This window comes from Salegentibacter lacus, assembly GCF_020164555.1.
Taxonomy (GTDB): Bacteria; Bacteroidota; Bacteroidia; order Flavobacteriales; family Flavobacteriaceae; genus Salegentibacter; species Salegentibacter lacus.
The window spans coordinates 1-57671 of record NZ_JAIQZB010000021.1; the positions used below are offsets into that span (position 1 = coordinate 1).

At 37.3% G+C, this 57671-nt stretch carries 42 protein-coding genes (1 of these 42 running past the window's edge); 17 read left to right on the plus strand and 25 right to left on the minus strand.

The annotated features are described in order from the left end of the window. Window positions 1-668 precede the first annotated feature (668 nt). The 4 genes from LB465_RS15205 to LB465_RS15220 form a co-directional block, all read right to left on the minus strand. The gene (locus LB465_RS15205) at window positions 669-2591 is read right to left on the minus strand and encodes a putative porin (protein WP_224470780.1); all 1923 of its coding nucleotides are present in this window, start codon (window positions 2589-2591) and stop codon (window positions 669-671) included. A 351-nt stretch (window positions 2592-2942) separates the two neighbouring features. Further along, window positions 2943-3698 carry a hypothetical protein gene (locus LB465_RS15210; protein WP_224470781.1) on the minus strand — a complete coding sequence of 252 codons (756 nt, stop codon included), beginning with the start codon at window positions 3696-3698 and terminating at the stop codon, window positions 2943-2945. Window positions 3699-3724: 26 nt separating this feature from the next. Then, complete coding sequence (locus LB465_RS15215; RefSeq protein ID WP_224470782.1) at window positions 3725-5272, minus strand: RagB/SusD family nutrient uptake outer membrane protein; 1548 nt, start codon at window positions 5270-5272, stop codon at window positions 3725-3727. 18 nt (window positions 5273-5290) lie between these two features. After that, a complete protein-coding gene (locus LB465_RS15220) occupies window positions 5291-8521 on the minus strand; it encodes a SusC/RagA family TonB-linked outer membrane protein (RefSeq protein WP_224470783.1) in 3231 nt (1076 codons plus the stop codon). Between the two features lie 345 nt (window positions 8522-8866). Here LB465_RS15220 and LB465_RS15225 point away from each other — a divergent pair, with 345 nt between their 5' ends. Together LB465_RS15225 and LB465_RS15230 are read left to right on the plus strand one after the other, a co-directional pair. Then, window positions 8867-9463, plus strand: coding sequence for a ribonuclease HII (locus LB465_RS15225; RefSeq protein WP_224470784.1), 597 nt, complete (start codon window positions 8867-8869; stop codon window positions 9461-9463). A gap of 29 nt (window positions 9464-9492) precedes the next feature. Beyond that, window positions 9493-11946, plus strand: a complete 2454-nt coding sequence (locus LB465_RS15230) for a hypothetical protein (protein ID WP_224470785.1) — start codon at window positions 9493-9495, stop codon at window positions 11944-11946. On the opposite strand, the gene lipB is transcribed toward LB465_RS15230, so the two are convergent. Together lipB and LB465_RS15240 are read right to left on the minus strand one after the other, a co-directional pair. After that, on the minus strand, window positions 11943-12641 hold the full coding sequence (gene lipB, locus LB465_RS15235) for a lipoyl(octanoyl) transferase LipB (protein WP_224470786.1): 699 nt from the start codon (window positions 12639-12641) through the stop codon (window positions 11943-11945). The genes LB465_RS15230 and lipB overlap by 4 nt on opposite strands. Next, a complete protein-coding gene (locus LB465_RS15240) occupies window positions 12638-12802 on the minus strand; it encodes a YqaE/Pmp3 family membrane protein (RefSeq protein WP_075327910.1) in 165 nt (54 codons plus the stop codon). Before LB465_RS15240 ends, lipB begins: the two co-directional genes overlap by 4 nt. Before the next feature lie 195 nt (window positions 12803-12997). Here LB465_RS15240 and lysS point away from each other — a divergent pair, with 195 nt between their 5' ends. Both lysS and LB465_RS15250 read left to right on the plus strand, forming a co-directional pair. Further along, entirely contained in the window at window positions 12998-14689 is a 1692-nt protein-coding gene (gene lysS / locus LB465_RS15245) for a lysine--tRNA ligase (protein ID WP_224470787.1), read from the plus strand. A gap of 254 nt (window positions 14690-14943) precedes the next feature. Then, window positions 14944-17433, plus strand: a complete 2490-nt coding sequence (locus LB465_RS15250) for a zinc-dependent metalloprotease (protein WP_224470788.1) — start codon at window positions 14944-14946, stop codon at window positions 17431-17433. Between the two features lie 301 nt (window positions 17434-17734). Here LB465_RS15250 and LB465_RS15255 read toward each other — a convergent pair whose 3' ends face one another. The 12 genes from LB465_RS15255 to xrtF form a co-directional block, all read right to left on the minus strand. Next, window positions 17735-18955, minus strand: coding sequence for a permease (locus LB465_RS15255; RefSeq protein ID WP_224470789.1), 1221 nt, complete (start codon window positions 18953-18955; stop codon window positions 17735-17737). 27 nt (window positions 18956-18982) lie between these two features. Next, the gene (locus LB465_RS15260; RefSeq protein ID WP_224470828.1) at window positions 18983-21679 is read right to left on the minus strand and encodes a heavy metal translocating P-type ATPase; all 2697 of its coding nucleotides are present in this window, start codon (window positions 21677-21679) and stop codon (window positions 18983-18985) included. Window positions 21680-21833: 154 nt separating this feature from the next. Further along, window positions 21834-22154 (minus strand): four-helix bundle copper-binding protein, encoded by a 321-nt coding sequence (locus LB465_RS15265; RefSeq protein WP_224470790.1) that lies wholly within the window; start codon window positions 22152-22154, stop codon window positions 21834-21836. Window positions 22155-22365: 211 nt separating this feature from the next. Beyond that, on the minus strand, window positions 22366-22932 hold the full coding sequence (locus LB465_RS15270) for a helix-turn-helix domain-containing protein (RefSeq protein WP_224470791.1): 567 nt from the start codon (window positions 22930-22932) through the stop codon (window positions 22366-22368). Between the two features lie 57 nt (window positions 22933-22989). Further along, window positions 22990-23559, minus strand: a complete 570-nt coding sequence (locus tag LB465_RS15275; RefSeq protein ID WP_224470792.1) for a DUF3347 domain-containing protein — start codon at window positions 23557-23559, stop codon at window positions 22990-22992. A gap of 39 nt (window positions 23560-23598) precedes the next feature. After that, window positions 23599-24306, minus strand: coding sequence for a PepSY domain-containing protein (locus LB465_RS15280; RefSeq protein ID WP_224470793.1), 708 nt, complete (start codon window positions 24304-24306; stop codon window positions 23599-23601). An 80-nt stretch (window positions 24307-24386) separates the two neighbouring features. Then, the gene (locus LB465_RS15285; RefSeq protein WP_224470794.1) at window positions 24387-26108 is read right to left on the minus strand and encodes an efflux RND transporter periplasmic adaptor subunit; all 1722 of its coding nucleotides are present in this window, start codon (window positions 26106-26108) and stop codon (window positions 24387-24389) included. After that, window positions 26095-27363: a TolC family protein gene (locus LB465_RS15290; RefSeq protein ID WP_224470795.1), complete on the minus strand. Its 1269-nt coding sequence runs from the start codon at window positions 27361-27363 to the stop codon at window positions 26095-26097. The genes LB465_RS15285 and LB465_RS15290 overlap by 14 nt, the downstream gene beginning before the upstream one ends. A gap of 28 nt (window positions 27364-27391) precedes the next feature. Next, a complete protein-coding gene (locus LB465_RS15295) occupies window positions 27392-31240 on the minus strand; it encodes an efflux RND transporter permease subunit (RefSeq protein WP_224470796.1) in 3849 nt (1282 codons plus the stop codon). A 207-nt stretch (window positions 31241-31447) separates the two neighbouring features. After that, complete coding sequence (locus LB465_RS15300; protein ID WP_224470797.1) at window positions 31448-31840, minus strand: HYC_CC_PP family protein; 393 nt, start codon at window positions 31838-31840, stop codon at window positions 31448-31450. 66 nt (window positions 31841-31906) lie between these two features. Further along, window positions 31907-32350 (minus strand): exosortase F system-associated membrane protein, encoded by a 444-nt coding sequence (locus LB465_RS15305; RefSeq protein WP_224470798.1) that lies wholly within the window; start codon window positions 32348-32350, stop codon window positions 31907-31909. Then, a complete protein-coding gene (xrtF, locus tag LB465_RS15310; RefSeq protein WP_224470799.1) occupies window positions 32347-32892 on the minus strand; it encodes an exosortase family protein XrtF in 546 nt (181 codons plus the stop codon). The genes LB465_RS15305 and xrtF overlap by 4 nt, the downstream gene beginning before the upstream one ends. Window positions 32893-32979: 87 nt before the next feature. Here xrtF and LB465_RS15315 point away from each other — a divergent pair, with 87 nt between their 5' ends. Continuing rightward, on the plus strand, window positions 32980-33438 hold the full coding sequence (locus tag LB465_RS15315; protein WP_224470800.1) for a GAF domain-containing protein: 459 nt from the start codon (window positions 32980-32982) through the stop codon (window positions 33436-33438). Between the two features lies 1 nt (window position 33439). Here LB465_RS15315 and LB465_RS15320 read toward each other — a convergent pair whose 3' ends face one another. Beyond that, window positions 33440-33958, minus strand: a complete 519-nt coding sequence (locus LB465_RS15320) for a hypothetical protein (RefSeq protein ID WP_224470801.1) — start codon at window positions 33956-33958, stop codon at window positions 33440-33442. A gap of 39 nt (window positions 33959-33997) precedes the next feature. Then, complete coding sequence (locus LB465_RS15325) at window positions 33998-35251, minus strand: ABC transporter permease (RefSeq protein ID WP_224470802.1); 1254 nt, start codon at window positions 35249-35251, stop codon at window positions 33998-34000. Window positions 35252-35490: 239 nt separating this feature from the next. On the opposite strand from LB465_RS15325, the gene purH reads away from it, so the two are divergent. The 5 genes from purH (at window position 35491) to rodA (ending at window position 42537) form a co-directional block, all read left to right on the plus strand. Further along, a complete protein-coding gene (gene purH / locus LB465_RS15330) occupies window positions 35491-37023 on the plus strand; it encodes a bifunctional phosphoribosylaminoimidazolecarboxamide formyltransferase/IMP cyclohydrolase (protein ID WP_224470803.1) in 1533 nt (510 codons plus the stop codon). A gap of 38 nt (window positions 37024-37061) precedes the next feature. Then, window positions 37062-38090: a rod shape-determining protein gene (locus tag LB465_RS15335; protein ID WP_224470804.1), complete on the plus strand. Its 1029-nt coding sequence runs from the start codon at window positions 37062-37064 to the stop codon at window positions 38088-38090. A 13-nt stretch (window positions 38091-38103) separates the two neighbouring features. Continuing rightward, on the plus strand, window positions 38104-38928 hold the full coding sequence (gene mreC, locus LB465_RS15340) for a rod shape-determining protein MreC (RefSeq protein WP_224470805.1): 825 nt from the start codon (window positions 38104-38106) through the stop codon (window positions 38926-38928). Between the two features lie 492 nt (window positions 38929-39420). Then, window positions 39421-41289: a penicillin-binding protein 2 gene (mrdA, locus tag LB465_RS15350; RefSeq protein WP_224470807.1), complete on the plus strand. Its 1869-nt coding sequence runs from the start codon at window positions 39421-39423 to the stop codon at window positions 41287-41289. Further along, window positions 41290-42537 (plus strand): rod shape-determining protein RodA, encoded by a 1248-nt coding sequence (gene rodA, locus LB465_RS15355; RefSeq protein WP_224470808.1) that lies wholly within the window; start codon window positions 41290-41292, stop codon window positions 42535-42537. A 290-nt stretch (window positions 42538-42827) separates the two neighbouring features. Here the strand turns inward: rodA and LB465_RS15360 are convergent, their stop codons facing one another. Beyond that, a complete protein-coding gene (locus LB465_RS15360) occupies window positions 42828-44963 on the minus strand; it encodes a carboxy terminal-processing peptidase (protein WP_224470809.1) in 2136 nt (711 codons plus the stop codon). Window positions 44964-45108: 145 nt separating this feature from the next. On the opposite strand from LB465_RS15360, the gene surE reads away from it, so the two are divergent. From surE to LB465_RS15385, 5 genes are all read left to right on the plus strand, one after another. Further along, window positions 45109-45891, plus strand: a complete 783-nt coding sequence (gene surE / locus LB465_RS15365) for a 5'/3'-nucleotidase SurE (RefSeq protein WP_224470810.1) — start codon at window positions 45109-45111, stop codon at window positions 45889-45891. Beyond that, window positions 45884-46165: a hypothetical protein gene (locus LB465_RS15370; RefSeq protein ID WP_224470811.1), complete on the plus strand. Its 282-nt coding sequence runs from the start codon at window positions 45884-45886 to the stop codon at window positions 46163-46165. The genes surE and LB465_RS15370 overlap by 8 nt, the downstream gene beginning before the upstream one ends. A gap of 99 nt (window positions 46166-46264) precedes the next feature. Continuing rightward, window positions 46265-47380, plus strand: coding sequence for a lipid-A-disaccharide synthase (gene lpxB / locus LB465_RS15375; RefSeq protein WP_224470812.1), 1116 nt, complete (start codon window positions 46265-46267; stop codon window positions 47378-47380). 3 nt (window positions 47381-47383) lie between these two features. After that, on the plus strand, window positions 47384-47923 hold the full coding sequence (locus LB465_RS15380) for a C40 family peptidase (protein ID WP_224470813.1): 540 nt from the start codon (window positions 47384-47386) through the stop codon (window positions 47921-47923). A 53-nt stretch (window positions 47924-47976) separates the two neighbouring features. Then, window positions 47977-50022 carry a ComEC/Rec2 family competence protein gene (locus tag LB465_RS15385; protein WP_224470814.1) on the plus strand — a complete coding sequence of 682 codons (2046 nt, stop codon included), beginning with the start codon at window positions 47977-47979 and terminating at the stop codon, window positions 50020-50022. Between the two features lie 117 nt (window positions 50023-50139). Here the strand turns inward: LB465_RS15385 and LB465_RS15390 are convergent, their stop codons facing one another. The 3 genes from LB465_RS15390 to LB465_RS15400 all read right to left on the minus strand — a co-directional run bounded on the left by LB465_RS15390 (window position 50140) and on the right by LB465_RS15400 (window position 54920). Further along, window positions 50140-50676 (minus strand): thioredoxin family protein, encoded by a 537-nt coding sequence (locus LB465_RS15390; protein ID WP_224470815.1) that lies wholly within the window; start codon window positions 50674-50676, stop codon window positions 50140-50142. A gap of 156 nt (window positions 50677-50832) precedes the next feature. Then, complete coding sequence (locus LB465_RS15395) at window positions 50833-52743, minus strand: peptide MFS transporter (RefSeq protein WP_224470816.1); 1911 nt, start codon at window positions 52741-52743, stop codon at window positions 50833-50835. A 5-nt stretch (window positions 52744-52748) separates the two neighbouring features. Further along, window positions 52749-54920, minus strand: a complete 2172-nt coding sequence (locus LB465_RS15400) for a S9 family peptidase (protein ID WP_224470817.1) — start codon at window positions 54918-54920, stop codon at window positions 52749-52751. 180 nt (window positions 54921-55100) lie between these two features. Here LB465_RS15400 and LB465_RS15405 point away from each other — a divergent pair, with 180 nt between their 5' ends. Both LB465_RS15405 and LB465_RS15410 read left to right on the plus strand, forming a co-directional pair. After that, window positions 55101-56420, plus strand: a complete 1320-nt coding sequence (locus LB465_RS15405; RefSeq protein ID WP_224470818.1) for a hydroxymethylglutaryl-CoA reductase, degradative — start codon at window positions 55101-55103, stop codon at window positions 56418-56420. Next, window positions 56417-57334 carry a GYDIA family GHMP kinase gene (locus tag LB465_RS15410; protein ID WP_224470819.1) on the plus strand — a complete coding sequence of 306 codons (918 nt, stop codon included), beginning with the start codon at window positions 56417-56419 and terminating at the stop codon, window positions 57332-57334. Before LB465_RS15405 ends, LB465_RS15410 begins: the two co-directional genes overlap by 4 nt. 220 nt (window positions 57335-57554) lie before the next feature. Here LB465_RS15410 and LB465_RS15415 read toward each other — a convergent pair whose 3' ends face one another. Next, window positions 57555-57671 carry the end of a peptidylprolyl isomerase gene (locus LB465_RS15415; RefSeq protein WP_224470820.1) on the minus strand. 2004 nt of this gene lie beyond the right edge of the window, so the window shows 117 of its 2121 coding nt (coding positions 2005-2121); its start codon lies off the right edge, out of view; its stop codon occupies window positions 57555-57557.

Sequence of the window (57671 nt, forward strand, 5' to 3'; positions counted from 1 at the left end):
TTAATTCTAAATTATTTGTAAAAATTGCTAATGCAATTTTACGCGCTGTCAATTCAATAAATCAATGAACTTCCCCGGTATTACCCGAGATATTCTTGCTAAAACAAAAGGACTCGAACCTTTACTCTTTACTTACCCACCCGGGATTTCTTTTCAATATTTTGGGAACTTGTTTCCGCTGTAAGCGGCTGCAAATATACACTACTTTTTCTTTACAAGCCAAATAATTTTTAATAAATTTTTTGACTTTATTTTTAAAAAGCAACTCCTTAAAAGAACTCTAAAAACAACACCGATTTTCAAACAAAACCTTAGCTGTTTTTGCGGCTGCAAATATACAACCCCTTTTAGTTCTCACAAGTAAAAAATAATATTTTTTTTACTTTTAATTTTTAAAGCTTTTTCAAACCTTAAAAACCTTGCATCTCCCAGTATGTAATGAACTTCCCACTTTACTCCCCAACCCTCGTTGTGTCTCAAAGCGGGTGCAAATATACGCGGGTTTTTTAGATGCACAAGGCTTTATTCGATTTTAGATATTTTTCAGAAAATTTCAGCTGGATCTACTTTATTCTCATAAATATCATGCTTCAAATGCGCCGTACCTTCTAAATAGGCAAACAATTGGTTAAAAAACATTCAATAGAGAATCGCTTCCGAAGAAAAAATTAAAGAAAAAAGTTCCAAACTAGACCAAATCGAAGTAAAAAGTCGCTATAAGGATAGCGCGGTGCTACAAAGTTATTGTTGGCCTCCAGCAACGAATTGACATTTTCAAGATTTAAAAAGATTCGGGTTTGATCTACTTTCGCATTAAAAAAGAAGTCTACTACCGGATAATTCCCAAATTCGACTGAATTCTGAACATAGAATTCAGCTAAAACAGGATCGTAAGCATTCATATTATAATTAGTAAAGTATTTAAAAGTAAATCCCGTTTGGAGGTAAAGCGCCTTATCAAACCATTCATCTTTATAATAAATAGAATTTCGAGTTACAAATTCAGGAAGATTTAAAACCGATGCACCGTCCAGCACGTTTTGGTACATTAAGGTATTATCTATGGCAAAAAGGCCAAAATCAAAATCCTTACTTGCCTTCAACTTTAAATAACGCACCTGGTCTCCCGCCTGAAATGGTTTCACCAGGGTATCTTCCCCTTCAGCAAAATAGGTGTAGTTTTGAATTTGTGTTAATCTTCCTTCTATATTAAGCAACTTTTTAGAACGCAATTTTCCGTAAATACTTTGCGTATTTACATTATCAAATTCATTCTGCCAGTTATAATTAATATAAGTGCTTTGATAAAGCAGAAAATTATAATTAGGCATATGGCTGTTTTGGTTAACTCCAAACTCTAATCTATTCTCCTCATCTAAACTATAACCCGCGTGTGCTGAAAAATAACTACCCGTAAAATCACCAGCGAGGTTTAGCATAGCGTCGGCTTCTACATCAAAACCGCCAATAGTTTTTCTATACTCTCCACCTAACGAATAATTTGATCCGGTAAGCTTATTATTAATAGTATCGTTTTCCCGTATATAAAATGTCTTATAACCGTATTCGAAATTCTTAACGGCTGCTTTGGCTTTTACCTCGCCAAGAGTATTATTAGACCACTGCACATAGGCTTCATTATAAAATTCGGTTAAACGCACCCGGTCCCGTAAATTATTACGCTGAAAAGAAGGTCCAAAAATCTCGTTTACCGCATTAGCCTGAAGAAAATCGAATTTCTTATAATCGTGGTTAAAAATGTGACCGATCTTTAGTGCATTAGAGGAAAGAGAATCTGGCCTGGCTACATGATAGAAATGATCTAGATAAAAACGTTTTCCGTAAAGTGTACTTTCGGCATTTTCAAAATTCATTGCTAGCAAGGAACGGTCTTCGAATTCCTCTTCTTTATTTATATATTGTTGTAATGCTAAATCTGACAGCCCACCGTTTTCCTGATTCATTAAATCGTGGGAGACAAAATGCGTTCTTAACTGATATTTTCTATCCAGTGTTTTATAAGTTAGGCCAAACCTAAATATCCCTGTGCTCGTAAGCGCATTTTGATATCTTCCTAATGAACGAACACCTTTATAAGCTGCAGAGAAATTCAATCTCTCTGATGTATTAATAGTAAATAAAACATCTAATTGTTGCCCTTGTTCAGGTACGGTTTTAAAATAAGCTTCGGTAACCGGTGTGGGCACGTGGTAATAATAAATATCTTCTACATCTAAAAAATTATAATGCCTGGCTTGTGCACCAAACTCCGGATATAATTTTTCTGCATCAAAATCTATCCCAAGCTTATTATAGGTTTGCCCAGTATTAGAAAATGGTAGTAACTCAAAATTATCTTTTCGGCGATAATTGAATTTATAATTTTTTTCTATAGTTAATGTGGTATCTACATGAGTAGTATCATTAGCTATTGAAATTATTTTGTAAGCAGAGATTGGGGGTTTAATGGTGTCTTCTTCCTTAGTAGCATTTTCCGAGGTGCCTTGGTTTCCGCCACCACCGCCCAATCTAGTTTGGGCCTGGCTACAAATAGGTATAAGGAGTAAAATCAGCAGTATGTAAAGTTTCATATATAAAATGGACTTCAACAAAAGTAAAAATAAAAATCACAGAAAACAGAAATTGCTATAAACAAAAAGATCACAAAGCCTTTGGCCTTCTCGCTGAAGTCTTAAGCACCGAGCATATAATATAAGATAGGTAATTGAACCGTGATTTTAGCAAAAAAATTGTGTAGAAAGATATTCAGCCTGTAAGTATTCTATATTTTACAGATCAGACAGACAGTTCCAATAACTGTTTCATCAAATAGCATTATTCACCATATTTATAAAGTAATAGGTCAAAAAAAAACCGTCTAAAAATAATTTTTAGACGGTTTTCATAAATTTATATAAACTATAACTTCTTATAGTATAACATTAAGTGTCATCACCATCAGTTTCTTCAGTATTAGAGCTACCTCCAAGAGTAAAAGCTTCAGTTGTTTCAGCTCCAAAATCACCAGGAATAACAAGAAGTTCCTCTCCACCAAAAGTTAAGGTTACAGATCCTTGGTCAGGAAAAGTAAGACCATCTCCGTAAGAATCAAAAATGGTGAAAGTGTAATCGCCATCAGGAAGACATCTCTCTACCGTAGTACCTCCGGCTCCGTCTACATATGGTCCGCCTTCTAAAATAGTATTACCCTCAGTATCTTTAACATTCCAGGTAGTCTCACTAGCGTAGCCATCAAAAACGAAATCAATAACCAAAGGACTATCACAAGACAAAGAAACGTTTAGAGTAAAGTCATCCCCTGTAGAAAAATTCTCTTGAGGTGCAAGACCTAGAATTAAGGTTTCTCCATTTGGACTAAAATTAACATCCTGAACATTGACTGTAAAAACTGCCTCGTTAGAACCACCAGGTACAACTACTGTTTCAGGTACAGAATATGCCTCAGCACTCATGCTAGAAGACTCCCTTACTACTATATCCAAAGTTCTATCCTCGTTAACTATATTGGATGTATAAACATTCAAATCATAGGATGTACTTCCGCCCAATTCTATTTTAATATCTGCAGGACCTTCTTGAAGCGCGGCAAAATTTGGTGGCGTAAAATCACTTTCATGATCACAACCCACGAAAGAAAACGCTATGGTTGCAATAAATAACAATAAATATTTTTTCATAATGTATTTATCTTTTAAGATTAAGACTAGTTGTTTTGAGTACTAATAGCCGGGTTATAAAGAATTTCCGCTTCTGGAATTTCAAAAGTCATACGCTCATCGTTATAAGGAATTGGCTCCCCTACAAAAGATAAGTGGTTCGGCCCTCTTACAGTCGTCGCCTTGTTTCTCTTCATAGCAAGGTAAGATTTCCCTTCACCCCAAAGTTCAATTCGAGTTTGTAGGTAAATTTCATCTTCAAGATCCTGCCCAGAAAGATCATCCAGGTAAGATGTATCATCTACTCTTAAGTCTAAAAGGGCAGCTAAAGATGTTCTGGCCTCAGCATCCATATCAAGATTGGCAGCTGCTTCAGCATTCAATAAATACATTTCAGCGATTCTCATATAAACAAGATCCATTGTAATTACCTGAGATGGCCCTCTTGCAACTCTAGCAGGATCATAGAATTTACCCCATGGTTGCAGATAGTTAGCAGATCCAGGATTGCTCATAAATTGACGTCTTCTAACATCATCAGCAGGCATTTGATCGTAAAGATCAGAATCCATGGCCTTATAATCACCATAACCAGCATAACTATAGGAGAAGTAATCCATTTGTCCCCACCAGGAAACAAGACCAACCCCAACATCTGATGTAACATCAACACCCCACATCCATCCTGCAGTATTTACATCATTAAATCCACCACCGGAAATGCTTCCGCTGTTTCCAACCAAGTTTACTTCTGCAGCATCTGTAGGAGCAACTTCAGTAGAATCCATAATTGGGTAGCTACTTTCAGCGATAATCTCATCGGTTAAAGTCTTAACCTGTCCCCAGGCTTCAGGAGTGTCCTTTGATGCCAAAACATAAGCTAAAATACCTTTTGCAACATCCTGGTTTATTTCGTTTTTAGCAGATCTTCCAAATCCATCAAGCAAAGAAATCGCATGATTTAAATCTGATTCTATAAGATCATAAATTTGTGATGCCGGTACTTTAGGACCGTTCTCCTCTTCTGGAGATACATAAATTGGAAGTATTTCCTCATTAGGATCGTATTCCTTTTGATAATATTGAGTAAGGTAAAAGTAAGAATGTGCTCTCAATGCCTTAGCTTGCCCAAGAATATATTTATTCTCTTCTACTTCCGGCTCAGCATCGTTACCTCCAACTGCATTAATAACAAGATTGGCAGAACGAACAATACGGTAATAATACCTCCAAGGCATATAATTTCTTTGTTGAAGAAAATCCTTTGGCGCCTGAAATTCAGTGATATCAGCTCTATACCAACCAAAAGAACTTACAGAAAGGGCCATATCACCACTTAGCATATCTCCATAAATATCATATCCTTTATGGCCAAAATCATCGTGGTTAGTAGTACCTCCAGATCCAGATTCAAATTGAAGAGAGTAAATACCAGTCAAAGTTCCAACCAGTACGTCTGCATTAGTTTCACCAGCTTCTGAAACCTGTTCCTGTGTTAAAAATTCAGAAGGCTCCTTTTCCAGGTAGTCTTCGCTACATCCTACTAGCATAAGCAGCGCGGATGACAGCAATGTTAATTTAAATAAATTTTTCATATCGTATATTTTTTATTTTTAAAACTTAACTCTTACACCTGCAGTAATCGTTGTAAGAGGGGCGTATAAACGACGTCCAGAATTACCTGTTTCATCCGTGTTTGGAAGGAAACCATCTCTTGCAGTATTCACATAAAGGTTATCTCCAGATAAATAGAGGTTCACATAGTTAATCCCGCTATCTCCAAACATTTCTTCTGGAATCGTATATCCAACTCTAACATTGTTTAATGCGATATAATCTGTGCTTGTTACAAAACGGTCAGAAGCTGAAGTACCATTTACAAATGCGTTATCTGTTAAAGCAGGAACGCTTGTCATATCTCCAGGACGTTGCCATCTGTTTAAGATGTCTGAGTGGTAATTGTTTCCAACTGCACCAAAACGGTCGCTCATTAACTCTGCATACTGCGCATCGTAAGCATGACCTCCAAAGCTATAGATAAGCTGAGCGCCAAAAGTAAAGTTCATAAAGTTACCACCTAATCTCATACCACCTCTTACATCAGGAATCGCTGATTTATCGATATATTTTTCAGTAGCATTAGCATAAGTTTCTGTAACTCGTCTTTCAATATTAGCATCTGGATTATCAGTAGTAAAAAGTTTCATATTTTGAATGGCTTCTTCACCATTATCCAGAATTCCATTGGAATTAGCATCATTAAAGTATTGGTACCACTGTGGAGCACCATTCGCTGGATTAACTCCCGCATACTCTCTAGTATAGATATCAAAAATAGATCTACCCTCACTAAAAGCAAAAGGAGAATTAGAAGTATCTAATATACGCTCTTCTCCAGTAGAAGGATCTAATGGCATTCTTGTAATCACGTTATCCAAAATCTCACCGTTCACACTTAGATCTAAATTAAAGTCTGCAGTTTGAACAAGATGACCTGTTAAATTAAATTCTAAACCTGAGTTTCTTAAATCCCCATCGTTAACTGTAATAATGGCGATACCCTGAGAAGGACCTACTCTACGTGAAAAAATCTGGTCTTCTGTATTTTTAATATAATAATCTATGGAACCATCTAACCATTTTCCAAGTCCAAACTCAGTACCTACCTGGTACATTGTTGAAGTCTCCCAGGTTAGATCTGGATTTCCATTCCCTAACATTGAAAGAGATATCTCATTGTTTAGGTTATTAATACTAAAAGTATCATATCCAGAATAGTATCCTACCCCAGCTTCATCACCCATAATACCGTAAGAAGCCTTAAATTTAAGGAAGTTGAACAAATCGTTGTTTGCAAGGAAATCTTCGTTAGAAGCTACCCAGGCAGCACCAACAGATCCAAATGTCCCCCATTTCTCATTAACAAAACGAGAAGATCCGTCACGACGTACCGATCCTGTAAGGAAGTAAGTATCAATGAAATTATAGTTAACCTGCCCAAAATAAGATTCTATAGACCTTCCTTCGTTAAAACCAGTAGCAGGACTTGCAGCAACAACATAGTTATTTAGTTCGTAAATATCTGAAGCTACAGCTTTGGTTTTAAATGCTGTATTATAAGACAATTCAAAATCATTAGATTCGTGTGCAGCCAAAACTTCCAGGCTATGATCCCCAAATTGATTCTCATAACGCAATAACTGTAAAAAGTTAGTAGTTAAGGTTTCGGTATCTGACTTAAATAAAGTACCGCCATCACCTTGCGCAGAACCATAGAAAGGATTGCTTGCACTAGTATATCTATTCATCGCATACTGAGCACCAAATTTGGTTTCAAACGTAAGGTTATCAGTAATTATAAAATCTAAACCAAAACTTCCGTTCAATTCGTGTCTTTCAGTATTATTATAGTCGTAAAGCGCAGAACCAACCGGGTTCAATCCGTCAGATTGTGGTCTTGTTCTAAAATTTGAAAAGCTACCATAATCCAATTGATTACCACCAAATATAGGATCTGGCACCAATTCTCCTTCATCATCTCTCAAATAAACCCCAAAAATAGGAGCTGTTTTGTCAGCAAATTCAAAAACGTTTTCAGATCCTACTGTTTGGCCGTTTTCTAATTGCTCAGAATATGCATAACCAATGTTAGCGGAAAGGTCTAACCATTCCTTAACCTGAGACTTTAAATTTAAACGTGTGGTATACCGGTCATAGCCTGTATTTAAAGCATAACCATTATCATTTAAATACCCTGCAGAAGCAAAGTAAGTAGTTTTCTCATCTCCACCACCAAAACGCACGTTGGCTTCAGATCTAATAGCCTGCTTAAACGCTGCATCAGCATAATTCTGTGGTGTATACTTTCTTGTCACACCATCTCTTACCATACGGGTATCAGGATTAATTAATTCTGAAGCTGAATCTACATTCCACATATTATATCCAGCAGGAACATAATTAGAAGAAAACAATCTTGCGTTTGCATAAGCTACTGGATCTGCAGCTCCCGTAATATTACCTCGATTATAAATACCTTCCCAAACAAGTCCGATGTATTGTTCTGGTGAAGTAAGAACATCATATCTTGGAATTATCTGATCGTTAACACCTGTTCTAACATCTACTTCAATGTAATCTTCTCCGGTAGAAGTACCTGCTTTTGTAGTAAGCAAAATAACACCGTTGGCACCACGAGAACCGTAAATTGCGGTTGCGGTAGCATCTTTAAGTACGGTAGTACTCTTAATATCTGCGGGGTTAATAGAGTTAATACTTCCTGAAAAAGGAACACCGTCTACTACATAAAGCGGAGCTCGGTTTCCATTTACAGAACCAAAACCTCTAATTCTAATCGTAGAAGTCGTACCTGGCTGTCCAGAAGTATTAATTACATTAACACCTGCAACCTCACCTGCTAATGCCTGAGAAACGTTAGAAAAGTTTTTATTTTCCAAATTCTCAGTATCAATGGTAGTTGCTGTACCAGCAAAAGATTGTCTTGTAGCGGTACCGTATCCTACTACTACTACTTCATCTAAAGCAGCAGCGTCTGTACCAAGAGTAACATCATAAACATCAGCTGCTCCAACAGTCACCTCTTGATTACTAAATCCAACATAACTAAAGACAATGACGTCTCCTATGTCTACTGAAAGACTATATTCCCCATCAAAATTTGTTTGGGCACCATTAGTGGTACCTTTCTCAATTACGTTCACTCCCGGTAGGGGCAAACCATCTTCGTCGATGACCGTACCGGTCACCACTTTTTCCTGTGCAAAAGTAAATTGCACTACAAACGCTAATAATAGCGTAAGAATTCCATGTAATTTGTTTTTCATTATTATTTAAATTTGAATTAGCCTACGCCAAAAATCATAATAAATTCTTAATAAACCAAATGATTTTTTAATTGAATTATCATTTCCTTTATCAAAACATCTTTGAAAGATATAAAACAGAGGCCCTTTGAGAGGTTATTTTTTTACGAATATTGCAAAATTATATATAATTAACATTTGTAAACCCATAGGAACTTTATGAGTATTTTAATAAAAAAAAGGCAATAACTCATTTTCCGAAACGTTTTCCCGCGCAAATTCAAAGAACACACTATATATTATATACGAAGAAAAGGAACTAATAGTTTTGTATATACCCGAAAATCTTGCAATTTTTGCAGTATCATGCTAAAAATGTATAACCTCCCCTGCCAGATAGCCGGCACAGACGAAGCCGGCCGTGGTTGCCTTGCCGGCCCAGTAACTGCAGCAGCAGTAATTTTACCCAAAAACTTTAAAAACAAATTATTAAACGACTCTAAGCAAACTAAGCTAAGTGATCGTAATAAACTTAAAGAAATTATTATTGGTGAAGCTATTGCTTACGGAATAGCCCACGTATATATGGAAGAAATTGATGAAATTAATATTCTAAATGCATCTATTTTGGCGATGCACCGGGCGATTAAACAGTTAAGTTGTGAACCAGAACATATTATAGTGGATGGCAATAAATTTAAACCATACGGAAATATATCACACGATTGCGTTATAAAAGGGGACGGGAAATTTCTTAGCATTGCTGCAGCTTCTATTTTAGCTAAAACCGCCAGAGATGAATTTATGGAAAAAATACATCAGGAATTCCCTCTTTACAATTGGAAACAAAACAAAGGTTATCCCACTAAAGAACATCGCCGTGCGATCATGGAGTTTGGCAGCACTCCTTATCATCGAAAAAGCTTCAAGCTTTTGCCGGAACAATTAAAACTTACGCTATAACTTTTATATTTGCTGAAATTTTAGCTTTTATGAAGAAAATTCTCTTCAAAATTTTACTAGTTCTCTTTCTTATTTCCTGTCAAAACCAGGAAAAAATCGTGGATCCTTCCGGATTTATTCCTGATGATGCTGCGGTAATTATTCAAACTCCTAACCTTAAAAATCTTCAGCAGGATTTAGAAAACTTTAGCTTTTTAAATGAAAATAAACTTAGTGCGAAAGATCATCTAAAAGGTGAATTAGGCTATTTGAACCACGCCGGCACTCTTACAGCGGCTATAATCGCATTTTCTATCTCTGAAAACGATAAATTGATTTACACCTTAATAGTTAAAGACAAGCCCAAATTTCAACTGGATTCCATTAAAAATAAATCGGTAGAAAGCATTAAAACTGAAGGCCATAATTACCAAAAAATGGTGTTAGAAAACAAAACATTCTTTTTATCAAATGAAAATACACCATTTATAGCTTCTAATTCTGAAGAAAAACTAAGACAGGTTCTAAATGAAGAAAAGTTACTTAAGACTGAAGATTTCAAAAGAGTATATTCGGCTATAGATCTTAACAAGACTTCTGTAATCCTTAATCATCAGAATTTAAAAGATTTTCAGCGAAAATTATTTCCAAATTTAGATCTAAAAAATATAGAAAATTATGCCGATTGGAGCGCATTAGATCTCGATTTCTCTAAAAGTGGGCTTTCCTTTAACGGTCTTAGTATTGCCGAAAATTCATCTGCTCTTCATGACATTTTTAAAAATTCAGGAACGGTTCCGCAGGAACTTGCTGCCGTCACTCCCCAAAATTCGACAGGTTTTGCAACTATAGGCTATAAAAATCCTGAAATATTTCTTCAGAATTTAAAAAAGTTTAGAGGCGATTCGGTTTCTAATGCTATTGACGAAATTATTTTAAACATCCAGGAAGCCGGGATTATCGCTACGGAAGAAAATTCTTTATTGGCATTAAAAACCCTCGTAACTGTTGATGCTATGGATTTAATTTCTAATTATGGTGAGTTAGAAGAAAACTATCGCGATTTTCCCATATATAAGATTTCTCAACCCGAAACTTTTAAAACACTTTTTAATCCGTTATTAAAACCTGAAAAAACAAATTTCGCCGTTGCAATTGACGAATACCTCGTTTTTGCCAGTTCAATACCGCAACTTCGAGATCTAATTGCGGATTATGTAAACGAGAATACCCTGGCGCATCAATCCTTTTATAAGGAAAGTCAGCAAAAATTAGCCCAGGAATCATCAATACTAATTGTCGGAAAAACCGAGAAATTAAAGGCTAATCTCGCTGACGCCGTAGCAAACGAATTAAGGGAAGAAATAAATAATCTGAATTTTGGCGAACATAAATTGGCCATTCTACAACTGGTAGAAGAAGATGATTTCGCTCATATTCACGGTACATTTGAAACCCAAAATAATGGAGACATCTCCAATAGAAAGACCGAAGAAATGCTTTCTGTAAACCTTGAAGCCCAATTACTTAACGAACCGGTCTTGGTTAAAAACCATTTGAACAACCAAATGGATATTGCGGTTCAGGATATTAATAACACGCTTTATCTAATTTCAAACAAAGGCACGGTTTTCTGGAAGAAAAAATTAAGTGTACCAATTTTGGGAGACATCAAACAGGTAGACCTTTTTAAAAATGGACGATTTCAACTTGCCTTTGCCACTCCTTATTCTATAGAAGTTTTTGACCGAAACGGAAATACGGTAAAACCCTTTCCCCTTAAATTTAAAGATCCAATTACTCAGCCCTTGTCTTTATTCGATTATGACAACAACAGAAAATACCGCTTTTTGATTACGCAAAACGATGAAGTGTTTATGTATGATAAAAATGGAAAAAGTGTAGGAGGTTTCGATTTTAGAAAAACTAATTCCGAAATTCTAAAAGCGCCAAAACATTTAAGAATTCAGAATAAAGACTATATCGTTTTTCCTGAAAAAGTGGGAAAACTTAATATTTTGAGCAGGCAGGGAGAGCATAGAGTAAAGGTACAAGAGAGCATAGATTTTTCTGAAAACGAATGGTATGAATTTGAAAATGATTTTGTTTCAACTACTTCTGAAGGAAATTTAGTTAAGGTCACACAAACCGGCCAGGTAAATATTTCAAGCACCAATTTTAGCGAAAATCACAAGATTTCAGCAAGACCCAATCTATTGGTGAGCCTTTCAGAAAATATTCTAAAGATTAGAAATAAAGAATTAAACCTGGATTACGGACTTTACACTGAACCTGAAATCCAATATGTAAACGACAAATATTACATCAGCCTAACCGATCTACAAACCCAAAAAGTGTATGTTTTTGACAGCAATGCAGAACTGCTTCCCGGCTTCCCCGTTTACGGCACTTCAGAGATCAATTTAAATAATGCCGATATCGATAACCGCCCGGAATTTGTAGTAAAAGGAGGTGAAAAAGAAGTTTTATTGTATAAATTCTAACTCAATTCTGCCTCAAACAATTCTTCAAAATGTTTTAAAACCTTCTCCTGAACTTCAGCTAAAGGAATTTCTCTTTTCCCGAGTTCTACATTTAAAGAAGTGACTGCTTTCCCTTCAATTCCACAGGGAATAATATGGTCAAAATAGCCTAAATCGGCATTTACGTTTAATGCGAAACCGTGCATAGTGACCCAACGACTGGCACGAACACCCATCGCACATATCTTTCTGGCAAATGGGGTTCCCACATCCAGCCAAACTCCGGTTTCGCCCGGGCTGCGTTCAGCCTTTAAACCATAATCTTTTAAAGTAAGAATAATACATTCTTCAAGAAACCGAAGGTATTTATGAATATCGGTAAAGAAATTATCCAGATCCAATATTGGGTATCCTACCAACTGCCCCGGCCCGTGATATGTGATATCACCACCACGGTTAATTTTGTAATATTTAGCCTGTCTTTTTTCGAGTTCGGCTTCAGAAATAAGCAAGTTTTTAACATCACCGCTTTTCCCCAAAGTATAAACATGGGGATGCTCTACCATTAAAAGGTAATTTGGCGTAATTTCATTTAGATTCTGTCTTCGGTTTTTAATTTTAAGATCAAGAATCTCCTTAAAAAGACTTTCCTGGTAATCCCAGGTTTCTTTATAATCCTTGTAACCTAAGTTCTGTAAGTTTATCTGCTTGTTCATACGCCTTTTCTCGGATTATTAAGAATAATAAGTGCAGCGATAACACCCGGAATCCAACCTAAAATAGTAAGAATCAACACAATTAAAATAGAACCACATCCCCGATCGTAAACCGCAAGGGGTGGAAATAAAACAGAAAGAATTACACGCCAAACACTCATATTATTTAATGCTTTTATCAAATATGTCGCAAAGATAAGATTATAAATAGAGAAATCTTATTTGGGAAGAGACCTCATTTTATCGCTAAAATATTATCAAAAATTCAGGTTTATATCGCATTGGTTGGTAGCCACATAGTCACTATATTTGCACTCGTTTTGCCAAAGCAAGCATTAATACATCAAATTACGAGTATGCAATTATCTGAACAGGAAATAGTAAGAAGAGAGAAGCTTTCTGCACTGAGAAAAGCAGGTATTAACCCCTATCCGGCAGATTTATTCCCGGTTAAGGATACCAGCAAGGGAATAAAGGAGAATTTTGAAGAAGGAAAAAAAGTGGTACTGGCCGGAAGGTTAATGTCGCGCCGTATCCAGGGTAAAGCCTCTTTTGCCGAAATACAGGATTCTAAAGGAAAGATCCAGGTTTATTTTAACCGTGACGAAATTTGCACCGGTGAAGATAAAAGCAAGTATAATGATGTTTATAAAAAATTGCTGGATATTGGCGATTTTATAGGTATTGAAGGGGAGCTTTTTAAAACCCAGGTTGGTGAAATGACTGTGATGGTAAAAGATTTCACTTTGCTTAGTAAATCTATTCGCCCGCTTCCACTTCCAAAAACCGATAAAGACGGAAATACTTACGATGGTTTCACAGATCCAGAACACCGTTACCGCCAGCGTTACGCTGATTTAGCGGTAAATCCAAAGGTTAAAGAGATCTTTGTAAAGCGTACCAAATTGTTTAACGCGATGCGGAATTTCTTTAATGAAAGGGAGTATTTTGAAGTTGAAACGCCAATTCTACAATCCATTCCCGGTGGTGCTGCGGCAAGACCGTTTGTTACCCATCACAATGCTTTGGATATTCCGCTTTACCTTAGAATTGCCAATGAATTATATCTTAAAAGATTAATCGTAGGCGGATTTGACGGGGTGTATGAGTTCTCGAAAAACTTCAGAAATGAAGGTATGGATAGAACGCATAACCCGGAATTCACTGCGATGGAAATATATGTAGCCTATAAAGACTACAACTGGATGATGGAATTTACCGAAACACTGTTGGAGCATTGTGCAATTGCTGTAAACAATACTACTGAAGCCGTTTTTGGAGAAAATAAAATCGATTTTAAAGCGCCTTACAAACGTGTTACCATGACCGATTCCATCAAGGAATTCACCGGGTTTGATATTACCGGGAAATCTGAAGCTGAAATTAGAAAAGCAGCGGAGGATATGGGAATTGAAGTTGATGAAACAATGGGAAAAGGAAAACTCATCGACGAGATTTTTGGTGAAAAATGCGAAGGAAATTACATTCAACCCACTTTCATAACCGACTATCCAAAAGAAATGAGCCCGCTTTGTAAAGAGCACCGTGAAAATCCTGAATTAACCGAGCGTTTTGAATTAATGGTATGTGGGAAAGAAATCGCTAATGCATATTCAGAATTAAATGATCCGATAGACCAGCGCGAACGTTTTGAAGAACAGCTAAAACTAGCTAAAAAAGGTGACGACGAAGCAACCGAATTTATAGATCAGGATTTCTTGAGAGCTCTGGAATACGGGATGCCTCCTACCTCCGGATTAGGAATTGGAATGGACCGATTAATTATGTTTTTAACTAATAATCAATCAATCCAGGAAGTTTTATTCTTCCCGCAAATGAAACCGGAAAGAAAAGCTGTTGAACTTAGCGAAGACGAAAAAGCGGTTTTTCAGTTATTAAAAAGTGATGAAATCCAGGAGTTGGAAACTATAAAAACCAATTCGGGTTTAAGTAATAAAAAATGGGATAAAACCCTTAAATCACTTAGAAAACATAAGATGATAGATGTTTTTAAAGATGATGAAACTATGAAGATAAAAGCAGTTTAAGAAGTTCCGAATTAAAGAAATGGAGCAAGAAAAAAATGCCTTTTTCAACGCTAAAGTAAAATAGAGCCAATAAAATGAAAGCTCGATTATCGAGTGAACAAAGGTTAAATTAAGGCCTTTTTAACTTCAGTTTTAAACCTTTTTAAGATATTTCAGTCAAAAGATCACCAAATGGTGGTCTTTTTTCGTTTTTTAGCTTTCGCTAAAGAAAATTTATCACTTCAATTTAATCACACAAACCAAAATTAAACTTTATGACCAAACGATTTACGCATAAGCTCTTTTTAGTAGCCTTATCGGTATCGGTTTCCAGTTGTGCGGTTTTTCAGCCTAATAAATCTTCGGCTGATGCCTCCAAAGAAGAAGCCTCAAAAAAGAATGGAGACTTTGAGCCTTACGCCAAGGTAATCACCAAAGACGCTAAAAGCGACGAAGGTTTATTCACCGTACACCGGGTAGAAGACAAATATTTCTACGAAATTCCAGATAGCCTTTTTAACCGTGAAATGCTTACGGTAACAAGAATCGCTAAAACCGCAACCGGAATTGGTTTTGGCGGTGGGAAACAAAATACCCAGGTTCACCGCTGGCAGAAAAAAGACGGTCACGTACTTTTAAGGGTTGTTTCTCACGAAATCTATGCTGCAGATTCACTTCCTGTGCACGAAGCCGTAGTAAACTCTAATTTTGAGCCTGTTTTACAACGGTTCCCTATAAAAACTGTAGGAAAAGATTCCGTAAATAAAACAACCGTAATTGAAGTAACCGATCTTTACACAAAAGATGTTCAGGCTCTTGGATTAAGAGACGGCACAAGAAAACAATATAAAGTTTCGCGTTTAGACGATAGCCGTTCTTATATAGATACTATTCGTAGCTATCCCGAAAATATTGAAGTTAGACACGTAAAAACTTACAATGCAGGCGAACCGCCTTCTAATGCAAGCACAGGGTCTATTTCTTTAGAGTTTAGTAATTCTATGATCCTGCTTCCAAAAGAACCAATGAAGCGTCGTTATTTCGATCAGCGTGTAGGTTGGTTTGCCCGTGGGCAAACAGATTATGGGCTTGATGCTCAAAAAAGTAAAGAAGTAAAATACCTTGACCGTTGGAGACTTGAAGTTAAAGAAGAAGACAGAGAAAAATTCGAAAACGGGGAATTAGTTGAGCCGAAAGAACAAATTGTTTATTACGTAGACCGCGCCACTCCAAAACAATGGATTCCTTATATCAAACAAGGTATTGAAGACTGGCAGGTTGCTTTTGAAGCTGCAGGATTTAAAAATGCGATTATAGCTAAAGATCCTCCAACTAAAGAAGAGGATCCAGATTGGAGCCCGGAAGATGCTCGCTATTCTGTTGTACGTTATCTAGCTTCTCCAATTCCAAATGCAAACGGACCTCACGTAAGTGACCCACGTTCAGGAGAGATCCTGGAATCAGATATTAACTGGTACCATAATGTAATGACCTTGCTTAGAAACTGGTTCTTTGTACAAACTGCGGCTATCAATGAAGATGCCCGTAGCGTTGAATTTGAAGACGAAGTAATGGGTCGTTTAATCCGTTTTGTTTCTTCTCACGAGGTTGGCCATACTTTAGGTCTTCCGCATAATATGGGAAGTAGTGTTGCTTATGCAGTAGAAGATCTTCGTGATCCTGAATTTACTGCGGAATATGGTACTGCACCTTCAATTATGGACTATGCGCGTTTTAATTATATCGCACAGCCGGAAGACGGTGATGTAGCTTTAATGCCGGATATTGGACCTTACGATAAATATGCAATTGAGTGGGGTTACCGACCAATTTTAGATAAAACTGCTGAAGAGGAAAAGGAAATTCTAGACGAATGGATCCTTGAAAAAGCTGATGATCCTTTATATCGCTTCGGAAGCCAGCAAAGCGGCGGAGTTATAGATCCAAGTTCCCAAACTGAAGATCTTGGAGACGATGCAGTTTTGGCCAGTGAATATGGAATTAAAAACCTGAAACGCATAATGCCGAAACTAATCGAGTGGACTGCCGAAGACGGGAAAAACTACGATGACCTAGATGACATGTACGGCCAGGTTTTAAGTCAGTTTAACCGCTATATGGGACACGTAACTGCAAATATTGGTGGTGTTTATGAGCACTACAAAACTTACGACCAGGAAGGTGCTGTTTATTCTCACGTAGATACTGAACGCCAAAAAGAAGCGATGAATTTCTTGCACGAACAACTTTTTGAAACTCCAGAATGGATGATAGATCAGGAGATTTTTAATAAGATTCAATTTGACGGGCAGGTAGAGCGCATTAGAAATATGCAGGAACGTAGCCTTAACAATCTACTGGATTTCGGAAGAATGGCTCGTTTAATGGAAAATGAAGAAATAAACGGCGAGGAAGCTTATGGTTTAATCGATATGATGACCGATGTTAGAACCGGAATTTGGAGCGAACTTTCTTCAGGACAAAACATAGACCGTTACCGTAGAAATCTTCAACGCGCATATATTGAGCGTATGGAGCATTTAATGACGGAAGAGCAGAGCGAAATTCCATCACGATACAGAAGCTGGATTAGCAGAAGTGATGTAGATGTTGCGCAAAGTGATATTCGTCCTGTGGTAAGAGGAGAGCTTAAAACACTTCAAAACCAAATTAGGAGAGCAGCCAACCGAGGAGACCGTTTAACCAGGTACCACCTTCAGGATGCTTTAGAAAGAATAGATTTAATATTAAACCCTATCAAATAACACCTCAACATTTTTTTTGATTTGTTAGTTTTGAAAACCACCGTCCCTACACGGTGGTTTTTTTATGTTTTATATTAAACCTTTTTAAAATTTTAAAGTCTTATAGAAAAGTACCGCTTAAATTGCTATGAAAAAGATTTTTTGAAGTTAAATATCGAAGAATCAATTAGGGACTTTTTTAGATTAATTAGTTGAGTTTGTTTGAATTTTAAATTGAGAGCAGCACCTGGAAAATCGAAAATCTAAATTTTATATCTGAGCCAAATAAAATTTAAATCCTTTCTGCTCTCTTTTTTTATTCCTAAAGAAAAAACTTCGCAATAAGACCTCCCGCCAGCCACAGGTAACACACAAAGGCAATATATTTCAAGCTCGTTTCCAACAACTGACTTTTAGGTGCCATTTCCTTCATATGCATTACATCTTTCCGCTTAAAAAACCCAAGATAAATTAGTACTCCAGAAATTGCTAAAAAAATCATATTCAGCCAAAAAGTATAATCAATCTTAAAGTGTTCTGCATTAGTGATTTTTACGGATGAAGGATCGGGTAATAAATTGAATAAATTAAACCCATAATGCAGTAATAAGGACGTACCTATAAGCGCGGTAAAAAGGAGGAAAAGTATAAAAAGCGACATCTTCCATCCGTAATATTTTGCATTAATTCTTAATACTGGAAAAACTACCAAATCACTAAAAATAAAAGCCATTACTCCGGCAAAACTTACTCCTTTCCCAAACAAAAGTGCTGCTAAAGGAATATTCCCCATAGAACCTATAAAGGTTAAAAAAGCGGCAATTGGGCCTACTATGATATGCTCAAGAATGGTAAAAAAGCCAAAATCGGTATTTCCATCACCGGTGTTTATAAATAAAGTTTGAAAGAAAGAATCTGGAACAAAAGCGGCAACAACACCGGCAACTGTAAAACCTAAAGTCACATCTTTCCAAACCATTTTCCATTCCATCGCGTATTGTTTGGAAACTTTAGCCCAGCTGGTTTCAGACTTTATTTTTTTCTTCCAGGATTTTTCAGAATCTTCATCATCTTCATCTTTTTCGTCAAGACGCTCTCGTGCCTTTTTAATCAATTTATGCGGATTGATAAGCCTAATAAGTATCCAGCTGATGAGAATAAGCAATATTCCGCCTATATATTCACCTACCACAAATTGCCAGCCTAAAAAGATTGCTATTAAAATACCCAGTTCTATTACCAGGTTGGTGGAAGCAAGTAAAAAAGCAATAGAAGAAGAGAAACTGGCGCCTTTTTTAAATAAACTTTTTGTGGAAGCTAAAGCAGAAAAACTACAGGAACTACTAATAAAACCAAAGAAAGTTCCCAGCAAAAGACTTTTAGATTCGTCTTTTCCCATAGTTCTTTCCATGCGCTTTTCGGTCACAAAAATCTGGATACAACTACTTATCACATATCCAAGAATAAAGGCCCATAAAGCCATCCAAAAAAAACCGGCGCTGGTATACGCCGCTTCTCCCCACTTACTTAAAAAATCCTGCATTTCTACTATTTTTGGTTGATTAGTATTTTACTGTAATTTGGTATTTTTCAATCTCAAAGCATTTGCAATCACTGAAACCGAACTAAAACTCATCGCTAAAGCAGCGATCATTGGTGATAATAAAAGTCCGAAAACCGGGTATAAAACTCCGGCAGCAATCGGCACTCCAAGAGTATTATAAATTAGGGCAAAGAAGAGGTTTTGCTTAATATTTCGCATCACTTTCTTACTTAGCATCTTTGCCTTTTTCACTGCTTTTAGATCTCCTTTTACCAGGGTTATTTCGGCGCTTTCTATCGCGACATCAGTTCCGGTTCCCATAGCGATACCAATATCTGCCTGTGCCAGTGCAGGGGCATCGTTAATTCCATCGCCGGCCATCGCGACTTTTTTGCCCTCCTGCTGAAGTTTTTTTACTTCATTTTGTTTGTCTTCCGGAAGCATTCCCGCTTTAAATCCGGTTAAACCCAGTTCTTCGGCAACCGATTTTGCGGTTTTCTCATTATCGCCGGTAAACATATAAACCTCAACGCCATCGTCCATTAAAGATTTTAAGGCCTCTCTACTCGTTTTTTTAATAGGATCGGTAATCGTAAAATATCCTTCTATTTTTCCTTCTACAGAAACAAAGGATACGGTTTTGCCTTTTTCCTGTTCAGCAGTTACTTTTTTAGTAATTTCTGAAGAAATTTCAACATTTTCAGCTTGCATTAGCTTGTCGTTCCCAATGGCAACTTTTTTATTGTCTACCATTCCGGTCACTCCTTTCCCAGTAACCGAATTAAAATCTGAAGCTTCTATATATTTCAGCTCTTTTTCCTTTGCAAAATCAACCGTGGCTTTTGCCAGTGGGTGTTCACTCTGTGAATTTACCGAAGCCATAAGTTTTATAATTTCGTCTTTATTTTCTTCTGAAATCACTTCAACTTTTTCCACTTTGGGTTTGCCCTCGGTAATGGTGCCGGTTTTATCGATTATTAAAGTATCAATATCATCCATTTGCTCCAAAGCACGGGCGTTTTTAATAAGTACCCCGTTTTGTGCACCTTTTCCAACACCTACCATAACCGACATTGGTGTAGCCAAACCTAGCGCACAAGGGCAGGCAATAATTAATACCGCAATTGCATTTACAAGCGCATATACATATTGTGGTTCAGGCCCATAAATGGCCCATACAATATAAGTGATTACCGCAACAATTACCACAACGGGAACGAAATAAGCTGAAATTCTATCGGCTAATTTCTGAATAGGCGCCTGAGACCTGCTGGCATCATTCACCATCTTTATAATTTGAGAAAGCAAGGTCTCCTCCCCTACTTTTTCGGCTTTCATGGTAAAGCTTCGGTTTCCGTTAATGGTTCCTGAACTTACTTTATCGCCTTCGGCCTTATCAACCGGAATAGGTTCTCCGGTAATCATAGACTCGTCTATACTGGAGTTTCCCTTTTCAATAACTCCGTCTACGGGAATCTTATCTCCCGGTTTCACCCTTAGAATATCTCCTTTTTCAATTTCGTCTATAGAAACTTCCTTTTCTTCGCCATCAACTACTTTTATCGCTTTGTTTGGAGCTAGTTTCAGCAATTCCTTTATAGCCGAATTTGTCTTACTATGTGCCCGGGCTTCTAAGACCTGACCAAGTAGAACAAGCGTGAGAATTACCGTTGCAGCTTCAAAATAAACGTGCACGGTGCCCATTTCAGTCTTAAACTGCGGCGGAAAGAAATCGGGAAACAACATACCAAAAACACTGAAAAGCCAGGCCACACCAGCACCAATGCCAATAAGGGTAAACATATTGAGATTCCAGGTTTTTATAGATCGCCAGGCGCGCTCAAAAAACATCCAGGTAGCGTAAAATACCACGGGAATTGAAAGCCCAAACTGCGCCCAGTTCCAGTATTTCATTTCTAAGACATCATACAGAGGATTGTTCGGAATCATCTCAGACATTGCGATAATAAAAATAGGTAAGGTAAACGCAACCGCGATTTTAAACTTTTTTAGCAGCTTTTTATATGATTTGCTTTCAGACGATTCTTCGGGTTCTTTTGGCACCAGGTCCATTCCGCACTTTGGGCAGGAACCAGGACCATCCTGCTCCACTTCAGGATGCATTGGGCAGGTGTACGTTGTAGCTTGAGGTTTTAGACTGGCTTCTTCTACCAAATCCATTCCGCAAACCGGGCAATCTCCGGGTTTATCATAAGTTTTGTCTCCTTCGCAATGCATAGGGCAATAATAAACCCCAGTGCCACTTCCTTTAGTTTTTTGCTTTTCTGGTTTCGGTTTCTTTCCAGACTGGTGAATTTGGTAGTTATCACCATCATCTTTTAAGGCTTGCTGTAATTTCTCTAATGAAACATTTTCCTTGGCAACAATTCTAGCTTCTTCCTTTTCGAGATTTACCTCTGCAGATTTTACACCCTCAACTTTATTCAAAATTTCTTCAACGTGGCGCCTACAACCCATACAGGTCATTCCACTCACAGGATATGTTTGAACGTTTTCGTCTTCTGGATGAATTTGGTAGTTGCTATCTTTTAGTGCTTTCTGAAATTCTTCAATTTCAATATGTTTTTCCATCTCGATTTCGGCGGAGGATTTTTCGAGATCTACCTGGGCATTCGTTACCCCATCCACATTTTTTAAAGTATTTTCAACGTGGGCCCTGCAACCCATACAGATCATTCCAGAAATTTGATAGCTGTGTTTCATAGATTTTATTGGAGAGAAAAGGCTGTTTGAACCAATTTTACCCACGTCATGCTGAATTTGTTTCAGCATCTAAATTGAAAGAAATTAGGCCCTGAAACCAGTTCAGGGTGACGGCCAGTAAGAAAAATTCAAACAGCCTTTAAAGATTTAAATTTTAGGCTAAATATGCTTCGCAAGCTTTTGCACACTCACGGCAGGCTTTGGCGCAATCCTGACAGTGTTGGTGATCGTGCTGGCCGCATTCGTCGGCACAGGCATTACAAACTTCGATACAATACTTTACGAGTCCGTCTACATTTTTATAACCGGTAACCAATACCTGGTTAAGCGTGCTACAAACCTCTGCACAAACCCTATCGGTTCTAATGCAGTCTTTCATCATTTTCACATTGTCTTCATCAAGACATGCATCAGCACAATAATTGCAGTGGTTAATGCAATTCCCTAAGGTGCTTAGCAATTCCTCATTCCTCATAATATTGGTTTTTAATGGTTTACATCAAAGTTAAGCACTATAAACCGTAATGAGTTTTAAAATTATGGTAAGAAGTTATAAGAAAATTGAAAAATATGAGGCCAGAAAATTCCGTTTACGGACTGGAAACTCAAAAGATATATGATGTTGAAACAATCCCAAATCCCCGGGATCACAACGTTTTCAATATAAATTTTCAGAACTTGAAAGACTAAATATCGTCCAGTGGCTTTCGTTCTAAATGTCGCAGTTTATATTGCGACGGATTTAATCCAGCTTCTTTTTTGAAGAAAGTAGAAAGATAAGCGGCACTGCCAAAACCCATTTTATCGGCAATTTCTGAAATATTCAATTCATCATATTCCAGTAATTCTTTGATACGTTCTGCCTTTATCTTATTCTGAAAACTTTGAATACTTTGCCCTTCGGCTTTAGTGAAGATGGTGGTAAGATGGCTATAATCGTAATGCAGTTCTTCACTTAGAACCTGAGAAAGCTTTTTGTTTTCAAAATCTTTTCGCTCGTAAACCCATTCAATAATCAAGGATTTAATATCGTTAACAATTTTATCAGTTCTTTCAGACACGATTTCAAATCCGCTGTCATCTAGCTCTTCCTTTAAAAGCTGTAATTGAGTTTTAGAAAGTTCTTCTTTAAACTCGATCCTGCCTAAACTTATGTGTTCATATTTGAGGTTTTGTTGCTCTAAAGTATTTCTAACGCTCATCAGGCAACGATCGCAAACCATGTTTTTTATATGCAGAATATTATTTTTCAAAATCCTTTTATAAGTTAAAACCTACAGGGTTTTAAAACCCTGTAGGAATATATTTAATTATTGAATAGTAGCTTCTACCCTACCGCATTTCAGCATTTTATCGCCATAATACGGGTTAAAAATATCTTTGGAATTGGAAAACCAGTAGTCACCCTTTCCTTCAAAAGCCATTGGACAATATTGCTTATAAATCTCACCCGATTCTAAAGCGTCTTGCAAAACAGATTCCATGGCTGCGGTAAGTTTAGAGAATTCTTCTCTTTGCATATTAACATCATCACTTTCTGAAATTCGCTTAGCAACCGAAGTAATTTCTTCATTTTCACCGGCTTTTTTAGCGAGTTCAGCTGCTTTATTACTTGCAGCTTCAGCATCGGTATTTACAAAGGCGTCCTTTATTTCTACATATAAACTATAGAGTTCAGCGGTAGTTTCATCTTTAAATTCTGCCCGTAATTCTTCGCCTTTATAGGTCTCCATTTTAGCTTGATCCTCAGACTGGTGCATTTCATTTTGCATAGGTTCTGCCGGTTCATCCTTTTTTTCTTCGGCATCGCGGCAAGAGGTCATAGATAGCGATCCCACTACCAGGCTAAGCATCATCACGTTTTTAAGCTTCTTTTTCATCGTTTCTGTTTTTAATTTAATTTGCATTTATAATTATTCTTATTTAAATCGTTTTTGAATTTTTCTTATAGAAGGTGAGGAAATATACCAAAGTACAAAACCACTTAAAACGGTAATTAATCCCATTAGCGAAAAAATACGCAGTACGAGATTATTAAAATCATCCCTGCCTTCATAATCCATTGTGTGAGTCATCCATCGAAAATCGAACCAGCGCCAGTCACGGTGTCGCACTGACCTGAATGCGGCATCCTGCACCGATATATACGCTTTCAGGTCGGCAGGTTCCTTATAGGAAATCACATAGGCCGGTAAAGCACCGCCTCGATATTCGTGATGATCTCCGGTTTCATTGATTAGTTTAATCCCTGCTACCTGTAGATCTTCCCGCATGTGCTTTTTAGCAATTTTCAGGGCTTCTTCCCGGCTAATTTCTTGCCTTTTCTCTCCCGTTTTTGGATTAACTAAGCTTTGTCCGTTAATTAAATAAAAAGCTTCACCGCCAATATCTTTAAGTTCTAATGAACTTACCGGGATGTCAGACAATATTGCTCCCGGACCTTGAAGATTGGAAAAAGAAGGATTTTCAACAACCTCCTTTTTAAAATGATCCCCATGGATCTCATCAAGATCAGTCCAGCTAAAATACATCCCACTAATGGTCCACATAATGAACTGAATTCCTATAAAAAGTCCCAGGTATCTATGGGCCTGTCTTAATTTTCGAGCTGTTTTACGTTTAACCACTTTCAGGCTTTTAATTCAACAAACTTATATAAATTTTTATTTTACCGTTTTCTCAATAAATTATTCACTATACAATACTGTTATTCTTTAATTACATCGGTAACCTCCCCGCAATTAAGCATCGCACTACCGTAATAGGGATTCCTAATTTCTTCAGAAAGGCTTAACCAATCTGCACCTTTATCGTTATTTGCCATAGGGCAATGCTGAATATAAATTTGCTCATTAAAAGGCTTGAAACTTTTTGCCATCCTGATCATTTCTGCGGAAAGATCAATAAAACCGGTTCTTAAAGCTGAAATATCTTCCGAAGCTTTTAAAGCAGGTAATTCCGACTGAAGCCTATTTTTATAATTTTCCATAGCATCTGCGGCTGAATTCGAGATAACCGAATTATCCACCGCCTCAATTGCTTTTTCTAATCCGATTAGTTGCTTTTTCGCGCCTTCGAAATCATCTTCTACAAGGGTGTTTTTTAAAGCTAAATAGGAATTAAAAACTTCTTGAAGTTCCGTTTTTTCTGCTTCAGATAATTTTATTTCACTCAAATTGCTTTCCCCCTCTTCCGGCGGATTCATCATACTGGGTCTTCCGGCCAACTGCACTGCAGCATCTATCGTAAATGTTCCGTTTACCACAATTTCCTCACCTTCATTTAAACCTTCTTCAATTACATAAGAATCCCCCAGGGAAGCTCCTAAAACCACTTCCCGATACTTAAACCCGGCACCACTTTCAACATCTTCCTTTACATACACCACAGAACGTTTTCCCGTCCATAAAACAGCTGATTGGGGGATTACAATTTTCTCATTTTCCACATTTAGGCTGTTTTCTATGATTCCCGTAGCAAACATTCCCGGTTTTATACGCCTATCCTCATTATCTATTTCTACTCTCGCTGTGGCAACCCGCGTATTACTATTTAATAATGGATCTACGAAATTAACCTCACCTTCAAAAGTTTCACCGGGAAGCGATTTAATAGTGTATTCTATTTTGCTGCCTTCTTTAATCCATGACATATTGCTCTCGTAAACATCAAAAAGCACCCAAAGTTTATCCAGGTTTGCGATTTCGTAAATAGGCATTCCCCGTTCCAGGTAATCGCCCTGCTCAGCCATTAAATCGGTCACTACCCCTCCAACATCGGCGGTAATAGGAAAACGATCTATAGTCTCGCCTCTGCTTAGCATTTTATTAATTTGATTCTCGCCAATTTTCCAGTTTCTCAGCTTTTGTTTTGCGGCTTCAAAAAGTTCCGGCTGGCTTTCCCTTATCTCGGCTGCCTGTAATAATTCTTCCTGTGCAGTTACCAATTCCGGTGAATAAACGCTGGCCAAAACCTGTCCTCGATTTACTTTTTCACCAGTAAAATTAACACTTAATTGCTCAATTCTCCCGGGAATATGAGTAGACTGTGTGTAAGTGTTCCGCTCGTCTACCTCAACTTTTCCGTTAAGTCGAATTTCTTTCGAAGCATCATTTGTACCAACAATCAGGGTTTCAACATTTGCAAGTTTAAGTGCGTTTTCACTCATCACAAACATATCTGAATCCAATTCGTTTTCATTCTCAGAAACAGGAATGAGATCCATTCCACAAATTGGGCAATCGCCCGGTTCGTTTTGTCTTACTGAAGGATGCATAGAACAGGTCCAGATTTGATCTTCGCTCATTTCAGAATGATCATGCTCTTCAGCTTCTTCAGCATCATTTCCTCCTCCAAAAAACAAGTAGCCTAACAACACGCCGAGAATAAGAATTCCGGCCGCTTTCCAAATATAATTAGTTCGTTTCATCGTAGTTTTCAGTTTTAGCTGATAAATAATCCATTTTTGCCTGAGCCGTAAATCCGGCTTTCAAAGCTTCTATTTGCTGAGTTTTCAGCATTAAAACATCCTGGTTCATTCGAAGTACTTCTTCAAAATCACCATCGTTATTACTAAAAGCCGAAACCAAAAGTCTATTTACCTGGCCAGAACTTTCTATTTGCCTTTCATAAAGTTTTAGCAGCTTATCGGCCTTGTTTAAATTGTAAACAGTTTGCTCAAATTCACTTTGCAACTGATTTCTTCGAGCTTCTTTATTTTGAATTGCGGCTTCCTGCATTAGTTCGGCTTCTTTTTCTGCAGCTTTATATTTTTTTCTGAAAATTGGCAAACTCACAGAAAACATGGGCATTATTGCATCCTGCCCATTCATAGGTGGATTCGCATCTGTCCGCTTTGAAATAACCGAGTAATCCACTCCAATCCCAAAATTAGGTAAACCTGATTTTTGAGCTGTTTCTGCGCGACTTTCGTATGCCTCCCGCTCCCTATCGAATTTGGTAAGTTCAGGATGCATCTTAAAAGCTTCTTCCGCATTAACAATTTCAGCCTGTATTTCAGGATTAAAAATCAAAGTATCCTGAATAGAAACTTCGGCTTCCCGCTCTCTATTCAATAATAAATTAAACTGCTTTTTTAAACTTTCTAATTGTTCTTCTTCCAGTTCAATTTCGGTTAAAGCTTCATCCCGCTTGATATCCACTCGCACCACATTCACCATTTTTGAACTTCCGCTTCTAAATTTACTTAGGGAAAGCTCACGATAGGAATCCAGAATATCAAGGTTTTTCTCTTTTAAAGCAATAGTCTTCTCAATGGCGAAAAGCTCAGCATAGGCTTTCTTTATTTGAAAAAACAAATCAGCTCGCATTGCTAAATACTCCTGAAATCTTGCTTCTGCCAGTAAATCGGCTGCTTCTTTTTTCGTTCTTAAAGTTCCAAACCAGGGAAACATTTGCATCAGGCTAAACCTGGCTTCCTGGGCACCCAACCTGGTTTCTATCATTCTACCAAATGCGCTTACCGTAAGCGTGGGATCTGGTAAAGAAGAAACTTGTGGAGATTGCTGCAGTGCAGCCTCAAACTGCGTATAAGCCGATTGCAGCTTCGGGTTATTTTCTGCAGCTATTTGGAGATAATCTTCCAACTCCTGGGCGATCCCTACTGCTCCCCAAAGCGGAATTAGAAGCAGGCTCATAATTATTTTTTTTCTGTCTATTTTCATTATCTGATTCTTATTTCATTCAGAAATTCTAAGCCTGAATTGTTGTTGGTTCTTCTCCATTTTCGTCTGTGGAATTAGAAGAAACACTCTCCCTCCAAATAGCCTGTAAAACCGGCACCACAAAAATCGTCATAATCTGGATCACCATTCCTCCTACAATAGGGATAGCCATGGGCACCATAATATCAGAACCTTTTCCGGTTGAAGTAAGTACCGGGAAAAGGGCAATTATCGTTACCGCCGTGGTCATCATTGCGGGACGAACCCTTTTTAGACCGGCTTCCATTACCGCCTCACGAACTTCTGAAACTGTTTTTGGATTTTTGCGTTCAAAAACCTGGTGAATATAAGTTCCCATTAAAACGCCATCATCTGTAGCAATCCCAAACAAAGCGATAAAACCAACCCAAACCGCCACACTCAAGTTAATCTCGTGCATTTGGAATAGGTTGCGCATATTCGTACCGAACATATCAAAATCCATAAACCACCCCTGCCCGTAAAGCCAAATCATAATAAAGCCGCCGGCAAAGGCCACAAACACCCCAGAGAAGTGAATTGTTGATGCAATAATGCTCTTAAACTGAAAATAGAGTAACAGGAAAATGATAAGCAAACAAATAGGAATTAAGATGGCCAAACGTTTTACAGCTCGCACCTGGTTTTCATAATTTCCGGAGAATTTGTAACTGATCCCCTGGGGCACTTTCAGTTCGCCGGCATCAATTTTATCCTGAATATGCTGCTGTGCATCATTTACCACATTTACTTCTGCATAACCGTCACGTTTATCGAAGAGCACGTACCCGGTTAAAAAAGTTTCTTCACTTTTTATCATTTGCGGCCCACGTTCATACTTAAGCTCAGCGAGTTCTCCTAACGGAATTTGAGCTCCATCAGAAGTCGGTATCAAAATGTTCTTAATACTTTCTGGATCATCTCTTAATTCGCGGGGATATCTCACTCTAACCGGAAACCGCTCTCTGCCTTCTACCGTAGAGGTAATTTCCATTCCGCCAATTGCGATTTCAATAGTTTGCTGCACATCTTCAATGCTAAGTCCGTAGCGGGCAATCGCATTTCGATCTATATCAATTTCCAGGTAAGGTTTTCCAACAACGCGATCGGCAAAAACTGCTTCAGATTTAACCGAAGGCACTTCTTTTAACAATTCTTCCAGTTCCATCCCAAAATCCTGAATGGTTCTTAGATCTGGTCCGTAAACTTTTATTCCCATTGGCGCCCGCATCCCGGTTTGTAACATCACCAAACGGGTTTCTATAGGTTGTAATTTTGGTGCGGAAGTTACTCCGGGAAGTTTGGTGCGTTTGGTAATTTCATTCCAAATATCATCGGGACTGTTAATATGCTCCCGCCAGTTTCGGTAGAACCTTCCATCTTCATCTTCTACTAAATTTGCTGCGGTAACATCTCGCTGAATCCCTTCAGAATTGGTTAAAGTATCCCCGGATTTCAGAATAAATCGGTTTTGATCATCAACCTTGAAACGTTGCATTGAACCGTCTTCAGCATGAATATATTCCGATTTATAATTAATAATATTTTCAAACATAGATATTGGCGCAGGGTCTAAAGCGGTTTCAGCCCTACCTAATTTACCAACGGCAACCTCTACTTCAGGAATACTGGTTACCGCCATATCCAATTGCTTCAGGGTTTTGGTAGTTTCCTCCATCCCTGCATGTGGCATGGTGGTTGGCATCAATAAAAAGCTACCTTCGCTAAGTGAAGGCATAAATTCTTTGCCTACACCGGGAAAAGTATGTGCCATCCCACTCCAAACCTGGGTTGTTCTCACATTCCAGCCTACTTTATCAAATCCATTGGCTACAAATCCGAATAATTTTGGAAAACCAAACCAAATCATCGCTCCAAAAAAGATAGTGATTATTGGCAGACTTAGGAATTTCCCCTTATTGGTTAAACACCAATTTAAGATGGGTTCGTAAAATTTCACCACCATCATTAATATCACCAAAGTGATACTAAGCAACAGGATTACAAAGATATAATTGGCCAAAGCCGATTTCTGGAACCCAAGTGGCATCCACTCTTCAGCAAGGAAAAATATGGTAACTGCCAGAATTAAACCCGGAATAACCAAATTTGTATATTTCCCGAAAAACTGTGGATTCCTGTCTTCAACAATTTTTACAATTCCGATTAGCGTTAATGCTAATGGCAACCAAAAACTAAAAATAATGGCCAAAGCGATTCCTGAAACGATTAAAACAATATTCCAGATTCGTTGGGTCCTCCTTTTATTAACTTTAATGTTGAAAAAGAAATACGACAGCATTGGCAATACAAAAACACCAATAAGAAAAGCGGCGACCAGCGCAAATGTTTTGGTAAAAGCCAGGGGACGGAATAATTTACCCTCAGCATTTTCCATAAAGAAAACCGGGATAAAACTCACAATCGTGGTGGCTAGTGCTGTGGTTACAGCGGGAGCCACTTCAGCGGTTGCTTTGTAAATTATTCCTGCCAGTTTATTGCCACTCACATTTTTGTTTTCAGGCATTTCGAGCCATCGAATTGTGTTTTCAACAAAAACAATCCCAACATCTACCATAACTCCAATGGCAATTGCAATTCCTGAAAGCGCCACCACATTAGCATCCACGCCAAGATAGCGCATCGCGATAAAGGTCATAAGTACCGCAACAGGTAATAAACTGGAAATTAAAATAGAAGCACGCAGGTTTAAAACCAATACAATAATTACAATAATACTGATGAGTACCTCGTGAGATAGTGCCCTCTCCAGCGTGTTTATGGTTTCATTAATCAGTTGCGTTCTATCGTAGAATGGGACTATGGTTAGTTGACTTTCGGTACCATCAGCAAGGGTTTTAGATGGTAATCCCGTGGATATTTCCTGAATTTTATCTTTAGTATTTTGAATAACCGCCAGCGGATTTGAACCATAGCGAGCTACAACCACACCTCCAACAACCTCAGCACCACCTTTATCCAAAACACCACGGCGTTCAGCAGGCCCCAAACTTACCCGACCAAGATCTTTAATAAGAACAGGTGTGTTATCATTTTCGGCAACAACGGTATTTTCAATATCTTCAATCGATTCAATATACCCGAGTCCACGAACAAGGTATTCTACCTTATTCACTTCTAAAGTTTTCGCACCGGCATCACGATTAGAATTCTTTACCGCCATCATTACCTGGTTGATACCAATTCCGTAAGCTTTGAGGGCATCTGGATTTACATCGATTTGATATTCCTGCACAAATCCGCCGATAGAAGCTACTTCAGAAACTCCTTTAGCCCCGCTTAGGCCAAGCTTTACATAATAATCCTGGACTTTGCGCAATTCGTGAAGGTCCCAACCACCGGTAACATTTCCGTCTTTATCGCGTCCCTCTAAAGTGTACCAAAAAACCTGACCCAGGCCGGTAGCGTCTGGTCCTAAAGTAGGTTGAGCATCATCGGGTAACAAGCCGGCAGGAAGCGAATTCAATTTCTCTAAAACCCTGCTTCTGGACCAGTAAAATTCTACATCTTCTTCAAAAATGATGTAAATACTGGAAAAACCGAACATAGAAGAACTACGAATAGATTTCACCCCCGGAATTCCCAAAAGCGAACTGGTTAGCGGATAAGTGATTTGATCTTCTATATCCTGTGGGGAACGCCCGGGCCAATCGGTGAAAACAATTTGCTGATTTTCTCCAATATCGGGAATAGCATCTACCGGAACAGGATCACTTGGTAAAAACCCGGTGTCCCAATCAAAAGGCGCAGTTACCAGTCCCCAACCGATTAGAGAGACCAAAAGCAAAATGGAAACCAGTCGGTTATAAAGAAAATATTTTATAATCTTGTTGAACATAAATGTGGATATACATTTGATTATTTAATTCTGAGATCAAAAACAGAAGGTGAATAATCTGATTTTGAATCAATACACAACGTCAAATTGAGTTTGATTTTTCAAGATTGTTTCGAGCTAAAAATGTTATTTTAGTTGAAAAGATTCTCGATACAATTCCGATTTCTTCGGAATCACTCAAATTGACGAATAATTATAAAAAGTATATCAAATAAGGAAAACCTGGTCTTCAAGTTGTATGTCCTTGACCAGAAGTGGTGGAGAATAATTCTTAAAAGGAATGATTTCTTTTGAAAAATCTTCGAAAATAAAAATGTAAGAATAAGCGAAACCGGTTAGAAAGGCCTGTTGGTTAAGGTCTAATGCATCAAACTGATGTTTTAATTCATCCTGGCCTTCTACCGCTATTTTTTCGTTGGAACAACAGGAATCTTCAGTTGAGGTTTCCATTTCCATCCCACAGGTTTTGGCTTCAGAAAAAATAGCTGTATCTACTAAAAAGCTTCCACAGAAATGTTTATCAACCGTAAAAGAAAAGGTTGAAAACAACACCATAAATGCCATTGCTATAGAAATGCTATGTTGAAAAGCTTTTTTCATCAGTTACAAAAATAGGCAAAATTTTGAAACAAAGTACTTTTCGGTTTTTGGGAATAACTTTCAAGATTATGGGTTTTCCCGTTTTTTCAATCGGTAATAGTAAAAAGCAGGAAGTAAAATGAGAATAAATATGGGGTGAATTAAAAATCGACGAACATAAAACAATCCCATCACATTTTCCGAATTCAGATTAAAATAAAGCACGCTAAAAGCGGCAATACTAATTCCAAAAAGCAAAGTAAAAAGCAGTGCGGCAAACTTCACAATGTTTTTATCACGAAAAGCTACAAAAAGGATTAACAGCGAAATTAGGGTGTTAAGCCAGTAGCGTAAACTTATATTTAGTAATAGTTTTGAGAAGATAATTTCAGGAACTTCCATTGCTAAATGCCCGCCATAACGATAGAAATCGATTAAAGGATCGTAAAAAAGCTGATGTTCAAATAGTCTCACCAAAACCAGCAAAACAACTAAAACCCCAATACCTAAAAGTCTTAATAATTGTTTCATAGTTTTTGTTTTCGGCTGTAAATACGTACCCAGATCACCCAGAGTATAAATACGGTGCCGTAGATAATTAATGGAAAAATGATACTGTGAAGGAAGTCGGTATATTGAGGGTATTCATAAATCCCCATCGCGAGAATAGCAATTCTAATAATATTCATCACATAAATAATCACGGCACCCGCCAGTAGGTAAAGTAACGTGAGTTTTAACCTCCCGAAGAAAGAAAGTACAAAAGATGTAAATAAAATTATAATACTAATCGCATTACATCCTTCTACAATCCTGGCCAAATAAACTTCATTAACCATAAGCTTCATAGAAAGTTCTGACTGGTGCGGTAAAATTTGAGCGCTGTACCCAAAACTATTTATTAAGGCTTCACTTTGTTTTGCTACGAGGTGTGTGAAATAATCAGGGAAATAAACCGGCGACCTAAAAAACTCTAAATAGAGATTATAGATTAGAGTTAAAACCAGGTAGCTTCCCAAAAACGTAAAGATGAAACGAAGTACCGATTTATATTTAACGAATAACTTAAGCAAGTTTTGAGTTGGTTTTTAACAAATTTATATAAATATGAGCCTGTGCTTACTATTATTTTTAAATACTTTTGCACCAAAATATTAACTATGCCATTTCAGAAACTAAAACCGGAAATTAAAACGATTCTTGAAAACGATAATCTATCGGTAGACCACAGGTTATCTCAGGTTTGCGAAGTTTTAAAAGAGAATATCCCGTATTACGACTGGGTAGGTTTTTATTTTAAAAATGGTGATAAAGACGAATTGAAATTACGCTCTTTTGCCGGTGAACCTACAGATCATACTATTATTCCCTTCGGAAAAGGGATTTGCGGGCAGGTAGCTGTTTCTAATAAAAACTTTGTTGTTCCCGATGTAAAAGCACAAACCAACTATATAGCCTGTAGTATTAATGTTAAAGCTGAAATTGTTGTTCCGCTTTTCTTAAACGGTGAAAATATTGGCCAGATTGATATAGATTCTCACACCCCAGATCCATTTTCTAAAGAAGATGAAGAATTTTTAGAATGGGTAAATGAGAGGGTTGCTGAAGTTTTGAATTAAATTAATTATTTGCTTCAATAATACCGGCTATTTTTTTGTAAACGCTCTCGTCTTCGATTGTAATTCTAACTGAAGAATACATTGCCGGTTCCCCTTTAAAATCCAGAGGTTTTATAGTTTTCAAAACTTCTATTTTTGAAACTTTTTTTAAGACTTCAACTATTTTTTCAATTTTCCCCTTTTCAGGATTAACATCTAAAAGTAGCCGTTCTTCTGCGAAAGCAACAATATATAGAGGTCTTGAAGGGGATTCTTCTTTAAAATTGAAGCCTTTGAGTTCTTTCTTTTGCCGTTCAGTTTCAAAATCGCCATTTCTATAATTGAAATAGACAGCTGTATCCTGCAACATTCTATGGCGAATTTTAGCTAATTGTGCATCTAAGCCCCTGGTATTTTTAAGATTTTTCAACCACTCCTGGTTTTCCATCTTACTTAAGATAAAATCTTCCTGCGCGTTAAAGCTTTGAAAAGTAAAAAAGACAATAATAATTAATACTTCTGGAATAAATATCCTCTTCATATGCTCTCTTTAACTCAGTATAATTTTCATCCTTCGTTCTTACATTCCCGTCCTAATCGCTTCTACCGGATCTAATTTTGAAGCAGAAATTGCCGGAATTATTCCTGAAATTAAACCGATTACTGCTGAAACCGCAGTCCCTATAAACATATTCCAGGGTGAAAGCACAAACTCAAAATCTCCGGTAAATTGGGAAGCTGCGAGGGAAACTAACCAAACCAGGCCTAAGCCAACGAGTCCACCAATTATTGCAAGAATTATCGCTTCAAATAAAAATTGAAATAAAATAAATTTATTCTTCGCTCCTAAAGATTTCTGAATTCCAATGAGGTTGGTTCGCTCTTTAACGCTTACGAACATAATATTGGCAATTCCAAAGCCACCAACAAGGAGAGAAAAGCCGCTAATGATCAATCCGATAAAATTCAGTTGACCGGTGATATTGTCTATAAAATCGGCAAAGCCCTGTAGCTGGTTAACAAAGAAATTATTGATATCGCCGGGTTTTATTCCGCGGTAATTTCTAAGTTGCTGCTCTAAAACCGCTATATATTCAGCATTATCAACATCTTCTTCAGGCTTTAAAATTAACTGCGGAAACACGCCTTTGTTATTATCGCCATAAACCCTTCTGGCAATATTAACCGGGAGAAAAACCTGGCCATCCCTTGAGCCACCAAATAAACTGGAACCTTGTTTTTTAAGCACGCCAATAACCGTGAATTTACGGCCGTACATTCGCACTTCTTTCCCTAGCGGATTGAAATTTCCAAAAAGATTATTGGCAATTTCGTGGCCTAAAACAATTACCGGAGAACCACTAACCGATTCAGATTCGTTAAAGAAACGTCCCTCTTCCAGTTCTAGGGCTTCAATATCGTAATATTCGTGCGTAACTGCTCCCACGCCAACGCCTGTACTGGTAACATCTTCGTGCTTTATAGATTCATCGGGTACCCCGATGGTAAAACTTATAGATTCGGTATTGGGAAGGCTCCTTTTTAGGAATTGATATTCATCGTAAGAAACATCTGGAAATTGCTGGCGTTTCCATTGTGGAACTTCGGTAGGACCAAAAGAAAAACGCATTACTATAATAGTGCTATTATCTAAAGCGCTTAAGCTCCCTTTAATTTCCCGCTCTAAAGAATCTACCGCGGCAAGCACACCAATGATGGAAAAAATACCAATGGTAACCCCAAGCAAAGAAAGGAATGTCCTTAATTTATTGTTTTTGAGTGCATTAATCGCAAAATTAAAACTCTCTTTAAGTACACGTAAATATATCAGCATAATAAATAAAGCCCGGGACAAACCCACGAAGCATTGATTTGAAAATTAAATCTTTTTGACGCCAGCTCGACACATTTCAAATCTCATTTATTGAATAAATAAAGTCGAGATTTTTATGTGCTTAGTGGTATGACGCCCGGGTTTAAAATTCGTTACAAAATTTCTGGATAAATAAAGGAAATGCCTTTTATGTTTTTGGGTTAAATACTTACTTTTGCCACTTTAACAAACACAACACAATGAGCGACTTAAAAAAAGCAAAATCTGCTTTAATTTCTGTATTTAGTAAAGACGGCCTGGAACCTATCGTAAAAAAACTTGACGATCTGGGAATCACCATTTATTCTACCGGAGGTACCGAGAAATTTATTAAAGACCTTGGAATAAATGTAGTACCTGTAGAAGATGTAACTTCTTATCCTTCAATTTTAGGCGGAAGGGTGAAAACGCTCCACCCAAAAGTTTTCGGCGGAATTTTAAATCGCCAGGATAATGATGGTGATGTAAAAGAGCTTGCTGAGTATGAAATTCCGCAGATAGACATTGTGATTGTAGACCTTTATCCGTTTGAAAAAACTGTAGCTTCGGGAGCTTCAGAACAGGATATTATTGAAAAGATTGATATTGGCGGAATTTCACTAATTCGCGCTGCAGCAAAAAACTTTAAAGATGTGCTTTGTGTTTCTTCGGTAGAAGATTATAAAGATTTTGAAAATTTACTGGAAGAAAAAAACGGCGATACCAGCCTTGCCGATCGTAAACTTTTTGCTGGCAAAGCTTTTAATATTTCGTCGCATTACGATACAGCAATCTTCAACTATTTTAATGCTGAAGGTGAAGTAAAAGCCTATAAAGAAAGTATCCAAACCGGGAAAGAATTGCGATATGGTGAAAACCCACATCAGCAGGGAACTTTCTACGGAGATTTTGATGCCATTTTTGAAAAGCTGCACGGAAAAGAACTTTCTTACAATAATCTTCTTGACGTTGATGCAGCGGTAAACCTCATCAACGAATTTAATGGTGAAGCACCAACTTTTGCAATCTTAAAGCATAATAACGCTTGTGGTTTAGCACAACGCGATACCATTCACCAGGCTTATGTAGATTCTCTGGCGGGAGATCCTGTTTCAGCTTTTGGTGGTGTTTTGATCAGTAATGTTGAAATTGATAAAATCACGGCTGAAGAAATTCATAAATTATTCTGTGAAGTGGTAATTGCTCCTTCATATTCGAGTGAAGCCGAAGAAATCCTAAAAGGAAAAAAGAACAGGATTTTACTAATCCAGAAAGAAACTGAACTTCCGCAGAAACAAGTTCGAACTTGCTTAAATGGGGTTTTAGTTCAGGATAAAGACAATAAAACAGATGCCCTTGAAGATTTAAAAGAAGCGACAAACAATAAACCGACAGATGCCGAGTTATCTGACTTGTTGTTTGCTTCCAAAATTTGCAAACACACAAAATCCAACACTATCGTATTGGCAAAAAATAAGCAATTGTGTGCCAGCGGAACCGGACAAACTTCTCGTGTTGATGCTTTAACACATAGCATTGAGAAAGCAAGATCTTTTAAATTCGATTTGAATGGAGCGGTTATGGCCAGTGATGCTTTTTTCCCTTTTCCTGATTGTGTCGAGATTGCAGGAAATGCAGGAATTTCAGCTGTTATCCAGCCTGGAGGCTCAATAAAAGATCAGCTAAGTGTAGATTATTGCAACGAAAATAATATAGCCATGGTGATGACGGGAACACGCCATTTTAAACATTAATTTTATTACATTTACCAAACCTCAATACCGAACAAAGCATGGGATTTTTTGACTTTCTCATTGAAGAAATAGCAATAGATTTAGGAACTGCCAACACACTAATAATCCACAACGATAAAGTAGTGGTAGACAGTCCCTCTATAGTTGCACGAGACCGCACTACGGGAAAAATAACCGCAGTAGGAAAAGAAGCTGCAATGATGCAGGGAAAAACCCATGAAAACATAAAAACCATTCGCCCTTTGAAAGACGGTGTGATTGCTGATTTTGATGCCAGTGAGAAAATGCTCACCATGTTCATCAAAGAGATTCCGGCGCTTAAAAAGAAAATGTTTACTCCGGCGCTTAGAATGGTAATTTGTATTCCTTCGGGAATTACAGAGGTTGAAATGCGTGCAGTGAAAGAAAGTGCAGAGCGTGTTAACGGGAAAGAGGTTTACCTTATTCACGAACCTATGGCTGCGGCCATTGGTATTGGAGTTGATATTATGCAGCCAAAAGGGAATATGATTGTTGATATAGGTGGTGGAACTACCGAAATTGCGGTGATTGCCCTTGGCGGAATTGTATGTGATAAATCGGTTAAAATCGCCGGTGATGTTTTTACCAACGATATTGTTTACTATATGCGTACCCAGCATAACCTTTACGTAGGAGAGCGTACTGCTGAAAAAATAAAAATTCAGATTGGTGCAGCAACTGAAGATTTAGAAGTTCCTCCGGATGAAATGAGCGTTCAGGGTCGTGACCTTTTAACAGGAAAACCCAAGCAGGTAAATATTTCTTATCGTGAAATCGCCAAAGCTTTAGATAAATCTATTTTAAGGATTGAAGACGCCGTGATGGAAACCCTATCCCAAACTCCCCCAGAGCTTGCAGCCGATATTTATAATACCGGTATTTACCTTGCCGGTGGTGGATCTATGCTTAGGGGTTTAGATAAGAGATTGTCTCAAAAAACCGACCTTCCGGTTTATATTGCTGAAGATCCTTTAAGGGCGGTAGTAAGAGGAACTGGAATATGCTTGAAAAACCTTAATCGTTATAAGGGAATTTTGATAAAGTAGGAGAAGTAGTTTTATGCAGCAAATTTTCAATTTTCTTATTCGGAATAAGAATAATATTCTATTCTTATTTCTGCTGGCATTAGCTGTATTTTTTACGATTCAAACCCATTCTTTCCATAAGAGCAGTTTTATAAGCTCCGCCAATGTTGTTACCGGTGGCATCTATTCCTGGGCTAACGATTTCGATAAGTATATGCACTTAGACGAGTACAATAAGCGCTTAATGGAGGAAAACAAGCAGCTTCGTAATGTACTCACAAACTTAAACGATACAATTTCTGTAGAAAATTATACAGATACTACAAGTTTTGATGGTACTTATTATTTTAGAACTGCAAGGGTTATAAATAACAATTACGCCAAGCCCAACAACTTTCTAACCTTAAACCAGGGAAAAGAAGCCGGAATAAAATCTGAATTTGGAGTAATTACAAGCAAAGGAGTAATTGGGATCGTAGACCGGGTAAACGATAGGTTTTCACGGGTAATTTCAATCTTAAATTCAGATTCTCAAATTAACGCACAATTAAATAAAACCAGCCATTTTGGAAGTTTGATCTGGAATGGAAGAAATCCCAATATTGTTCAATTGATTGATGTGCCCCGACAGGCTCCTGTAAAAAAGGGAGACACCATAGTAACCGGAGGTAAATCCTTAATCTTTCCTGAAGGAATTCCTATTGGAAGTATTGAAGATTTTAAACTAGATCAAAGCGAAAGTTATTACAAAATTAATGTTAGGCTTTTTAATGATATGACCAACATTGGTTATGTATATGTAATTGAAAACCTGGATAGGGAAGAAATTCTGGAATTAGAGCGGGAAGATGAACAATAGTATTGTAAAAAATATCATCAGGTTTGTGGGATTAGTATTTATACAAGTGCTAATTCTTAACAACATTAATTTTCTGGGCTACATAAACCCTTATCTGTATGTATTATTTATTTTACTTTATCCTTTTAACGGAAATCAGAGTGTCTTTTTAATACTGGCTTTTCTACTAGGTTTCAGTATAGACCTGTTTGAAGACAGTGGCGGGGTTCATGCGGCAGCTTGTGTGGTTATCGCTTTTATTAGACCTAATTTGCTTCGATTCTCTTTCGGAATAAGTTATGACCACCAAAATTTAAGGCTTTCCACAACGCCTTTTGGAGCCCGATTAAGCTATATTTTTATCAGTATTATAATTCATCATTTTATCTTATTTTTCTTGGAAATGTTCAGCTTTAGTCATATAATAATAGTCCTCAAAAAAACGTTATTTTCAGGGATCTTCAGTGTTGTTATGATTATGCTAAGCCTGATTGTTTTCAATAAAAAATATAGATGAGAAAATTACTTCTTTACATTATTATACTTACCACCGGCATTATCTTTCTTGCCCGCTTGTTCTATTTGCAAATAATGGACGATTCGTTTACGGTAAGATCCCAGGATAATGCAATTGAAGTGGTGTACGATTATCCGCAGCGCGGTTATATTTCAGACCGAAACGGGAAGTTAATGGTTTCCAACCAACCTTCTTACGATGTGATGGCAATACCGCGAAATCTAAAACCTTTTGATACAACTGAATTTTGTGAAATTCTAAGTATTGAACCCGAAGAACTAGGCCACCGATTGGATAAAGCCAAAATTTATTCCCCCATTCTTCCATCGGTAATTATTCCGCAGCTAACTAAATCTGAATACGCCTATTTGCAGGAGAAAATGCGAAAATATGAAGGTTTTTATATTCAAAAACGTTCCTTAAGAGATTACCAGGTAGATCACGGCGCAAATATTTTAGGCTATATCGCACAAGTAAATCAGAAGAAAGTTAATGAAGATCCTTATTATATTTCCGGAGACCTTATTGGACGAAGTGGTGTAGAAAAAACTTATGAAGAATTGCTGCGTGGCGAAAAAGGGGTTAAATATATTCAGAAAGATAGGTTCAATAGGGATATTGGTCCTTATAAGGATGGTATTTATGATACACTTCCCACCAAAGGAAAAGACATATCCATCACCATAGACGCCCAGCTGCAGGCTTATGGAGAAAAATTAATGGAAAATAAACGAGGTGGTATCGTTGCCATAGAACCGGAAAGCGGTGAAATATTGTCTTTGGTAACGGCTCCAAATTATGACCCTGCCCTTTTGGTAGGCCGAAAAAGATCTCCAAATTACACCAGGCTTTATTATGATTCTATTGCTCAGCCTCTTTATGATCGCGGACTTTTAGCTGAATACCCACCCGGATCTCCATTTAAAGCTTTAACGGCTTTAATAGGACTGCAGGAAGGTGTAGTAGATACAGATGATAGGTTTTCCTGCAATAACGGATATAACTATGGCGCAAGAAGACCATTAGGTTGCCATGCGCACCCAAGTCCATTAGATATGGTCCCAGGAATTGCACATTCCTGTAACTCATATTTTGCCCAGGTTTATCGCAAAACCATTGAAAAGCATCCAACTCCCCAGGAAGGAATAGACACCTGGAACAAGCATTTAAAAAGTTTTGGATTGGGAGAGTTTATGGGAAATGATCTTAGTACAGGAAGACCTGGTAAAATTCCTGATGCAGAATATTATAACCAAATTTATAATTACCCAACCTATAAATGGTATTCTACCGCTACAATTTCTAATGCTATAGGGCAGGGTGAGGTTTTAATGACGCCAATTCAATTGGCAAATATGACGGCTACTATCGCAAATCGTGGCTGGTATTATACTCCGCACATTTTAAAGTCAGTTGAAGGAGATCCTATAAAAGAGGAAAAATTCAAGGTTAAGAATGAGACAAGCATAGATAGAAAACATTTTGATCCTGTAGTTGAAGGAATGCACCAGGTTTACAAAAAAGGAACAGCCAGAAGCCTGCAAATACCGGGTATTGAAATTGCCGGAAAGACGGGAACTGCAGAAAACTATACTAAAATAGATGGTAAGCGAACCCAACTTACCGACCACTCCATCTTTGTGGCCTTTGCGCCTGTAGATAATCCAAAAATAGCTATCGCCGTTTTTGTGGAAAATGGATATTGGGGAAGCCGGTATGCCGGTAGAATTGCCAGCCTAATGGTTGAAAAATATATCAAAAAAGAAATTTCCCGAACAGATATGGAAGACTGGATTTTAAGCCACAGTCTTGAAGACGAATATGCAAAACCACTAAGCGGCGAACCTTTTATAATTAATCAATAAATGGGGAAAAGCGTAACAGGATTTGATTGGATTACAATATTAATTTACCTTTTACTAGTTGGCTTTGGCTGGGCCAATATTTACTCGGCTTCCTTAACAGATGACTTTAGCAGCTTCCTCGAATTCAATCAAATTTATAGCAAACAGGGACTTTGGATTATTTTAAGCTTTTTCCTGATAATTATATTATTATCTATTGAAGGAAAGTTCTATCAGCGTTTTTCAAGTGTGATTTACGCAATTAGCCTTTTAAGTTTAGCAGGACTATTTATTTTTGGAAGTACGATTGCAGGGCAAACAGCCTGGTATCAGATTGGCTCTATTAGCATTCAACCGGCAGAATTTGCAAAAGCGGCTACTGCACTGGCCGTAGCGAAATACCTAAGCGGCATACAAACCAATATTAAAGATTTTAAGCACCAGTTAAGAGTATTCTTAATCATTGCACTACCAATGATTTTAGTGCTCTTACAACCCGATGCAGGTAGTGCTATGGTATATTTCTCTTTTGCTTTTGCCTTATATAGGGAAGGTTTGCATTTTGCTTATTTATTACTTGGGTTCTTTGCTGCATCTATATTTGTAGCAACCCTTGCTTTCGGCCCATTATGGGTAATTGGAGGAGTTCTATTAATTGCTATATTGGTTTATCTAAAAAACCTTAAAAGAAGGCCTAATATTCTGAAGTACTTGTTTTTTGCCGCAGTTGCAGTTGGATTCTCCCTTTCGGTAAATTATGTATTTGAAAATGTATTTAAACAGCACCACCGCGATAGATTTAATATTGTATTAGGGAAAGAAGTGGATTCCCGCGGAATTGGCTATAACACTAACCAAAGTGAAATTGCCATAGGTAGTGGTGGATTATTTGGAAAAGGCTGGACAGAAGGAACGCAAACCAAAGGCCATTTTGTGCCGGAACAACACACCGATTATATTTTTAGTACGGTGGGTGAAGAATGGGGCTTTTTAGGAAGTACTTTTATTCTTGCACTTTTTGTACTCCTTATGTTGCGCTTACTTTATCTGGCAGAACGACAACGTTCAACTTTTAACAGGGTTTACGGTTATGGAGTAATCGGGATAATCTTCATGCATTTCCTGGTAAACATAGGGATGGTTATTGGTATTTTTCCCACCGTAGGTATTCCCCTACCCTTTTTAAGCTACGGCGGTTCGGGGCTTTGGGCCTTCACCATTCTGCTATTTATTTTTATTAAACTGGATTCCGATAGGATGTCATTTTAATTACAGCGTTCTGCCAACAACAAAACAGCTGCAACAACCAGGATAATAAGTGGGTAAATGTATTTTCTTTTTAGCATACTGCAAATTTAAGCTTTTCGAAACAAAATTCTTTCCCCGGAAGTTCAATAGACTCCTTTAAAAGAACCTGAACCTTACAGGAAAAAAACTTTTATCTGAAAAGCCTTTGAGACTTCAACCTATATCTGATTGATTTGCTCCCATTTAATTAATTATCGCACATAAAAAAGCGCCTCATTACTGAAGCGCTTTTACTTTATTCTGTAGAACAACTAGTCTCTTACTTTCGCTAATTTATCTTCTCTTATATTATTCTTTCGCATATCAGATAGCACGTGAATTGCTTCTTCAACGTAAACATCCCTGCTTAAATTATTGTGCCAACGATCTCTTTTTTCCTTTAAAATAGTATCATTTTCGAACATCTCCTTTTCATAAGGTAAAGAAGTAAAAGTCAGGTTAGTCTTATAATCGTTTATAGAATCAAAACTTTTTGCCATTTCCTGGTTTCTTTCTGCGGTTGCCGCGTATTCTTCGAAATTAAGGGAATGAAGACTATTCTCACTTTGATCTTTAATCCATTTTGCGTGCTGCTCTATTCGCTCTAATTGCTCATTAGAGTTCATTCGGGCTTTACTTTCAGTAATAGTTTTATCAAAACCTACATAACCATCCCAAACTTCATATTTAGCTGGGTCTATCTTATCCCAGGGTAAAGGATTATCCTGATCTTTCTCTCCAATATCTACAAAGCTGTAACGATCTGGTACTACTACATCACTTTTTACGCCTTCCAATTGGGTAGAACCGCCATTCACTCGATAAAACTTTTGAGTAGTAAGTTTAAGTGCACCTACATCTCCATATTCATTACTTCTCAACCAACGGTTAAGGTCTATTACATTTTGAACGGTTCCCTTACCATAAGTTTGTTTACTTCCTATAATAATAGCACGTTTATAGTCCTGCATTGCCGCCGCCAAAATTTCTGAGGCAGATGCTGAAAGTTCGTTCACCAAAATTACAAGAGGACCATCCCAAAGAACAGACGGATCTTCATCTGAAAGCACATCTTTTCTTTGTCCGTTAGATTTAACCTGAACAATTGGTCCTTCTTCAATAAAAAGACCTGCGATATCAACAACAGTTTTTAATGATCCTCCACCATTATTTCTAAGGTCAAGGACAAGGCCGTCCATATCTTTTTCTTTTAAACGAATAATATCTTTTTTAATATCTGAAGCAGCATTACGCTCTTCATAATCTTCCATATTAAAGTAGAATTTAGGTAAATTGATTATCCCAAAATTCTTTCCTTCCTGCTCTACCATAGCAGTTTTAGCATAGGTTTCTTCAATTTCAACAATGTCACGGGTTAAAGTGATTTCCTGAATATTGCCCATTAGCTTTTTACGAACGGTTAAGGTAACCTTAGAATCTTTTGGGCCTTTAATTAGGTCTACTGCATCTTCAAGACGCATACCTACAATACTCACGGGGTCTTCTTCATCTTCCTGTTGCACTTTTAAAATCTCATCGCCCTCAGAAAGCTCTTCACTTCTCCAGGCAGGACCTCCAGATATAACTTCGGTTACGGTAATATTGTCGCTTTTCTTTTGAAGTCTGGCGCCAATTCCTTCCAGTTTTCCAGACATCGCAATATCAAATCTATCTTTATCCTGAGGAGCAAAATATAGCGTATGCGGATCAAAAGATTCAACAATTGAATTTAGATATACTGAAAAGTAATCCTTGCGCTCAAGATCATCGGTGAAATCATAATATTCATTTAAAGAATTTAAAGTAACCTCACGGGCTTCTTTTTCTAATTCTTCTTTAGATTTCATTTCATAATCTGCATCCTCTTCCTTTTTCATTTCTTCCTCTTCCACTTTGTCGTGATAAGTGATAAGGGTAGAAAATTTAAGTTGCTTTCTCCAGCGCTCCTTTAGTTCTTTTTTTGAAGATACATATTCAGCTTCAGAAAAATCTGTATTTATATCTTCGGCTTCAGAATAATCAAAAGGTTCCTCCAGAATTTCTTTATAGATTTTCCGGGCTTCTTCAGATCGCTTTAAAAGTCGGTTATAAGTAAGGTCAAAAAAGTCAATTTCCTTCTCCTTAACCTGATCGTCTATTTTATCCCTGTATTCATCAAATTCTTTAATATCACTGGCATAAAAGAATCGCTTAGACCCGTCCAGGCCTCCAAGATACTTGTCGTAAACCTCTTCAGAAAATTCGTCATTAATCTCCCTTGCATCGTAGTGCCCTTCGTTGAGAACATAGGTAATAAGGTCTATAAGAAGTTTATCTTTGTTAGGGTCGTCGAATTTTTTAGTCGTAAAACTACAGGAGGTAGCTGCCATTAAAAGCACCACCACCAAGATTTTAAAATTCCTTTTCATAAATAGCATAAATTTCATCATTAACAGCTCTCCAAAATACATTAAAAATTGTGCCAATAAAGCTAATAGGTAATAATAATTTGTTAAACTACTAAGATAAGGTTTCTTACTGAAATTACTATTTTAGCTCTATAAAAAACAGGCTATGACAAAGAAGAAACCATTAATATTGGTAACTAACGATGATGGTATTACCGCTCCCGGAATAAGAACTTTAATTGAAGTGATGAAAGAACTGGGTGATGTAGTGGTTGTGGCACCGGATAGCCCTCAAAGCGGAATGGGTCACGCCATCACCATTAGCGACACTTTATTTTGTGAGCAGGTTACTATTAAGGAGAATTATAAGCATAAAGAATACAGCTGCTCGGGCACCCCTGCAGATTGCGTTAAAATTGCCACACAGGAAATCCTGCACCGCAAACCCGATCTCTGCGTGAGCGGAATTAATCACGGCTCAAATTCTTCGATAAATGTAATTTATTCGGGAACTATGAGCGCTGCGGTAGAAGCCGGTGTAGAAGGAATTCCCGCAATTGGTTTTTCTTTATTAGATTATTCTTTAAATGCCGATTTTGAACCGGCCCGAAAATATGTGAAAGCAATTACCCGGAATGTCATTAAAAACGGTCTTCCAAAAGGAGTGGTTTTAAATGTGAATATTCCTAAACTTCCTGCTTCAGAAATTAAAGGAATGAAGGTTTGCAGGCAGGCAAATGCCCAGTGGGAAGAAGAATTTGATAAAAGAACAAATCCGCAGGGCAGGGAGTATTACTGGCTCACCGGTAAATTTGTAAATAAAGATGAAGGTGAAGATACTGATGAATGGGCGCTGGAAAAAGGTTATGTTTCGGTTGTACCTGTGCAATTTGATCTAACAGCACATCATTTTTTAGACGATTTAAATAATTGGAAGCTTAATGATTAAGCAAAACATTTTTATAGGATTTTTAACCGGAATTTCTGCTAATATTGGCGGTATTCTCCTTTACATTCTGCTTTTTTCTGAAATGGGAATAGACGAAACTTTAGACAATGCTATTGCCGAAGGTTATATTGGTAAGCTCATTGCGCTAGGAGCAATTTTAAACTTCCTGCCATTTTTTGTATTTCTTCGGAAAAAACAAATCTATCACGCAAGAGGCGTACTTTTAGCAACAATAATTGCTGCCATTACCACATTTATCTCTAAAATTGTCTAAATGAAGCCAGCAGGCTGCTGGACCCAAAAATTGGCAACGCACAGATATATGATTATAAGTCTGTGCCTAATTCCAAAATTGGGATAAAAAATTATAAAGATGAAATATTATATTATAGCAGGAGAAGCTTCGGGAGATTTGCATGCATCTAACCTGATGCGCGCTTTAAAACAAACTGATTCACAGGCTGAATTCAGATTTTGGGGTGGTGATCTTATGCAGGAACAGGGAGGCGAGCTGGTAAAGCATTATCGGGAATTGGCTTTTATGGGTTTTGTGGAAGTTCTTTTTAACCTGAAAACCATTCTCAAAAATATTTCATTTTGCAAGGAAGATATTAGCGCATATAATCCCGATGCGATCATTTTTATAGATTACCCCGGCTTTAATTTAAGGATTGCTAAGTGGGCTAAAGAGAAAGGTTACCAAACTCATTATTATATTTCACCACAAATTTGGGCATGGAAAGAAAACAGGATTGATGCGATAAAAAGGGATATAGATCATATGTATGTGATCCTACCGTTTGAAAAAGAATTTTACGAAGAAAAACACAATTTCCCTGTTCACTTTGTAGGGCATCCCCTTATCGATGCGATCGGCCAAAAAGATCTACCCAATGTAGCTGCGGTAAAGCAGGAATATCAATTAGACGAAAGGCCGATAATTGCGGTTTTGCCTGGAAGCCGAAAACAGGAGATTTCAAAAATGCTGGAAGTAATGTTAAGCATCACTCCAGATTTTCCAGAATATCAATTTGTGATTGCGGGTGCTCCGAGCCAGGATGCTGAGTTTTATGCTCCTTTTATTAAGCAGAAGAATATCAAACTCGTGATGAATAGAACATACGATGTGCTAAGCCTTTCTCACGCCGCAATGGTGACTTCAGGAACTGCTACCTTGGAAACAGCATTATTTAAAATTCCCGAAGTTGTTTGTTATAAAGGCAGCTTTGTTTCTTACCAAATCGCCCGCCGAATTGTGAACCTGGACTATATTTCGCTGGTAAACCTGATTATGAATCGCGAAGTAGTTAAAGAACTTATTCAGAACGATTTTAATACGAAAACCCTCAAAAAAGAGTTTAAGAAAATACTGGAGGAAGAAAATCGCACAAGGATCTTTAAAGATTATTTTGAACTAGAAAGAAAACTGGGCGGAAAAGGCGCCAGCGAAAAAACCGCCCAACTTATAGTAAGCGCGATTAAAAATTAATCTATGCAGAAAGTTTTTAAATTACTTTTTTTTGGCTTTTTTATCCTAAGTCTTATTTCCTGTGGAAGCTCCCGCTCAAAGGTTATTACCACTAAAAGTGAAGATAAAAGCTCTGAAAGAGTTTCTCACTCAAGAAATACTGAAATTGAACCCACGGATAAAAAAGTCTATAACATTATTTCTAAAGCCAAAAGTTTTGAAGGCACGCGCTATAAATATGGTGGTACTACTAAACAAGGCATGGATTGCTCAGGACTTATCTACACTTCATTTTTAGAAGAAGATATTGCTATTCCAAGAACTTCCCGCGAAATGTCTTTAGAGGGGAAACGCCTGTACTTAAAACAGGTAACTCCGGGTGATCTCCTATTTTTTGAAACCAATAAAAACCGAAAAGTAATTAATCATGTTGGTTTGGTGGTAGAAAGAGAGCGAGACAATATTTATTTTATCCACTCCTCCACCTCCCGTGGTGTTATTATTTCTTCCCTTTCAGAATCTTATTGGAATGGCGCTTTTGTAATGGCACGTCGAATTTTATAATTTTTAGTATCTTCAAAAGATAATTGCCGCCCTACGAAATAAAATTAATAGGGATGCAATTTCTGAATTTCACCATAATCAAAATTACAATATTCCTAATCCTGGGAATAATCACCGGTTTTTCAGTGGAAACACCCGGCATATCACTTTTTATATTTTTAGGCTTTCTTCTTTTGATTTTCTGCTTGGCATTTTTAAGGGCGCGTAAACAATTATTTGATGATATTTTCTTCGGAATATGCACGTGGAGTTTAATTTTCACCCTGGGAGTTGCGGTAGCTTATCTACATCAGCCAAAGAACCAGCCGAAACATTATATAAATCTTGAAAATACTGAACCTGAAATAATACAAATTCGTATTACCGAAAGCCTGAAACCAAACCTTTATAATGAGCCTTATCTCGCTGAAATTGAAAGGATTTTTTCAGAAGAAAGCATTATTTCAGCAAAGGGGAAAATCTTATTAAGTATTTCAAAAGATTCGCTTCACAAAGAGTTAGCACCGGGAATGAAAATAATTGTTCCATATAAACTAACAAATATTACTGAACTGCTAAATCCATATCGCTTTAATTACCGAAACTATATGCAAAAGCAGCGGGTAGAAAAACAATTGCAAGTTAGTAATTCTGAAATCCATATTTTACCAGACAAAACAGAATCCCCTGTTAGTCTTGCTTCAAATTTTAGGGAAAGGATTATTAGAAAACTTTCGGAAACTAAGATTAAGAAAAATGAATTGGCGATAATGCAGGCGCTATTACTAGGGCAAAGACAGGAAATTTCAAGGGAAATTTACGAAGAATATGCAGCGGCTGGAGCTATTCATATTTTGGCGGTTTCCGGGCTTCACGTGGGGATTATCTTACTCATTTTAAACTGGCTTTTTAAACCGCTTAATTACTTCAAAAACGGACTTATAGTAAAAACTCTGCTTTTAATTTCACTAATGTGGGGGTTCGCTGTCCTAGCCGGGCTTTCTCCCTCAGTAGTTCGGGCGGTTACTATGTTTTCTTTTATCGCTATCGGGATGCAAATGCGAAGAAAAACCAGTGTGTTAAACAGTTTATTTATTTCACTCTTTATTTTACTGCTCATTAACCCATATTTTATTTTTCAGGTAGGTTTTCAACTGAGTTATCTCGCGGTTTTTGCTATTGTCACCATTCAGCCTAAACTTTTCAAGCTTTGGCAACCCCGGTTTAAAATCACAAAATATTTCTGGGGATTAATGAGTGTAAGTATTGCAGCTCAAATTGGCGTTTTACCTTTAAGCTTATTCTATTTTCATCAATTCCCGGGCTTGTTCTTTCTTTCAAACCTGGTGGTTTTACCGGTGTTGGGAATTATCTTAGGACTGGGGATTTTGATTATTTTACTCGCTTTACTGAATTTTCTCCCCGATCTTTTAGCCCAAACCTACGGAAAGCTTATTAGCTTAATGAATCAATTTATCAGCTGGGTTGCGGGAAAAGAAGAGTTTGTTTTTAGGGATATTCATTTTAATATTTGGCAAAATTTAAGTGCCTACTTGCTTTTTTTCTTTTTCATTCTTTTAATCTATCAAAAAAGCTTCAGGAACCTGGTTTTCTTTCTCTGTGGAATTCTTTTATTTCAGGGAAGTATGTTTTATAGTAAAGTGCATAATTCTTTTCAAGAAAGTATTGTCTTTCATAAACCCAGGAAGACGATAATTGGTATTCAGAAAGATAAAAAGCTAATACTCCATCATAATTTAGAAGATGAGATTCAGCAAGAAATTCGGCTAAAAGATTATAAAACAGGAAGGGATATTCATCAAATTGAAGAGGAAGACATTCCCGATGTTTTAGCCCTTTCGGAAGCCAGTGTTTTAATTATAGACAGCAGCTCAGTTTACCAGCTTAAAGATTTTCGACCTGACCTGGTACTACTTCGGGATTCACCTAAAGTTAACTTAGAGAGGCTTATTAAGCATTTAAACCCTGAAATAATTATTGCCGATGGCAGCAATTATCATAGTTATGTAGCCCGCTGGGCAGAAACAGCCAGAAAACAAAAAGCCCGCTTTCACCATACTGGTAAAAACGGGGCTTTTCGCATCTCTACTGAACCTTAGGGTCCACTATCAACTAACACTTAAATCTTACTCGATAATCGAGACTAAATACACTTCCGATTATCTCGAAACTGAAGTTTTTTTCAACCTAACTTCGTTAAATTTTGCTAAGTTATTTTATTTAAAAGAACCTTTAAAATTCTCCTGGTATTCGGCAAAAGCTTCTTTTGAGGTCATTTTTTTATATTCATCTTTAGCAAAAAGCTTCAGATATAGTTCCAGCTGCTGAGGCGTTCTGTATCCCGGAATAGGAGCGATTAAATTCGCTTCCTCATCAAAGAAAACAAGACTGGGATAACCCGAGATTTTTAAAGCTCTTGCAAGTTGATGCGAAGAATTTCTACCTTTCTTTTCAGGATCGTATTGTGGGTTTTCAAATACCTGACCTTTAAAGTCAATTTTCTTGGGACCTTCAGCATTAAACTTCACCGGATAGTAATTCTTATTTACAAATTCAATCACATCATTATTGGTAAAAGTATTTTTATCGAGCATTTTGCAGGGACCACACCAAACGGTATAAGCATCCATAAAAATCTTTTTTGGCTCTTCTTTTTGAGCTTCCAAAGCCTCGTTCATACTCATCCAATTAATTTCCTGAGCCTGGGTGTTTATTCCTATAAACAGAAAAACTACGGTAATTATCCTAATCATATATTATTCTTAAAATTTACTCGCTAATCGAGGTTTAAATGCTCCGGGACTAGTCTCAAACCTATAATTCCTTGTGATCTTGCGCCGAGGTAATTTACATTAAACAAAAAACGTTCCTAAAATTAAGAACGTTTTTTGTTTAATGTCATTTTTAAGTTATTTACTATCTCTTTCAGTATCGGCAATTTCATATTGCTCCTGTTCCAGCATTTCCCTTTCATTATCTTCAGCACCGTGAGTAAGGCGCTTTAAAGGTTTTAGCATGAATATCACTATTAAACCAAAGACCGTAGTAAATATGGTAATACCAATAAAGGTTCTAAACTCTAATTTAGTTTGAACTTCTTCGATAACAAAATCGCCATAATATCCAACTTTATCTTCTTCCTGTCTAAAATTAAGCATCACGTGATAAGGATCCTGAGCGGTTGCCCCTTCCTCTTTCAGGTTTGCTATAATTTCTGATTTCCGCTCTTCACTTTCAAAGTTCATGAGTCCCATTACTGGCTCACCAGATTCCATATTCGTTACTGCAATCTCATTATTTTCCAGATAAACAAAACCATTAAAGGTGAAATCATTTTTATTCTGAATTATGGAGTCATTTAATTGCAGTCTATTAGCCACATCATCGGATTCTGTACTTAATTGAACAGTAGCTGGTTCCCCCTGAGAGAATTCACCAATAAGTCCCGCCATTTTATTTCCAAGTCCTGTAGCAGCAAAATAAACACCCATCATAAGGGATGCATATTTAACCGGCGCCAGTTTGGTAATAAATGAAAGCGCAACCGGGGAAGAACAAAGTTCTCCAATAGTATGTAGTAAGTAAGCCAATACCAACCAGTACATAGCCGATTTACTTTCAAATGCTGAATATTCTTGTGAAGCTATAGCCATAAATACAAAACCGAGTCCCATAATAATTACCCCGGTAGCCATTTTAAAAATTGAAGAAGCTTCTTTATTCTTCAACTTTCTTTTTGCCCAGAAATTCGCTACAATTACTCCAAAAATAATAATGAACATAGCATTTAAGGACTGAAACCAGGTTGCAGGCACTTCGTTACCAATAAGTGGCAAGGTTACCGAAAGTGTTCTGTCAGTTTTATCGGCTGCATAAATATTCATTAATCCTCCGGCCTGTTCGAAAGCTCCCCAGAAAACAACTACCAGCAGGAATGATAAGATCATAACTACATACCGGTCTTTCATTACTTGTGTAGTAAGATCCTTATACACCATAAGCATCAAAGCGATTACCAGGGTTAAAAAGATGAACAATAGACCAAACGGAATAGATTCTACAATTAGAAAATATATAGAACCTACCATCAAAATTGAAGTAATAGTAAGTTGTATAGGAGATTTTAATAGTTCACTAAACATTTTACTAAGAGAAGCTCCTTCGCTTCGCTCAACCTTAGATAAAAGGTTACCAACATTTACTAAGTATTTTTGGCCCCATAGGTAAACGATAAGTCCAAAAGCCATTGCAATACCTGCAAGTCCAAAACCATAGTGCCAGCCAATATTTTCACCAACATAACCAACAATTAAACTGGAAAGAAAAGCACCAAGATTAATTCCTATATAAAAGATAGTAAAACCTTTATCTCTTCTTATATCGCCGGGTTTATACAAACCTCCAACCATAGTAGAGATATTTGGTTTAAGCATTCCCACCCCAATAATAATTAATGCAAGTCCCGAATAAAAAGCCCACATTTCTTCCACGGCTAAAATACCATGGCCGGCTACAAGGATAATTCCACCCCATAACACCGTTTTCTTTTGGCCTAATAATTTATCGGCTATAATCCCTCCCGGAATAGAAGCCACATAAACTAACATAGTATACCAACCGTAAAGGGCGATGGCTTCACCACCTGTCCAACCAAGACCTGCGTTTCCACCGGTTGTTGCACTTACTAAATATAAAACCAGGATAGCACGCATTCCATAATAGGAAAAGCGTTCCCACATCTCAGTGAAAAATAAAATATATAAGCCTACCGGATGCCCAAATAATTCCTTTTGTGGAGCTCTGTTTGTTGCTGTTGCCATTTAGATTATAGTTTTTCTTTGATAAAATCAGTCATCATTGTGTATAGGTGTAATCTAGTGTTTCCACCGTAGATTCCGTGGTTTCTATCAGGATAGATCGCCCAGTCAAACTGTTTGTTAGCCTGTACTAAAGCTTCAACCATTCTCATGGTATTCTGAAGATGTACGTTATCATCTCCTCCACCGTGAATTAAAAGATAATCTCCTTTTAACTTTTCTACGTGATTAATTGGTGAATTTTCATCATAGCCTGAAGGATTTTCCTGTGGAGTAGTCATATATCTTTCGGTATAGATAGTATCGTAAAATCTCCAGCTAATTACCGGCGCTACAGCTATAGCCATAGAGAAAGTTTCGTTTCCTTTTAAGATGGCGTTAGAAGACATAAAGCCACCATAGCTCCATCCCCAAATTCCAATTCGGTTTTCATCTATATAATCTCTTGCTCCAAGTTTTTGTGCAGCAGCAATTTGATCTTCCACTTCGTATTTACCAAGTTCATTTTGAGTCACTTTCTTAAAATCTGCTCCCTTAAAACCTGTACCACGACCATCTACGGTTGCTATAATATAACCTTCATTAGCAAGTAACTGGTACCAGTAATCGTTTGTACCGAAGTAAGAGTTAGAAACCGACTGCGAACCTGGTCCCGAATATTGAAACATTAATAATGGATATTCTTTATTCTCGTCAAAATCGTTTGGCTTGATCATCCACATATTAAGCTCATTACCATCCACTTCAATAGTGCTTAGTTCTTTTGGAGTAAAGTTATAAGCCGCTTCTTTTTCCAGTAAAGCCGAATTATCTTTAATCTTTCTTACAAGCTTTCCATTTTTAGCATTGTGAAGTGTGAATTCATAAGGAGTTTCGGTGCTTGTGTAAGAATTGATAAAATAGGTATAGTCTGCGCTAAAATCTGCGCTGTTCATTCCTTCTTTTTCTGTTAAACGGGTTTTGTTTTTACCATTAATTTTTATGGAATATACATCGCGGTTAACGCTTCCGTTTTCTGTACTTTGATAAAAGATTTTCTTAGAATCCTCATCGTAACCATAATAGTTGGTCACTTCCCAGTTTCCTTCGGTAACCTGGTTTTCTAATTCGCCATCTTCATCATACAGGTAAATATGGTTCCAGCCATCTTTTTCGCTGGTCCAGATAAAGCTGTTATCCTCAAGAAAAGTCAGGTTGTTGGTGATATCAATATAAGCTTCATCGGTTTCGTTCATTACCACTTCAGCCTCATTATCTTCAACATCAACAAAAATTAAGTCTAAATCGTTTTGGTGTCTGTTTAAAACCTGAACGCTTAAAATTTCAGCATCCTGTGTCCACTTAATTCTTGGAATATAAAAATCTTCATAATCTCCTAATGCTACTTTTTCACTTTCTTCAGTAGCTAATTCATAAGTGTACAGGGAAACTTCAGAATTAGTTTCGCCCGCTTTCGGGTATTTAAAAACGTGCTGGGTTGGATATAAATCCTGACCAAACATATCCATTGAAAATTCCGGAACTTCGGTTTCATCAAATTTCAGATAAGCTAAATGAGTTCCGGTTTTATTCCAGTCGAAAGCTCTTACAAAAGCAAATTCTTCCTCATAAACCCAATCGGTAACCCCATTGATTATCGCATTTTTTTTACCGTCTGTTGTTACTTGCGTTTCTTCGCCTGAAGCAATATCGTAGGTATAGATATTATTTTCGAAAACATAAGCCACTTTAGAAGCATCGGGAGAAAAAGTAGGCTCCTGCACTTTATTGTCACTTAACCTGGTAAGGTTTTTATCTTCGACATCGTAGATATAGTAAATTCCGCGGGACGAGCGTCTGTAAATTTGTTCCAGTTCTGTAGAAAGTAAAATCTTATCCTCATTTTCACTAAGTTCAAATCCCTGAAATCCGGAAATTTCACTAAGATTTTCACTGTTTAATAGGCTTCTAACTTTTTCCCCGCTCTTGTAAGAATAAACATCTATACTAGTAGTATTGGCATCGCGGTCGCGATTTAAAACCAGGTATTCCTTACCATTATCTAGAGATTGTAGGGATTGTAAACGTTCCTGTCTAAAGGTGCCGTCGTAAATTTCTTCGAGGCTAATTTCTTTATCCTGCGCGTAAATTGTTGAGGTTGCTGCTATTAACAACCCAACCAGTATTTTGGAGAACTTCATAAAATTTATAGAATGAATTTTGATTGCCAAGTTTACTAAATTTTCAGCAAAAAAAGTAGGTTTTGAGTGTTAAATACTAAGGATTTGTTAAAGAAATATTCTCCTATATTTTCTAAAAACCGAAAACCCGCTTCCCTTAAATAACAATTGTATCTTTGCCCACTATAAATTAGCTTAAAAATGACAAAACCTATCAGCGGCTTTTCCAAACTTAACAAAAAGGAAAAAATAGACTGGTTGGCTGAAACCTACCTGAAAGACCGCCCCGAAGATGTGGCAATTCTTAGACAATACTGGAACGAAGATTCCAGGTTACAACAGCTACACGACGAATTTACCGAAAATACATTATCAAATTTCTACCTGCCTTTTGGCCTGGCACCGAACTTCCTGATTAACGAGGATCTTCTTGCTATTCCTATGGCTATTGAAGAAAGCTCAGTAATAGCAGCGGCAAGTAAAGCCGCGAAATTCTGGAGAACCCGTGGCGGATTTAAAGCTGAAGTTATAGACACCAAAAAGATAGGTCAGGTTCATTTTAATTTCTTCGGAAATAAAGAAAAGCTGGAGCACTTCTTTAAAATTACAAAACCAAAACTTCTGGAATCGGTAAAACCCATTACCCGAAATATGGAAAAACGCGGCGGTGGAGTTCTAGACATAAAGCTGAAGGATAAATCGTCTGAAATAGCAAATTACTACCAGCTGCATTGCGAGTTTGAAACGAAAGATTCTATGGGCGCGAATTTTATAAATTCCTGCCTCGAAAAATTTGCTGAAGTTTTTCAAGATGAAGCCCAGCAGTATACCGATTTTACTGCTGAAGAAAAGAATATCGAAATAATCATGAGTATTCTTTCCAACTATGTGCCGGAATGTTTAGTGAGAGCTGAAGTTTCCTGCCCGGTGGAAGACCTGAATGAAAATAAAGATTTAAACGGTAAAGATTTCGCGAAGAAATTTATTCAGGCAGTTAATATTGCTGAAGTTGAACCTTATCGTGCCGTGACCCACAATAAAGGAATCATGAATGGGATTGATGCCGTTGTGCTTGCTACCGGAAACGATTTTAGAGCAGTTGAAGCAGGCATTCACGCTTATGCCGCTAGAAACGGAAAATATTCCAGCTTAACACACGCCAGCATTGAAGATGGCATTTTTAAATTTTGGATAGAAATTCCATTAGCGCTGGGAACCGTTGGCGGATTAACGAGCTTGCACCCATTAGTAAAACTGGCTTTAGATATTTTACAGCAACCTACCGCCAGGGAATTAATGAAAATTGTAGCCGTTGCCGGACTTGCGCAGAATTTTGCTGCGATAAATTCCCTTACTACTACTGGAATTCAGCAAGGGCATATGAAAATGCATTTAATGAATATTTTAAATCAGCATAAAGCAACTGCAGCCGAGAAGAAAATACTTGTCAAATATTTCACGAAAAATACCGTAACCCACAGCAGCGCTGTGGAGGAATTGCAAAAATTAAGAAATTCATGAAAGAGTTTTACAGCAACGGAAAACTTTTAATTACCGGGGAATATGCGGTTTTAGAAGGCGCAAAGGCTCTGGCTATTCCCACAAAATTTGGTCAGTCGCTGGAAATTAAAGTTTCTGAAGGAAAAAACATTCAGTGGAACAGTTTTGATGAAAACGAAAAACTTTGGTTTCAGGGTAAGTTTAATTTCAAAAACGGAAAAATCGAATTGATCTCTGGGGAAGAAAATACCGGAAAAAAACTTCAACAAATATTAAATGAAGCCCATTGCCTAAACCCCGAAATATTTTCTGGAGAAAAAACCGGAATTGAAGTAAACACCCGATTGAATTTTAATAAAAAATGGGGTTTAGGGACGTCTTCAACCTTAATCAATAACATTGCAGACTGGTTTGCAATTGATGCCTACAAACTGCTTAAAAACACCTTTGGTGGCAGCGGTTATGATATAGCTGCGGCACAGAATAATCAACCGATAACTTATCAAATTACCGAACATGGCCCTTCGGTTTTAAAAGCTAATTTTTATCCTGAATTTTCAGAAAATATATTTTTCGTTTACCTAAATGAGAAAAAGAACAGCCGCGATGCAATCGCACACTATAAAACTTTACCAGAGGCAAATAAAACCGGACTTACAGAAAAAATATCTTCGCTAACAGAACAATTTATAAATTGCAAAACGCTAACTGAATTTGACCTTTTAATCAATATTCACGAGACTTTACTGGCAAAAGCATTGCAAACACCAAAAGTAAAACAAGAACGCTTCCCAGATTTCCCAGGTGCAGTTAAAAGCCTTGGTGGCTGGGGTGGCGATTTTGTGATGGTAACAGGGGGAAAAGAAGAGGTTTTTGAGTATTTCAATAAAAAAGGTTTCAAAACGATTTTTGCATTTGAGGATATTGTTCTTTAAATACCGGTGCTTAAGAGCCTAGACCCTGAAACAAGTTCAGGGTGACTAAGGGTTACAATTCACAAGATAATCTGCAAATTACTAGCAAACGAGTTAGCGTCACTCCGTTCTTAATGACATCTCTGTTTTAATTTTATTTCTAAAGATCGAAGTAAAAAACTATATAAAAAAAGCCCCAGTAAAAATTACCGGGGCTTCCTATATCTAAACGCTTATTCTACTAGTAGAATCTTGCGCGATTGTCTTCAATTTCCGCTTTTTCACGAAGTGCTTCAAACAGTCTTTCAGAAGCATTTTGTCTTCTTTGCGCAGTTTCCTGTTCTGCAATTCCGCTATA

Coding starts and splice junctions, on each gene's coding strand:
- mreC (WP_224470805.1), top strand. CDS start 38,104: ATGCAGCAAATTTTCAATTTTCTTATTCGGAATAAGAATAATATTCTA.
- LB465_RS15380 (WP_224470813.1), top strand. CDS start 47,384: ATGCAGAAAGTTTTTAAATTACTTTTTTTTGGCTTTTTTATCCTAAGT.
- LB465_RS15240 (WP_075327910.1), bottom strand. CDS start 12,802: ATGAGTGTTTGGCGTGTAATTCTTTCTGTTTTATTTCCACCCCTTGCG.
- LB465_RS15290 (WP_224470795.1), bottom strand. CDS start 27,363: ATGAAAATAGACAGAAAAAAAATAATTATGAGCCTGCTTCTAATTCCG.
- LB465_RS15315 (WP_224470800.1), top strand. CDS start 32,980: ATGCCATTTCAGAAACTAAAACCGGAAATTAAAACGATTCTTGAAAAC.
- LB465_RS15360 (WP_224470809.1), bottom strand. CDS start 44,963: ATGAAAAGGAATTTTAAAATCTTGGTGGTGGTGCTTTTAATGGCAGCT.
- LB465_RS15335 (WP_224470804.1), top strand. CDS start 37,062: ATGGGATTTTTTGACTTTCTCATTGAAGAAATAGCAATAGATTTAGGA.
- LB465_RS15305 (WP_224470798.1), bottom strand. CDS start 32,350: ATGAAACAATTATTAAGACTTTTAGGTATTGGGGTTTTAGTTGTTTTG.
- LB465_RS15285 (WP_224470794.1), bottom strand. CDS start 26,108: ATGAAACGAACTAATTATATTTGGAAAGCGGCCGGAATTCTTATTCTC.
- LB465_RS15205 (WP_224470780.1), bottom strand. CDS start 2,591: ATGAAACTTTACATACTGCTGATTTTACTCCTTATACCTATTTGTAGC.
- lipB (WP_224470786.1), bottom strand. CDS start 12,641: ATGAACAAGCAGATAAACTTACAGAACTTAGGTTACAAGGATTATAAA.
- LB465_RS15320 (WP_224470801.1), bottom strand. CDS start 33,958: ATGAAGAGGATATTTATTCCAGAAGTATTAATTATTATTGTCTTTTTT.
- LB465_RS15370 (WP_224470811.1), top strand. CDS start 45,884: ATGATTAAGCAAAACATTTTTATAGGATTTTTAACCGGAATTTCTGCT.
- LB465_RS15250 (WP_224470788.1), top strand. CDS start 14,944: ATGACCAAACGATTTACGCATAAGCTCTTTTTAGTAGCCTTATCGGTA.
- LB465_RS15410 (WP_224470819.1), top strand. CDS start 56,417: ATGAAAGAGTTTTACAGCAACGGAAAACTTTTAATTACCGGGGAATAT.
- purH (WP_224470803.1), top strand. CDS start 35,491: ATGAGCGACTTAAAAAAAGCAAAATCTGCTTTAATTTCTGTATTTAGT.
- LB465_RS15390 (WP_224470815.1), bottom strand. CDS start 50,676: ATGATTAGGATAATTACCGTAGTTTTTCTGTTTATAGGAATAAACACC.
- LB465_RS15215 (WP_224470782.1), bottom strand. CDS start 5,272: ATGAAAAATTTATTTAAATTAACATTGCTGTCATCCGCGCTGCTTATG.
- mrdA (WP_224470807.1), top strand. CDS start 39,421: ATGAGAAAATTACTTCTTTACATTATTATACTTACCACCGGCATTATC.
- LB465_RS15255 (WP_224470789.1), bottom strand. CDS start 18,955: ATGCAGGATTTTTTAAGTAAGTGGGGAGAAGCGGCGTATACCAGCGCC.
- rodA (WP_224470808.1), top strand. CDS start 41,290: ATGGGGAAAAGCGTAACAGGATTTGATTGGATTACAATATTAATTTAC.
- LB465_RS15225 (WP_224470784.1), top strand. CDS start 8,867: ATGCTAAAAATGTATAACCTCCCCTGCCAGATAGCCGGCACAGACGAA.
- LB465_RS15275 (WP_224470792.1), bottom strand. CDS start 23,559: ATGAAAAAGAAGCTTAAAAACGTGATGATGCTTAGCCTGGTAGTGGGA.
- LB465_RS15405 (WP_224470818.1), top strand. CDS start 55,101: ATGACAAAACCTATCAGCGGCTTTTCCAAACTTAACAAAAAGGAAAAA.
- lpxB (WP_224470812.1), top strand. CDS start 46,265: ATGAAATATTATATTATAGCAGGAGAAGCTTCGGGAGATTTGCATGCA.
- LB465_RS15210 (WP_224470781.1), bottom strand. CDS start 3,698: ATGAAAAAATATTTATTGTTATTTATTGCAACCATAGCGTTTTCTTTC.
- LB465_RS15295 (WP_224470796.1), bottom strand. CDS start 31,240: ATGTTCAACAAGATTATAAAATATTTTCTTTATAACCGACTGGTTTCC.
- LB465_RS15265 (WP_224470790.1), bottom strand. CDS start 22,154: ATGAGGAATGAGGAATTGCTAAGCACCTTAGGGAATTGCATTAACCAC.
- LB465_RS15230 (WP_224470785.1), top strand. CDS start 9,493: ATGAAGAAAATTCTCTTCAAAATTTTACTAGTTCTCTTTCTTATTTCC.
- LB465_RS15325 (WP_224470802.1), bottom strand. CDS start 35,251: ATGCTGATATATTTACGTGTACTTAAAGAGAGTTTTAATTTTGCGATT.
- surE (WP_224470810.1), top strand. CDS start 45,109: ATGACAAAGAAGAAACCATTAATATTGGTAACTAACGATGATGGTATT.
- LB465_RS15260 (WP_224470828.1), bottom strand. CDS start 21,679: ATGAAACACAGCTATCAAATTTCTGGAATGATCTGTATGGGTTGCAGG.
- LB465_RS15220 (WP_224470783.1), bottom strand. CDS start 8,521: ATGAAAAACAAATTACATGGAATTCTTACGCTATTATTAGCGTTTGTA.
- LB465_RS15400 (WP_224470817.1), bottom strand. CDS start 54,920: ATGAAGTTCTCCAAAATACTGGTTGGGTTGTTAATAGCAGCAACCTCA.
- LB465_RS15395 (WP_224470816.1), bottom strand. CDS start 52,743: ATGGCAACAGCAACAAACAGAGCTCCACAAAAGGAATTATTTGGGCAT.
- LB465_RS15385 (WP_224470814.1), top strand. CDS start 47,977: ATGCAATTTCTGAATTTCACCATAATCAAAATTACAATATTCCTAATC.
- LB465_RS15300 (WP_224470797.1), bottom strand. CDS start 31,840: ATGAAAAAAGCTTTTCAACATAGCATTTCTATAGCAATGGCATTTATG.
- lysS (WP_224470787.1), top strand. CDS start 12,998: ATGCAATTATCTGAACAGGAAATAGTAAGAAGAGAGAAGCTTTCTGCA.